This is a genomic window from Mycobacterium sp. DHQP2018-32-09 (assembly GCF_058148405.1).
This window is the reverse complement of sequence record NZ_JBYVYK010000050.1, coordinates 1-44,739: the sequence shown is the minus strand read 5'-3', so window position 1 is coordinate 44,739 and position 44,739 is coordinate 1. Positions and strand designations below refer to the sequence as shown.

At 69.0% G+C, this 44,739-nt stretch carries 46 protein-coding genes, 1 pseudogene and 1 riboswitch; of the genes and pseudogenes, 28 read left to right on the top strand and 19 right to left on the bottom strand.

Annotated elements, in window-relative coordinates; translation table 11 throughout:
• A partial coding sequence (locus tag AC30CM_RS21625; RefSeq protein ID WP_490118964.1) for a helix-turn-helix domain-containing protein occupies positions 1-562 on the top strand: 562 nt, incomplete at its 5' end.
• A gap of 30 nt (positions 563-592) precedes the next feature.
• Complete coding sequence (locus tag AC30CM_RS21620) at positions 593-1,054, top strand: nitroreductase family deazaflavin-dependent oxidoreductase (RefSeq protein ID WP_490118963.1); 462 nt, start codon at positions 593-595, stop codon at positions 1,052-1,054.
• Positions 1,055-1,084: 30 nt separating this feature from the next.
• Here the strand turns inward: AC30CM_RS21620 and AC30CM_RS21615 are convergent, their stop codons facing one another.
• A complete protein-coding gene (locus AC30CM_RS21615; RefSeq protein ID WP_490118966.1) occupies positions 1,085-2,137 on the bottom strand; it encodes an LLM class flavin-dependent oxidoreductase in 1,053 nt (350 codons plus the stop codon).
• 83 nt (positions 2,138-2,220) lie between these two features.
• Complete coding sequence (locus tag AC30CM_RS21610; RefSeq protein WP_490118962.1) at positions 2,221-3,042, bottom strand: uracil-DNA glycosylase; 822 nt, start codon at positions 3,040-3,042, stop codon at positions 2,221-2,223.
• A 129-nt stretch (positions 3,043-3,171) separates the two neighbouring features.
• On the opposite strand from AC30CM_RS21610, the gene tap reads away from it, so the two are divergent.
• The gene (gene tap / locus AC30CM_RS21605; RefSeq protein WP_490118961.1) at positions 3,172-4,404 is read left to right on the top strand and encodes a multidrug efflux MFS transporter Tap; all 1,233 of its coding nucleotides are present in this window, start codon (positions 3,172-3,174) and stop codon (positions 4,402-4,404) included.
• Here the strand turns inward: tap and AC30CM_RS21600 are convergent.
• Positions 4,375-5,055: a winged helix-turn-helix transcriptional regulator gene (locus tag AC30CM_RS21600; protein ID WP_490118960.1), complete on the bottom strand. Its 681-nt coding sequence runs from the start codon at positions 5,053-5,055 to the stop codon at positions 4,375-4,377. The two genes, tap and AC30CM_RS21600, sit on opposite strands and share 30 nt — an antisense overlap.
• A gap of 117 nt (positions 5,056-5,172) precedes the next feature.
• On the opposite strand from AC30CM_RS21600, the gene AC30CM_RS21595 reads away from it, so the two are divergent.
• A complete protein-coding gene (locus AC30CM_RS21595; RefSeq protein WP_490118959.1) occupies positions 5,173-6,564 on the top strand; it encodes an FAD-binding oxidoreductase in 1,392 nt (463 codons plus the stop codon).
• Here the strand turns inward: AC30CM_RS21595 and AC30CM_RS21590 are convergent.
• Together AC30CM_RS21590 and AC30CM_RS21585 are read right to left on the bottom strand one after the other, a co-directional pair.
• Positions 6,561-6,803 (bottom strand): hypothetical protein, encoded by a 243-nt coding sequence (locus AC30CM_RS21590; RefSeq protein WP_490118958.1) that lies wholly within the window; start codon positions 6,801-6,803, stop codon positions 6,561-6,563. The two genes, AC30CM_RS21595 and AC30CM_RS21590, sit on opposite strands and share 4 nt — an antisense overlap.
• A gap of 136 nt (positions 6,804-6,939) precedes the next feature.
• On the bottom strand, positions 6,940-7,233 hold the full coding sequence (locus tag AC30CM_RS21585; protein WP_490118957.1) for a Dabb family protein: 294 nt from the start codon (positions 7,231-7,233) through the stop codon (positions 6,940-6,942).
• A gap of 227 nt (positions 7,234-7,460) precedes the next feature.
• Between AC30CM_RS21585 and AC30CM_RS21580 the strand changes: the two genes are divergently transcribed.
• The 3 genes from AC30CM_RS21580 to AC30CM_RS21570 all read left to right on the top strand — a co-directional run bounded on the left by AC30CM_RS21580 (position 7,461) and on the right by AC30CM_RS21570 (position 9,807).
• A complete protein-coding gene (locus AC30CM_RS21580) occupies positions 7,461-8,915 on the top strand; it encodes a sugar transferase (RefSeq protein WP_490118956.1) in 1,455 nt (484 codons plus the stop codon).
• A gap of 124 nt (positions 8,916-9,039) precedes the next feature.
• Positions 9,040-9,104: riboswitch (guanidine-III (ykkC-III) riboswitch) on the top strand.
• Positions 9,105-9,431: a DMT family transporter gene (locus tag AC30CM_RS21575; protein WP_490118965.1), complete on the top strand. Its 327-nt coding sequence runs from the start codon at positions 9,105-9,107 to the stop codon at positions 9,429-9,431.
• A gap of 1 nt (position 9,432) precedes the next feature.
• Positions 9,433-9,807 carry a DMT family transporter gene (locus tag AC30CM_RS21570; protein ID WP_490118955.1) on the top strand — a complete coding sequence of 125 codons (375 nt, stop codon included), beginning with the start codon at positions 9,433-9,435 and terminating at the stop codon, positions 9,805-9,807.
• On the opposite strand, the gene AC30CM_RS21565 is transcribed toward AC30CM_RS21570, so the two are convergent.
• Positions 9,710-10,870: an MFS transporter gene (locus AC30CM_RS21565; protein WP_490118954.1), complete on the bottom strand. Its 1,161-nt coding sequence runs from the start codon at positions 10,868-10,870 to the stop codon at positions 9,710-9,712. The two genes, AC30CM_RS21570 and AC30CM_RS21565, sit on opposite strands and share 98 nt — an antisense overlap.
• 18 nt (positions 10,871-10,888) lie before the next feature.
• On the opposite strand from AC30CM_RS21565, the gene AC30CM_RS21560 reads away from it, so the two are divergent.
• Positions 10,889-11,470, top strand: a complete 582-nt coding sequence (locus AC30CM_RS21560) for a TetR/AcrR family transcriptional regulator (RefSeq protein ID WP_490118953.1) — start codon at positions 10,889-10,891, stop codon at positions 11,468-11,470.
• 90 nt (positions 11,471-11,560) lie between these two features.
• Here AC30CM_RS21560 and AC30CM_RS21555 read toward each other — a convergent pair whose 3' ends face one another.
• From AC30CM_RS21555 to AC30CM_RS21545, 3 genes are all read right to left on the bottom strand, one after another.
• Complete coding sequence (locus AC30CM_RS21555) at positions 11,561-12,034, bottom strand: nuclear transport factor 2 family protein (RefSeq protein ID WP_490118952.1); 474 nt, start codon at positions 12,032-12,034, stop codon at positions 11,561-11,563.
• Between the two features lie 128 nt (positions 12,035-12,162).
• Positions 12,163-12,810, bottom strand: coding sequence for a sigma-70 family RNA polymerase sigma factor (locus AC30CM_RS21550; RefSeq protein ID WP_490118951.1), 648 nt, complete (start codon positions 12,808-12,810; stop codon positions 12,163-12,165).
• A gap of 79 nt (positions 12,811-12,889) precedes the next feature.
• Positions 12,890-13,834 (bottom strand): NAD-dependent epimerase/dehydratase family protein, encoded by a 945-nt coding sequence (locus AC30CM_RS21545; RefSeq protein ID WP_490118950.1) that lies wholly within the window; start codon positions 13,832-13,834, stop codon positions 12,890-12,892.
• Between the two features lie 158 nt (positions 13,835-13,992).
• Here AC30CM_RS21545 and sigJ point away from each other — a divergent pair, with 158 nt between their 5' ends.
• Both sigJ and AC30CM_RS21535 read left to right on the top strand, forming a co-directional pair.
• Complete coding sequence (gene sigJ / locus AC30CM_RS21540) at positions 13,993-14,949, top strand: RNA polymerase sigma factor SigJ (RefSeq protein WP_490118949.1); 957 nt, start codon at positions 13,993-13,995, stop codon at positions 14,947-14,949.
• 491 nt (positions 14,950-15,440) lie between these two features.
• Positions 15,441-16,121 (top strand): SDR family NAD(P)-dependent oxidoreductase, encoded by a 681-nt coding sequence (locus AC30CM_RS21535; RefSeq protein ID WP_490118948.1) that lies wholly within the window; start codon positions 15,441-15,443, stop codon positions 16,119-16,121.
• 155 nt (positions 16,122-16,276) lie between these two features.
• Here the strand turns inward: AC30CM_RS21535 and AC30CM_RS21530 are convergent, their stop codons facing one another.
• Together AC30CM_RS21530 and AC30CM_RS21525 are read right to left on the bottom strand one after the other, a co-directional pair.
• Positions 16,277-17,032 (bottom strand): SDR family oxidoreductase, encoded by a 756-nt coding sequence (locus tag AC30CM_RS21530; protein WP_490118947.1) that lies wholly within the window; start codon positions 17,030-17,032, stop codon positions 16,277-16,279.
• A 162-nt stretch (positions 17,033-17,194) separates the two neighbouring features.
• Positions 17,195-17,623, bottom strand: a complete 429-nt coding sequence (locus AC30CM_RS21525; RefSeq protein ID WP_490118946.1) for a hypothetical protein — start codon at positions 17,621-17,623, stop codon at positions 17,195-17,197.
• A 236-nt stretch (positions 17,624-17,859) separates the two neighbouring features.
• Here AC30CM_RS21525 and AC30CM_RS21520 point away from each other — a divergent pair, with 236 nt between their 5' ends.
• From AC30CM_RS21520 to AC30CM_RS21505, 4 genes are all read left to right on the top strand, one after another.
• Complete coding sequence (locus AC30CM_RS21520) at positions 17,860-18,309, top strand: carboxymuconolactone decarboxylase family protein (RefSeq protein ID WP_490118945.1); 450 nt, start codon at positions 17,860-17,862, stop codon at positions 18,307-18,309.
• Between the two features lie 63 nt (positions 18,310-18,372).
• The gene (locus AC30CM_RS21515; RefSeq protein WP_490118944.1) at positions 18,373-18,795 is read left to right on the top strand and encodes a cupin domain-containing protein; all 423 of its coding nucleotides are present in this window, start codon (positions 18,373-18,375) and stop codon (positions 18,793-18,795) included.
• Between the two features lie 130 nt (positions 18,796-18,925).
• A complete protein-coding gene (locus AC30CM_RS21510; protein WP_490118943.1) occupies positions 18,926-19,303 on the top strand; it encodes a cupin domain-containing protein in 378 nt (125 codons plus the stop codon).
• A gap of 161 nt (positions 19,304-19,464) precedes the next feature.
• On the top strand, positions 19,465-20,223 hold the full coding sequence (locus AC30CM_RS21505; protein WP_490118942.1) for an SDR family oxidoreductase: 759 nt from the start codon (positions 19,465-19,467) through the stop codon (positions 20,221-20,223).
• 82 nt (positions 20,224-20,305) lie between these two features.
• Here AC30CM_RS21505 and AC30CM_RS21500 read toward each other — a convergent pair whose 3' ends face one another.
• The 5 genes and pseudogenes from AC30CM_RS21500 to AC30CM_RS21480 form a co-directional block, all read right to left on the bottom strand.
• Positions 20,306-21,004 carry a hypothetical protein gene (locus tag AC30CM_RS21500; RefSeq protein WP_490118941.1) on the bottom strand — a complete coding sequence of 233 codons (699 nt, stop codon included), beginning with the start codon at positions 21,002-21,004 and terminating at the stop codon, positions 20,306-20,308.
• Positions 21,001-21,546 carry a sigma-70 family RNA polymerase sigma factor gene (locus tag AC30CM_RS21495; RefSeq protein ID WP_490118940.1) on the bottom strand — a complete coding sequence of 182 codons (546 nt, stop codon included), beginning with the start codon at positions 21,544-21,546 and terminating at the stop codon, positions 21,001-21,003. The genes AC30CM_RS21500 and AC30CM_RS21495 overlap by 4 nt, the downstream gene beginning before the upstream one ends.
• 281 nt (positions 21,547-21,827) lie before the next feature.
• Positions 21,828-22,145 (bottom strand): annotated as a pseudogene (locus AC30CM_RS21490) (winged helix-turn-helix domain-containing protein); the annotation flags it as partial.
• Between the two features lie 161 nt (positions 22,146-22,306).
• Positions 22,307-23,011, bottom strand: a complete 705-nt coding sequence (locus tag AC30CM_RS21485; RefSeq protein WP_490118939.1) for a class I SAM-dependent methyltransferase — start codon at positions 23,009-23,011, stop codon at positions 22,307-22,309.
• Between the two features lie 135 nt (positions 23,012-23,146).
• On the bottom strand, positions 23,147-24,469 hold the full coding sequence (locus tag AC30CM_RS21480; RefSeq protein WP_490118938.1) for a sensor domain-containing phosphodiesterase: 1,323 nt from the start codon (positions 24,467-24,469) through the stop codon (positions 23,147-23,149).
• Between the two features lie 65 nt (positions 24,470-24,534).
• Between AC30CM_RS21480 and AC30CM_RS21475 the strand changes: the two genes are divergently transcribed.
• The 9 genes from AC30CM_RS21475 to AC30CM_RS21435 are packed head-to-tail and all read left to right on the top strand — an operon-like array spanning position 24,535 to position 34,843.
• The gene (locus AC30CM_RS21475; RefSeq protein ID WP_490118937.1) at positions 24,535-25,968 is read left to right on the top strand and encodes a four-carbon acid sugar kinase family protein; all 1,434 of its coding nucleotides are present in this window, start codon (positions 24,535-24,537) and stop codon (positions 25,966-25,968) included.
• The gene (gene denD, locus AC30CM_RS21470) at positions 25,965-26,984 is read left to right on the top strand and encodes a D-erythronate dehydrogenase (protein WP_490118936.1); all 1,020 of its coding nucleotides are present in this window, start codon (positions 25,965-25,967) and stop codon (positions 26,982-26,984) included. The genes AC30CM_RS21475 and denD overlap by 4 nt, the downstream gene beginning before the upstream one ends.
• A gap of 28 nt (positions 26,985-27,012) precedes the next feature.
• The gene (locus AC30CM_RS21465; protein WP_490118935.1) at positions 27,013-27,525 is read left to right on the top strand and encodes a MaoC/PaaZ C-terminal domain-containing protein; all 513 of its coding nucleotides are present in this window, start codon (positions 27,013-27,015) and stop codon (positions 27,523-27,525) included.
• Positions 27,522-28,313: an SDR family NAD(P)-dependent oxidoreductase gene (locus tag AC30CM_RS21460; protein WP_490118934.1), complete on the top strand. Its 792-nt coding sequence runs from the start codon at positions 27,522-27,524 to the stop codon at positions 28,311-28,313. The genes AC30CM_RS21465 and AC30CM_RS21460 overlap by 4 nt, the downstream gene beginning before the upstream one ends.
• Positions 28,310-29,908 (top strand): acyl CoA:acetate/3-ketoacid CoA transferase, encoded by a 1,599-nt coding sequence (locus AC30CM_RS21455; protein WP_490118933.1) that lies wholly within the window; start codon positions 28,310-28,312, stop codon positions 29,906-29,908. Before AC30CM_RS21460 ends, AC30CM_RS21455 begins: the two co-directional genes overlap by 4 nt.
• Positions 29,905-31,155, top strand: coding sequence for a CaiB/BaiF CoA transferase family protein (locus AC30CM_RS21450; RefSeq protein ID WP_490118932.1), 1,251 nt, complete (start codon positions 29,905-29,907; stop codon positions 31,153-31,155). The genes AC30CM_RS21455 and AC30CM_RS21450 overlap by 4 nt, the downstream gene beginning before the upstream one ends.
• Before the next feature lie 37 nt (positions 31,156-31,192).
• A complete protein-coding gene (locus AC30CM_RS21445) occupies positions 31,193-32,368 on the top strand; it encodes a DUF993 family protein (protein WP_490118931.1) in 1,176 nt (391 codons plus the stop codon).
• Between the two features lie 28 nt (positions 32,369-32,396).
• A complete protein-coding gene (locus AC30CM_RS21440; RefSeq protein ID WP_490118930.1) occupies positions 32,397-33,704 on the top strand; it encodes an MFS transporter in 1,308 nt (435 codons plus the stop codon).
• 14 nt (positions 33,705-33,718) lie between these two features.
• The gene (locus AC30CM_RS21435; RefSeq protein ID WP_490118929.1) at positions 33,719-34,843 is read left to right on the top strand and encodes a Gfo/Idh/MocA family protein; all 1,125 of its coding nucleotides are present in this window, start codon (positions 33,719-33,721) and stop codon (positions 34,841-34,843) included.
• On the opposite strand, the gene AC30CM_RS21430 is transcribed toward AC30CM_RS21435, so the two are convergent.
• Positions 34,834-35,544, bottom strand: a complete 711-nt coding sequence (locus tag AC30CM_RS21430; RefSeq protein ID WP_490118928.1) for a GntR family transcriptional regulator — start codon at positions 35,542-35,544, stop codon at positions 34,834-34,836. The two genes, AC30CM_RS21435 and AC30CM_RS21430, sit on opposite strands and share 10 nt — an antisense overlap.
• 191 nt (positions 35,545-35,735) lie before the next feature.
• Here AC30CM_RS21430 and AC30CM_RS21425 point away from each other — a divergent pair, with 191 nt between their 5' ends.
• From AC30CM_RS21425 to AC30CM_RS21405, 5 genes are all read left to right on the top strand, one after another.
• Positions 35,736-36,968 (top strand): cytochrome P450, encoded by a 1,233-nt coding sequence (locus AC30CM_RS21425; RefSeq protein WP_490118927.1) that lies wholly within the window; start codon positions 35,736-35,738, stop codon positions 36,966-36,968.
• On the top strand, positions 36,968-37,564 hold the full coding sequence (locus AC30CM_RS21420; RefSeq protein WP_490118926.1) for a TetR/AcrR family transcriptional regulator: 597 nt from the start codon (positions 36,968-36,970) through the stop codon (positions 37,562-37,564). The genes AC30CM_RS21425 and AC30CM_RS21420 overlap by 1 nt, the downstream gene beginning before the upstream one ends.
• A gap of 202 nt (positions 37,565-37,766) precedes the next feature.
• Complete coding sequence (locus AC30CM_RS21415; protein WP_490118925.1) at positions 37,767-38,267, top strand: MarR family winged helix-turn-helix transcriptional regulator; 501 nt, start codon at positions 37,767-37,769, stop codon at positions 38,265-38,267.
• The gene (locus tag AC30CM_RS21410) at positions 38,264-38,719 is read left to right on the top strand and encodes an MmpS family transport accessory protein (RefSeq protein ID WP_490118924.1); all 456 of its coding nucleotides are present in this window, start codon (positions 38,264-38,266) and stop codon (positions 38,717-38,719) included. The genes AC30CM_RS21415 and AC30CM_RS21410 overlap by 4 nt, the downstream gene beginning before the upstream one ends.
• Positions 38,716-41,637: an MMPL/RND family transporter gene (locus AC30CM_RS21405; protein ID WP_490118923.1), complete on the top strand. Its 2,922-nt coding sequence runs from the start codon at positions 38,716-38,718 to the stop codon at positions 41,635-41,637. The genes AC30CM_RS21410 and AC30CM_RS21405 overlap by 4 nt, the downstream gene beginning before the upstream one ends.
• A 34-nt stretch (positions 41,638-41,671) precedes the next feature.
• Here the strand turns inward: AC30CM_RS21405 and AC30CM_RS21400 are convergent, their stop codons facing one another.
• Both AC30CM_RS21400 and AC30CM_RS21395 read right to left on the bottom strand, forming a co-directional pair.
• Positions 41,672-42,802: an acyltransferase family protein gene (locus tag AC30CM_RS21400; RefSeq protein ID WP_490118922.1), complete on the bottom strand. Its 1,131-nt coding sequence runs from the start codon at positions 42,800-42,802 to the stop codon at positions 41,672-41,674.
• A complete protein-coding gene (locus AC30CM_RS21395) occupies positions 42,799-44,487 on the bottom strand; it encodes a DEAD/DEAH box helicase (RefSeq protein ID WP_490118921.1) in 1,689 nt (562 codons plus the stop codon). Before AC30CM_RS21395 ends, AC30CM_RS21400 begins: the two co-directional genes overlap by 4 nt.
• Positions 44,488-44,739 lie beyond the last annotated feature (252 nt).

Sequence of the window (44,739 nt, the reverse complement as noted above, 5' to 3'; positions counted from 1 at the left end):
GGCCGTGCACCGCGGCGACGTGGTGTTGATCGCGCACCCCGACGCGACGCTGGGGCGCGCCGCCGGGCCCACGGCGATCGCGCACCGACTGGTCGCCACGCTCGCCGCGGCAGGCGAGGTGGAGCACGCGGTGGCGTGTGTGGCCCCCGCGGCCGCAGCGGCAGAACTGCCCGCGCTGTTCCGCACCGTGCGCGGCGCACTGGACCTCGCGGGTGCCACCTCCGGCACGGCCGTGATCGACCTGCGGGACGTCGCCATCGACCACCTGCTGCTGCAGCTCGACGATCCAGAACGGTTGCGCGACTTCGCCAGGACCGTTCTGGGACCCGCGCTGGACTACGACAGCGATCACTCCAGCGAGCTGCTGCACACCGCGCGCGTCCTGCTGGAGCACGACCTGGACCGCAGGGCCGCCGCCGCCGCGCTGCACCTGCACCCCAACACCGTGGCCCAGCGGATGCGCCGCCTCGAGGCGCTCACCGGGCTGAGGTTGACGCGCCCGAGGGACCTGCTGCAGGTCACGTCGGCATTGACGGTGGCCCGCATCGCAGGCCTCGGTTGACCCGTCCGACGCTGCTGCCAGACTGGGATCATGAGCATTCCGCTGTGGGAGCGTTACCTCGGCATCCCCTTGCTGCGCGTCCACGACGCGATCTACCGCAAGACCGACGGCCGCATCGGGCACCGCATCCCGGGCGCGCCCCCGTCGCTGTTGCTCCACACCGTGGGCGCCAAGACCGGCATCCGCAGGACCAACACCCTCACCTATGCCAGGGACGGTCGTCGTTACCTGGTCGTGGCGTCGAACGGCGGTGGCCCCAAGGCGCCCGGCTGGTACTTCAATCTCAAGGCCAACCCGTCCGTCGAGATCAACGTGGGGCCTGCCCGCATGGCCGCGACGGCGCACGTCATCGGCGCCGACGACGAGGACTACGCCCGGTTGTGGAAAGTGGTCAACGACAACAACTCCCACCGCTACGACGGCTACCAGCAGCGCACGTCGCGCCCCATCCCGATCATCGCGCTGGAACCGAAGCGGGGCACGCGCGCCTGATCCGCTCAACCCGGTCGCCCCGCTCGACGGCTAGAACAACTCCTTGGCGAGAAGTTCCAACGTCCGTTCCCTGGCGGGCGCGGTCCGTGGATCGGTGCCGCGGTACGCCGAGGCGACGGGGTTGACCATCACCTCGTCGACGGCGAAGTGGTCGGCGATCTCCCGCACGCGCGTGGCGGCCTCCGCGGCATCTCCGATCACCGTCTGATGCCTGCCGCTCTCGATCACCGCCCGCTGCTGGGGCGTCAACTCCACCAGCCGCGCGTCCTCCACCAGTTCGATGGGCCGCAGCGGCGCTCCCGTGCGCAGCCACGCCATCATCTGCAGGTTCGGCAGCGCCAGCTCGTCGGCCTCTTGGCGCGTCGGTGCCACGACGGCGTTGACGGTCATGAACGTCGTGGGCGCGGCGAGCAGATCACTCGGCCGGAACTCCTCGCGATAGATCGCCAAGGCCTCTTCGGTGCCGCGTCCTGCGAAGTGATGCGCGAACACGTACGGCAACCCCTTGGCGGCGGCCAGGTGCGCGGAATAGGTGGACGACCCGAGCAGCCACAGCCGTGGTTCGGTCGCGGCGGCGGGCGTGGCCTTCAGCACGTAGTTCTGGTCCAGCAGGTTGCGGCCCTGGATGGACACCGAGACCCCGTCGGCGCTCATCAAGGCCGCCACGTCGTCGAGGTACTGCGGGAACTTCTCGACGTCCTCGTCGGTGCGGCCCGCGGGACCGCGCAGCATGAGCGACGTCACCGGGTCGGTGCCCGGTGCCCGGCCGAGGCCCAGGTCGATGCGCCCGGGCGCCGCGGCCTCCAGCAGCGCGAACTGTTCGGCGACGGCCAGCGGCGCGTGGTTGGGCAGCATGACGCCGCCGGAGCCGAGCCGGATCCGAGCGGTCTGCGCGGCGAGGTAGCCGATCAACACCGGCGGGCTGGTCGCGGCCACCGCGGGCATGTTGTGGTGTTCGGCCACCCAGTACCGGGTGAAGCCCAGGTCATCGGCGGTCTTGGCGACGCCGACGGTCGCGGCGAGCGCGTCGGAGGTGGACTGGTCGCTACGCACGGGAACGAGATCGAGTACCGAGAGTCGCATCCTGGGTGCAACGCGCACGTCGGCCCGATTAGTTCCGATTTCGGCGCGCTGACGTTCGCCCACCGAACGTCAGCGCGCCGAAATCACGCGGCGGCGAGGGCCTTGGCGGTGGCGAACACCTCGTCGAGCATGGTCGGGGTGAGCCGACCGGTGAACGTGTTCTGCTGGCTGGGGTGGTAGCACCCCAGCAGGGTGACCGCCCCGATGGTCGCGGTGGCGAGGTGACCGAACTTCGGCGCGGGGACCGGCACCGGCGCACCCGCCCCCCGCAGCAGGTCCAGCCCGGCGCGCCACGCGAACCCGCCGAGCACGACGACGACGCGGACGCTGGGCGCCACCAATTCCCACTCGGCGGCCAGCCAGGGTGCGCAGGTCGCCCGCTCCTGCGGCGCCGGCGCATTGTCCGGCGGGGCACACCTGACGGCCGCGACGATGCGCACGCCGGCGAGCGTCAAGCCGTCTGCGGCGTCGACGCTGTCGGGCGAGCTGGCAAGACCGGCGCGGTGCAGCGCGGCGAACAGCACGTCGCCGCTGCGGTCGCCGGTGAACACCCGGCCGGTGCGGTTGGCCCCGTGCGCGGCCGGCGCCAAGCCGAGGATCAGCATCGACGGCGCCTCGGCGCCGAAACCCGGGATGGGCCTCCCCCAGTAGGGTTCGCCGGCGAAGGAACGGCGCTTGGCCAGGGCGACGTCCTCGCGCCACCGCACCAGGCGCGGACACGCCCGGCACACGCTGATCGCCGCGTCGAGTGCCTCGACGTCGCGGACGCGCCGCGCGGCAGCCCGCACGCCGGCCGCGGTCTTCGCGACGGCGGTGTCGGGCCGCGCCGGGTCGCCGGGCCATCCGGTGCCGGGCGGCACCGGCGACGGGAACTCGACCCCGGTGCGGGGATGCGGTAGGTCCACGGCTCCACTGTGCCAGTCGGCGAATCCCCCGGCCCGGCGCCCGTCGCGGCCCGTCGGCCGGGAGGCGGCGCCGAGAGAATTGCGTCGCCGTCGAGCGGGGCGCGCTGTTACATTCACCGCCGATAGCCCATGACCGCCAAGACCCCCAAGACCCCCGGACCGCTCTACCTCATCTTCTTCGCGGCGCTGGCCGCGGGCACGGGTAACGGCATCTCGATCATCGCGTTCCCGTGGCTGGTGTTGCAGCGCAACGGTTCTGCGGTCGACGCGTCCCTGGTCGCCATGGCGGGCACGCTGCCGCTGCTGGCCGCCACGGTGCTGGCCGGCGCGGCGGTCGACTACCTGGGCCGGCGCCGGGTCTCCATGCTCTCCGACGCGCTGTCGGCGATCTCGGTCGCCGCGGTGCCGGTCATCGCCTTGAGCTTCGGGGCCGACGCCGTCGGCGTCGGCGTCCTGGCCGTCCTGGCCGCCCTCGGCGCGTTCTTCGACCCGGCCGGCATGACGGCGCGGGAAACCATGCTGCCCGAGGCCGCCGAGCGGGCCGGATGGACGTTGGACCGCGCCAACAGCTACTACGAGGCCGTGTTCAACCTGGCCTACATCGTCGGCCCCGGTGTCGGAGGCCTGCTCATCGCGACCATCGGCGGCATCGAGACGATGTGGGTGACCGCCGGCGCCTTCGCGCTCTCCATCGGTGCCGTCGCGGTGCTGCGGCTGCACGGTGCCGATGCGCCCGACCGGGACCAGTTGCCGCGGGTGTGGGCAGGCATCGTGGAGGGGCTCGCGTTCGTATGGCGCACCCCGGTACTGCGCACGCTGGCGATCGTCGACCTCACCGCCACCGGTCTCTACATGCCGATGGAGAGCGTGTTGTTCCCCAAGTACTTCACCGACCGCAACGAACCCGAGGCCCTGGGCTGGGTGCTGGTGGCCCTGTCGGTCGGCGGGTTGGTGGGCGCGCTGGGCTACGCCGCGCTGTCGCGGCACGTGCGGCGGCGCGTCGTGATGCTGACCGCGGTGCTGGTCCTGGGGGTGGTGATGACGGTCATCGCGTTCCTGCCGCCGCTGCCGGTGATCCTGGTGCTCTCGGCCGTCGTCGGGCTGGTCTACGGCCCCATCGCGCCCATCTACAACTACGTCATGCAGACGACGGCGCCGCCGCACCTGCGGGGCCGCGTGGTGGGCGTCATGGGATCGCTGGCCTATGCCGCCGGGCCCCTCGGGCTGATCGTGGCCGGCCCCCTCGCCGACGGGGCGGGGCTGCACACCACGTTCCTCGCGCTGGCGCTGCCGATGGTGGCCCTGGGCGTGACGGCGGTGTTCCTGCCCGCGCTACGCCAACTCGACGCCGACCGTGGCTGACGCCATCCGCGGCCGGGGCGCGACGAACACCTCGGCCATGCGGCGCACCGTGGCGGGATCGCCGTCCACCCGCAGCCGACCCGTCGCCTCGAGCTGGGCGACCCGTTCCGGATTCAGCGCCGCGGCAAGGGTTTCGGCCGTCCCGCTGAGGACCACGTCGGCAGGCACGTCCGGTCCGACGGCCCGCACCGAGGAATCCTCGATGCACACGGCAGCGGTGCCTTCCGGGGTGTCGAACCGCAACACCAGCGCAGGCCCCACCCGGTCGCTGCGGACGTAGGCGCGCACCGCGCGCGCCAGCCACTGCGGGCGCGCCAGGTCCCCGGGCGTCCTGGCCTCGATGAGGTGGCGGCCCCACCGGGCGTAGGCGTTGATGACCTCCTCCAGCGCCCGGCCGTCGTCGGTCAGTTCGTAGATGGTCCTCGACGCCGGTGACCGCACCACCCGCTTGGCGGCCAGGCCCGCGGCCTCCAGGTCGCGCAGCCGACTGGCCAGCATGTCGGTGGCGATGGGTGCCAGCGCGGTCAGCAGATCGCCGTACCGGCGCGCCCCGTCGAGCAGTTCGCGCACGATGAGCAGCGTCCATCGATCCCCGACGACGTCGAGGCTCTTCGCGACGGCGCAGTGCTGGCCGTACGAGCGGGCTGCCATCCACCGCATGGTAATCCGTGATGCGACGCCGCATTTCCACTACGAGGCAATTCGTCGCGGGGTAGCCGAAATCCCGATGCCGACGGCCTCGCAGCCGCCTCGGCCTACCATCGTGGGATGGACTCCGCACTGGACGCCCGTCGAATCGATTCCGCGCTGGACGCCCTGATCGCCGATCTGCCCGACGGTACCGTCGTCACCGACCCCGACATCGTGGCGTCCTATCGCCAGGATCGCGCCGCGGATCCGTCGGCGGGCACCCCGGTGGCGGTGGTGCGGCCGCGTCGCACCGACGAGGTGCAGACCGTGATGCGCTGGGCCAGCGCGCACCGGGTGCCGGTGGTCCCCCGCGGGGCGGGTACCGGGCTCTCGGGCGGCGCGACGGCACTCGACGGCGGCATCGTGTTGTGTACGGAGCGCATGCGCGACATCTCCGTCGACACCGTCACGCGCACGGCCGTGGTGCAGCCCGGGCTGTTCAACGCCGAGGTGAAGCAGGCGGTCGCCGAGCACGGCCTGTGGTATCCCCCGGACCCGTCGTCCTACGAGATCTGCAGCATCGGCGGCAACATCGCCACCAACGCCGGCGGCCTGTGCTGCGTGAAGTACGGGGTCACCACCGACTACGTGCTGGGTCTGCAGGTGGTGCTCGCCGACGGCACCGCGGTGCGACTCGGCGGCCCCCGCCTCAAGGACGTCGCAGGCCTCAGCCTGACGAAGCTGTTCGTGGGCAGCGAGGGCACGCTCGGAATCGTCACCGAGGTGACGTTGCGCCTGCTCCCCCCGCAATTCCACGGGTGCACCGTCGTCGCGTCGTTCGACTCGGTGGCGGCGGCCGCCGACGCCGTGGTGACCATCACCGGCAAGATCCGGCCGTCGATGCTGGAGTTCATGGACGCCGTGGCGATCAACGCGGTGGAGGACAAGCTGAAGATGGGGTTGGACCGGACGGCGGCGGCGATGATGGTCGCCAAGTCCGACGACCGTGGGCCCGCGGGCGTGGCCGACACCGAGTTCATGGCCAAGGTCTTCGCCGAACACGGTGCCACGGAGGTGTTCTCGACCGACGACCAGGAGGAGGGCGAGGCCTTCGTCGCGGCGCGACGGTTCGCGATCCCCGCCGTCGAGGCCAAGGGCGCGCTGCTGCTGGAGGACGTCGGCGTGCCGCTGCCGGCGCTCGCGCAGTTGGTGTCGGGCGTCGAGGAGATCGGCGCCAAGCACGACCTGATGCTCTCGGTGATCGCCCACGCCGGTGACGGCAACACCCATCCGCTGATCGTGTTCGATCCCTCCGACGCGGAGATGACCGAACGGGCCAACGTCGCCTTCGGCGAGATCATGGACCTCGCAGTCGGTTTGGGCGGCACCATCACCGGCGAGCACGGCGTCGGCCGACTCAAGCGGCCGTGGCTCGCCGGCTACCTGGGGCCCGAGGCGATGGAACTGAATCGACGCATCAAGGCGGCGCTGGACCCGGACGGCATCCTCAATCCGGGCGCGGGGATCTAGTCGTCACCGCCCACGTCGACGATGATCGGCGAGCCGTGGGAGTAGCGGTTCCATCCCGGTCCGACGACCGGAGCTGGCTGGGCATAGGTGTTGGGCGAGAAGAGGTTTCCCGAACCCACCGGGTCGGTGCCGCCCAGCCCGGCGGCCGAGGCGTCGGCCATGCCCGCGCATGCCATGGAGGCGCCGGCCAGGATGCCGAGAGACACGAAGGGGACGGCGATTCTGCGGACGACGTTCATCTGGACTTCCTTCGGTCGGTGCCGGGGTCGGTACCGCGGCGCTCCAGACGAGCGTCTCTCCGATGGTCATGCCCCGCTGTCCGCCGACCGGTGGACGCGCCGGGGGAATTCCGCCGTCCCCCGATTGGTGGACACCCTAGGCGTCGGGTACCTCGAACTGCATGCGGGCGATCTGCGCCACCAGGGGCTTGAGCCGGGTACGCAGGGCGTTGTGCTCGTCGTCGAGGTCGTAGGCCCGGTAGGCGTCGGCGTCGACGAAGTCCGCGACGATGCCGAAGTTCCAATTTCCTTCGCGCAGACCGAGGTCGGTTCCCAGGGTGTAGGCGAGGCAGCCCTGCAGCTGCATGGCGCGGAACCCGGCCTGGATGGCGGCCAGTTCCTCGGGGTCGTGATCGGGCACGAGTTCGACCATCACCATGTTGCGGATCATGGGCAGACCCTATCGCAGGCGAGCGGTCCGTCACCCGACCGCGCATTCCCGGTCCGCCCCGACAGGTCCGTGGCGGTTCGCTCACCGGCCCGGGCACGCCCCGAGAGGTTCGCTCGGCGGCACCGCCGCGCGACACGCGGCCCGGTTTGCCGACCGGGTGCGCCCGCGCGGTGGTCACGTCGGATACTGCTTGTCGACCACCATCGGCGACGAGGTAGAGGACCGCGATGAGCGCACTGGGCGTGGGGCTTCGACCCCACGGCGGCCAGGCGCTCGCGCCGCGCACCGGCTTGCGTCGCAGTCACGCGACCACCGCAGCCAAGATCACCTCTGACGCGGTGGCTGCGACCGTCGCGGTCGCGCTCGGCGAGTGGTGGACCTCCAGCCGGTGCTCGCCCACCGACTGGGCGTGGGTGGCCGTCCTGTTCGTGCCCTTGCTGGTGGCGCTGATCGCGCGCGGCCCTATCTATCGGACCACCATCCGACGCCGGTTCGTCGACGACGTCGCTCCCATCGAGACCTCCGTGGCCTTGGCGGCGTTGACCACGCTCGGCACGCTCACGCTCATCGGCCGGGTGGACCACCCCGAGCAGACGGTGCCCGCGGTGTGGGTGTGCGCGGCGATCCTGCTACCCGCCGTGCGGATGGTGCGCGGCCTCCTGGCGCGCAGCCTGGCCATGGCGCCGACCCTCATCGTCGGCAACGGTACGGTGGCCTACCGCCTGTGCAGGCGGCTCGAATCCTCGCGCCAGTACGGCCTCACCCCTGTCGGCTTCCTGTCGCTCGATCCGCTGATGTGGCTCGAATCGGGCGACGCCCCGGTGCCCGCGGTCCCCCGGCTCGGGCCGCCGGAGGCCATCTCGGAGGTGATCGATCAGACGGGCGCGCAAGCGGTGATCATCGCGTTCTCGAGGGCACAGGACGAATTCCTGCTCAACCGGGTACTGCGGGTGGCGCAGGAACGTCGCCTGCGAGTCTTCGTGGTGCCCCGCATGTTCGACGCCGTCGGGCAGCGTGCACACATCGAGCACGTGGGCGGCACACCGCTGGTGGCGATGCGCCGCGCCGATCCGAGGGGCTGGACGTTCACCGTCAAACACGTCTTCGACCGCATCGTGGCCGGTGGTCTGCTGCTGTTGCTGGCACCGTTGTTGGTGCTCATCGCCGGCCTCGTCCGGTTCTCGTCGCCGGGACCCATCCTGTACCGCCAGCGGCGGGTGGGCCGTGACGATCAGCCGTTCGACTGCCTCAAGTTCCGCTCGATGCGGATGCTCGACGAGGCCGATGCCGCACCGTCTTTCGCACTGGATCCGGACTCCGCCCCGGGTGGCGTCGAGGGTACCGACCGGCGGACGCGGGTGGGCCGCGTGCTGCGGGCCACGTCGCTCGACGAACTGCCACAGTTGTTCAACGTCGTCCGGGGTGAGATGAGCATGGTGGGGCCACGCCCCGAACGACCGGACTTCGTCGAGAAGTTCGATTCGCAGGTGCTGCGGTACGGCGAGCGTCGCCGCGTGAAGGCAGGATTGACCGGCTGGGCGCAGGTGCACGGCCTGCGTGGCCAGACATCGATCGCCGATCGCGCCGAGTGGGACAACTACTACATCGAGAATTGGTCGCTCGGACTGGATTTCAAGATCCTGGCCCTCACCGTTCCGGCGATGCTGCGGCGCGCGGTGTGACCGGGACGGCCGCGCCGCGAGCACGGGTCCGACGACGGGTCCGACCACGGGACCGACTACGGGTCCGACTACGGGTCCGACTACCCGCTCCCGGCAGTCCCACCGCCGCCGGGTAGCGTCGGGAACGTGGCCCAGCCAACGGGCCGGCGGACGAGGGAGCAGTACCCGCACGGACAAGACTGACTCGTGATGGAGGGTCTCGTGCCGTGGTTGACGTTGATCGCCGCCGGGGTGTTCGAAGCGGTCTGGGCGGCCGCGCTCGGCGCATCCCACGACTTCCGCCGAGTCGGGCCGACGGTGCTGTTCGTCGTCGCGCTCGCGCTGAGCATGGGCGGACTGGCGCTGGCCATGCAGGACATCCCCACCGGCACCGCGTACGCGGTGTGGGTGGGCATCGGCGCCACCCTGACGGTGCTGTGGTCCATCGCGACCCGGCAGGAGGCCGCCACGGTGGGGCGGACACTGATGCTGCTGCTGTTGGTCGGCAGTGTCGTGGGCTTGAAGGTGGTGAGTTGACGTGGCCTGGCTGGTGTTGATCGTCAGCGCATGCTTCGAGGCCGTCTGGGCCACCGCCCTCGGAGAGTCCGAACGCTTCACCCGCGCCGTACCGACGGTCGTCTTCCTCGTCGGGCTGGTCTGCAGCATGGCGGGACTCGGCTGGGCGGCCACGCGCATACCGCTGGGTACCGCGTACGCCGGCTGGACCGGCCTGGGCGCCGCACTCACCGCGACCTACGCCATGGCGACCGGCGCCGAGCAGGCCTCGCTGGGCAAGCTGGTGTGCATCGGCGGGATCATCGCCGCCGTGGTCGGGTTGAAGCTGCTGCCTGCGCCACCGAGGTCACCCGGCCGGGACGCACCAGCAACGCGCACGCCCCCGTCGCCGCGGTGAGGGCGAACGCCGTCGGCACCGAGGTGGTCTCCAGCAGCGCCCCCACCGCGGGTGCCCCCAGGGCCTGCCCGACGGCGACGGCGAGGAACGATGCGCCGACGCCGAAGGCCACCGCGTCGGGGTAGACCCGCGTCGCCCACAGCAGGGCGACGCCGGTGATCGCGATGTACGCGGCACCGAAGGCGGCCGCTGCCGGGACGACGGCCACTGCGGTGTCGGGTCGGATCGCATAGACCAGCGTGGCGGCGGTCATCGCCGCGACCGCCGTGCGCCAGGCGCCCGTCAACCCCACCCGGCGGGCGAGATCGCCGCTGCAGGCCCCGATCACGCCGGCCGCACCCACCACCGCCCAGACGATCGCCGACGTCGTCGCGCCGAGGCCGCTGGTGACGTCGCGGCCGAAGTTCCACACCGCGACGCTGCCGACGCCGGCGAGCAGCGATCCCACCAGCAGGCCGGGGGTTCCCGGCCGCCACGGCCTGCGCGGTATCAGGACCCCCGGGCCCTCGCTGCCCGCAGGAATCGCGCATCCGGCCAGTACCGTCGCCGCAGCGGCGATCACCGCCATGGTCGCCCAGGCCAGCCTCCAGTCACCCGACAGCAGCAGCGCGATGGGCACCGACAGGATGACGCCGACGCCGGTGCCGGCGTTGACGATGGTCTGCGCCCGGTCGCGGACGTCGTCGCGGATCCACCGGGTCACCGCGGCTGCCAGTGGCGGGGATGCCAGGCCGGTGCTGCTGCCCGCGACCACGACACCGACGGCGAGCAGCACCGCCGAGGGTGCCATGGCCACCGCGGACATGCCGATGGTCGCCATGGTCCCGGCAAGCACCGCGGTACGACGGGGGCCGAGTCGGCCGGTCACCGCCATGCTCGCCACGGTAATGACGCAGTAGCCGACGTAGCTGCCCGCACCGATCGCACCCAGCGTGCCGGGCGTCAGCGAGAACTCCTCGGTGAGCGCGGGCGAGAACAGGCCGTACCCGAAGCGGGCGAAGCCGTAGCAGCAGGCGATCAGGAAGACACCGGCGCCGACGACTGAATAGAACGATCGTTGCACTCGGTCTACGATGGCACGGTGTCCACTTCTCGGCAACCCGCCCGCGCACGGCTGCTGCACGCCGCCGACGAATTGTTCTACGAACGCGGTATCACGGGCACCGGCGTCGACGCGGTGATCGAACGGGCGGGCGTGGCCACCGGCTCGCTCTACAAGAACTTCTCCGGCAAGGACGACCTCGTCGCGGCCTACCTGGCAGATCGGGATGAGCGGTGGCGGGCAGCCTGGGAGGCGGCGATCGCCGAGACCGACGATCCCGTCGAGCGCGTCCTGGCGATCTTCACCGCCACCCGGCGGTGGGCCGGACGCAGCGGACTGACCCGCGGCTGCGCGCACGTCGCCGCCGCCGGCCAGTTGCCGCCCGAACACCCCGGCGCCGCGGTGGCCACCGAGCACAAGCAACGCGTGGTGGCCCGACTGACCACTCTCGTGGCCGCCGCGGGCATCGCCGAACCCGATTCCCTCGCAGGCGATCTCGCCCTGATCTACGACGGCATGCTCAGCGCGATGGCCATCCGGTGGGACGCCGATCCGTGTGCTCGCGCCGAGCGTCTGGCGAGGGGACTGCTCACGCGCGGCGCCGACGACCGTCAGCCGTGAGCGTGCGCCGACACTCCCCTCGTCGACACGCCCTCGGGCGTGTCGCGTCGACAGTGTCGACGCGGTCGATCGGCGGCTATGCGTGGTCCGTCACGACGAGCCGTCCCCCGACGGCTCCGAACTCACCAATGCCGCTTGCAGATTGGTCAGCACACCCAGCTGGGCGAAGATGATCGATCCCTCGGGATAGCAGTCGAAGCGGATGATCTTGCCGTCCTCGTCGAGTTCGAAGACGTCGGCGCACGGCGCATCCATGCGAGCGCCGGTGGCCTCCAGCACGCCGAACGGCAGGTGCAGTGGGCCGTCATGAGTGCCCTGCAGGGCCAGTTGCACGATGACGACGTTGTCCTGGGTGTAGATCCGCCCGAGTTCCCGGTGCATGTTCGAGAACGCGGTGCCGTAGTTGCGCACCGGGTCGGCGAGGTCGCGGCCGCGATACGTGATGCCCACGGAGTTGTCGGTGAACGCCCCGGCGGCGGTGAAACACGAGATCCAGCCCTCGAGGTCCTTGCGCTCGGCGACGGCGTAGGCGTTGCGGACGGCCGCCACGTAGTCGGTGCTCACGACGGCGTTCCTGGCGTTGCGGTTTTAGGTGACATATCACCCATAGTACGGCGCCTTCCGTCAACGGACACCGGCCCGGCGTCGCAACACCGTGGGCGAACTCCGGAACCACACCTGAACTCGAGCGGTCACTCGTCGTCGGTGGTTGCGGCGCGTTCGGCCAGGAGTCGACGCCGGCGCGCAAATTCGTGAAGCTGAATCCGTAACGCGCGGCGTCCGCGGTGCAGTCGTGACATCACCGTGCCGAGCGGCATTCCGGTGACGTCCGCGATCTCCTGGTACGAGTACCCCTCGACGTCGGCGAGGTACACGGCGATCCGCTGGCCGTCGGCGAGCGTGCGCATCGCCCCCGCGACGTCGTCGTCGGGAAGCGACCCGAGCGCGGCGGATTCGGCAGAACCGTTGCCGCCCTGATGCATCCGCCTCTCCCGATCCATCTGCGCGTCGGTGATCATGTCGGTCAGCCACTCATCGGGTCGACGAATCCTCGCACGGTACAGGTTGATCCAGGTGTTCGTCTGGATCCGGTACAGCCAGGCACGAATGTTGGTGCCCTGCCTGAACCCGGCGAATCCGGAGTAGGCCCGTAACATCGTCTCCTGCACCAGATCCTCGGCATCCGCGCCGTTTCGGGTCAGCACACGGGCCTTGCGGTAGAGGTCGTCGACGAACGGCAAAGCCTCCCTGGCGAAGCGCGAGGCCAGCCGGGTCCCGTCGGAGTCGTCGACGTCGAGGGGGGTGGGGGGCGGATCGGTGTCCGGGCAGGCGAGCGTCATCGTCGAGATCCTTTGGTGGGCGTGCGGGAGAACGAAGGTCCGGCGGGCCTGTCGCATCGCCGGTCATCGATTCAGGTGGTCAGAGTTCGGCGTTGAACACGGCGAGGTGATCGGGCCTGCGCGGCTGCCAGTGCAGGTCTCGGCGCGCCTTGTCGTTGGCGGCGCCCACTTGGACGTAGCCGAAGACGCGCGCAGCGTACGGGGCGAACAGACCGAGCAGGGCCCGCGGCACGGCGACCGGATGAGGCCTGCCCAGAACCGTGGCCAGATCGTTGACGTACCGCCGGAAGGCGACCGGGGCGTCGTCCACCACGTTGTACAGCTGCCCCGGGCCGCCATGCTCGATGGCGGCCACCGTGGCGCGAGCGGCGTCCTCCACGTCGACCCACGACATCAGCGCACCCCCGGTCGGGACCGGCAACGACCACGTCCTCACCGCGGCGACCATCGCCTCCCAGTGCGGAACGCCGCGGCCGTGCAACAACCCGTAGCGCAGCACGATGCCACGGGTGTCCGAGGCCGTCGAGGACGTCAGCACGTCGCGCTCCATCTGGCGCAGGTCCTCGAGGAACGGACGCCCAGCCTCCCCCAGCGGCGGCGGGCCGGGCTCCGGGTCGTCCTCGGTCAGTCTCCGGGTCCCGAAACGTCCGTACCCATAGGCGAAGACCATCGACTCGGCGACGAACGTCGACACACCCGCGGCGTGCGCGGCGGGCAGCAACGACGTGGTGACGCTGTTCCACAGCCTTTGGCTGGGCAGGAAGTCCTCGGCCCGCCGGGGAAGCCCCGGCGGCAGTGTCATCAGCAGCGAAACGACCGCATCCGGCGCCAGGTCGGACAACAGCGCCGTCATCCGATCGCGGTCGGCGACGTCGCCGACGACGGGGCGAGCGCCGGCAGCCGCAATGACGCCGGCCTTCGACTCGGTGCGCGTCAACCCCACCACCTCGTGGCGGGCGCCGACACAGGCGCGGATCAACGGCGGACCCAGGACGCTGGTGGCCCCGGCGATCAAGATCTTCATGCGTTCGGCGATTCCCTTCCCTGCCGTGCACCGCGCGGCTGACGGTCGGCGGTCGCATCATTCGACGAGTGCGCCCGCGGGAACGTGAGTGCACGTCGCGCCGTCGTGAGGGACGTCACCCGGCGTCACGATCGACCGGGCTACGTCGTCATCAAGGCGTGAGCGAGCTGAGCGGCGGCAGGCCGCGCTACGCAGGAGACGAAGCCGCGCCGCCGCCCGGCGAGGCGCGCGGTGTCGACATATCGGCCGACCGCGGACTGCTGATCAACGTCGCCTACCGCATGCTGGGGTCGGTCACCGACGCCGAGGACGTCGTCCAGGAGACGTTCACGCGGTGGTACGCGATGTCGGAGGATCGTCGTGCGGCGATCACCACGCCGACGGCGTGGTGCGTTCGCGTGGCCACGCGCATCTGCATCGACCAGCTCAAGTCCTCCCGGCACCGTCGCGAGTCCTACGTCGGGCCTTGGCTGCCCGAGCCGTTGCCGCACCACGCTCCCGCCCGGTCGGACATGACCACGGATCCCGCCGATCGGATCACGCTCGACGAGTCGGTGACCATGGCGGTCCTCACGGTGCTGGAGGCCATGACGCCGGCGGAGCGAGTAGCCTTCGTGCTCCACGACGTCTTCGACTACCCGTTCGCCGAGATCGGCCGGATCGTGGGACGGTCCTCTGACGCGTGCCGCCAACTGGCGACCTCGGCCCGGCGCCGACTCAGGTCCGAACGCGCGCACGCCGTCGACACGTCCGACCACGCGTCGGCGGTCTCGGGTTTCAAGCTCGCCCTCGAACGCGGTGACATCGCCGATCTGATCGGCTTTCTCGATCCCAACGTCCGGGTCGTCAACGACGGTGGTGGCCGCGTGCGTGCCGCCCTGCGCGAGGTCGTCGGCATGGATCGGGTGGCTCGCTACCTCACCGGCGTGATGCGGCGCGAGCCCGAGATGGACATGGTGTCAGCGGAGGTCAACGGTCAGCCCGGCCTGGTCTTCCGTCAGCGCGGTGTGACGTTGGCGGTGGTCGCGGTCGACGTTCGCGACGGGCTCATCACCCGCCTGTGGATGGTGCTCAATCCGGACAAGCTGAGGTTCTGGAAGGCCACCCAGCCCTGAGGGCGCGCGATCATCGAGGACCGGTGACGGGTACGCGTTGCACCGTTGCAGTGCACCGCCGTTCGCGGTCATGACGAGCCGGGATCGGCATCGACGCGACGGTACCGCGCCCGGCGGCGCCGCCGGGGATCCCGCTTGCCGGCGCCGCCCGACGTCAGACCCCGTGAATCGCAAGACCTCACGAATCGCTCACCCCGATCGTCAGTACCGGAGTCCACGATCGCCCGACGAGGGCCCGCCCCACACGGGAGGCAGCACCTCGCCGCGTCCGAACACCGGCGTTCGGACGCGTCCGGCGCGTGGACACACGTCCGGGCGGGCACCAATCGAAGGGATGAGCATGAAGACGTGGTTGATCACCGGGGCGAGCCGAGGGTTCGGTCTGCTGGTGGCCGAGGAGGCGTTACGCCGAGGCGATCGCGTGATCGCCTCCGCCCGGAACCCGGACACCGTCACCGATCGGCTGGGAGCCCCGGGACGCACTGCGCACCGTGCGACTCGACGTCACGCGAACCGACACCGTCGACGACGCGGTGGCCGAGGCCGCGGCGGCGTTCGGCACCATCGACGTCCTGCTGAACAACGCCGGATACGGCATCGTGGGGGCGGTCGAGGAGGTCGACGACGCAGCGGTACGCAAGGTGTTCGACGTCAACGTCTTCGGACTGCTGGCCGTGACACGTGCGGTGCTGCCGATCATGCGCGCGCAGCGCTCGGGCCACCTCATCCACCTCAGTTCGGTCGCCGGCTTCACCGGGTCGCCGGGATGGGGTGTGTACGCCGCCACCAAGCATGCGGTGGAGGGACTCAACGAATCCCTGCGTGCCGAACTCGCGCCACTGAACATTCGATCCACGGCCGTCGAACCCGGCACGTTCCGGACCGACTTCCTGGACGACAGCAGCCTCGCGTCCGCACCGACCGTCATCGACGACTATGCCGACACCGCGGCCGTGACGCGCCGGCGGGCGGTCGAGTCCAACCACGCGCAGGTAGGAGATCCGCTCAAGGCGGCGAAGGTCATCGTCGACCTGGCTCATCTGGCGGACCCGCCGATCCGTCTCGCGCTGGGGTCGGACTGCCTGGCCCGCTTCGACACGAAATTCTCCACGTTGAGTACCGAACTGGCCGAATGGAAGCCGATCACGTTGTCGACCGATCACGTCGACTGACGTCGGGACCATGCCCCGAGTCCGCACGCCTGCGTACGGTAGGTCGGACGTCCGAGGCAACGCCGCTCACATCCACGCCGCTCACATCCATCCGGGCAGCGCTGCATCGTCGGCCACGCGGCGAGAACCCGTCGCGTGGCCGACCCCGGCCGGCGTCAACCGCGGGTGTGGTCACCGCTGCGCAGCCATTCGTCGAAGTCGACGCGGCCCCGCATGGCCTCTGCACCGCCGCGCAACGCCCCCGAAGCCGATCCGCGCCAGTACCTTCCGGGCAGCGCCAGCTCGACTGCACGTCGCCGAGAGCCGTCGAAGACGGCCATTCGCCGCACCAGGTCGATCAGCTGTTCGTCGCGGGGCCCGGTCAGATCGGCGGACCGACCCATCGGCGCCCCCTCGGCGATGTCGATGAGCCGCCGGCCGACTTCGCGCGCGGCCACCGGGCGCATCGGCATCTTCGGCACGGCGACCCAGGGTCCGATCCCCCGGCGGGCGACGATCTGCTCCGCGAATTCGTGAAACTGTGTGGCGCGCAGTATCGTCCACGGTGTCGCCCCACCGGCGATCGCGCGCTCGTGGGCCAGCTTGCCGGCGTAGTAGCCGGCGTCGATGCCGTCGATCCCCACGATCGACAGGCCGACGTGGTGAACGACTCCGGCCGCAGCCTCCGCCTCGTGCAGGTGGCGGGTGACGGTGGTGAAGAAGTCGGTGGCCTTGGCGCCGCTCGTCGTCACCGTGCTGGTCACGTCGATCACGGCGTCGGCCCCCGCCATCGCCGCGGCAAGACCCGTGCCGGCGATGATGTCCTGACCGGACGAGCGAGACAAGGGGACGACCTCGTGGCCGCGGCGGCGCGCCGTGGCCACCGCGTGCCTGCCGACGGTGCCGGTGGCGCCTGCTACGACGAAGCGCATCATGAATTCCTCTCTCGAAGTTGCGTTCTGGCGATGATCCGGACGAGCCACCGGTGCGGGCGTCGGCCCCCGCAGTGAACCCCGGAGCCGCATCGGCACGATGGTGACGGCGGCCCACGGCGGGCGCCGTGGGCCGCCATGGGCCGCTGTGGCCAACGCGGCTCAGCTCAGCAGACTGCTCGCCGGCGCGTGCGGCGTGGCGGTCGCCGTTCGCCGCAGGGGAACGAGCAGTGCGGCCGAGACGATCACCATCAGGCTGAGGAAGACGGCGTTCAGAATCTGGTCGCGCGGTTCGTACATGTGCAGCATCCGCATGTGAAAGATCCAGTGCAGTGCGTTGAAGACCGTCCACGACGCCCCGGTGACGCGCACCAGCGTGGCGTTGCCGAGGTTCACGTATGCCAGGACGCTGAGCGCGGTCAACGCAAGGAACATGGCGCCGGTGTCGGTGGCGAAGTGTTCGTTGTAGGGGCCCAGCTGAGGGAGCCAGCTCAAGCCCAGCCCGGGGAAGGTGTCGTACCAGTTTCGGGGAAGGAAGTAGGCCCACACCCCGGTGACCACGCCGACCACCGTCAGCACGATCAGTGACATTCGCTGCAGAGAAGGTTTCATGCCTTGTATGACCGTTCGGCAGGTCCATTCGTGAGGTCGATCGAAGACGACGTCACGGTGAGTTGGGCCACGAGGCGACGATCGGCCGCCACCGAGCGACAGCGGATCTCACGAAAGTGACGTGCCAGTCGTCATGAATCGAGGGGCGAGATCCGCCCCGCTGTCCCGTTTGCGTGATCACTCGGTCGCGCGGACCGCCGACGATGGGAGTTTCCATGGCCACACGAACACTGTTGAGCACGACGGTTCCCGACGCCTACAAGACCTTGCTCGCCCTCAACGAGCAGGTCGAGCGCGCTGCGCTGGATGCGGGCATCGGGAAGGCGACGCTCGAACTGGTCAAGATCCGCGTGTCTCAGATCAACGGGTGCGCATTCTGCCTCCGCATGCACTCGCGCGACGCTCTCGACCTGGGTGAGACCCCCGACCGCCTGGCGGTGCTGACCGCGTGGCGCGATACGCAGTACTTCTCCGGCACCGAACGAGCCGCCCTGGCCATCGCCGAGGAGATCACCGCCATTGCGGACGAGTCCCCTGGTGTCGACGAGTTCGTCCAGGCCGCCGAACTGACGGCCGCTCAGGCGGCGATCTTGCGGTGGACCGCGATCGCCATCAACGCGTTCAACCGCCTGGCGATCGCAAGTCGGTACTCGGTGAAGCCGTAGACACCGGCTCAGGAAGAAACCGGGCGCAACGGCGCCGCCCACGTTCGACACGGGAGACGATCCATGACACGCGACATTCCGACAACACGTCCCGCGCCCGCCGACCCGGATCGACTGGTGGTCGTGCAGGACGTACCGCGACCCACCATCCCCACCGAGAGCGATGTGATGACCATCGTGGTCTCGCTGGCTCCAGGGGATCCCGGCTTGGCGCCGCATCGGCACACCGGTCCGACGTTCGGTTACGTCCTCGAAGGCGAGATGGCGTTCGAGATCGAAGGGTCGGCGCCGCGAATCGTCAAGGCGGGAGAGGCGTTCTGGGAGCCCGGTGGCGACGTCATCCACTATCGGGGAGCCAACAACCGCGACGACGCGTGGCTGCGCTTCGTCGCCACGACGATGGTTGCGAGCGACGAGCGTTCGGCACCCACCGTTTTCGTCGCCGAGGACGAGCTGGCCACCCGCGCGCATCTGCGAGTGACCTGACGCCGACCCACCCCGCGCACCTCGGCCTCGACCTCACATCGCGGCGCGCTCGCTCGTCGAAGACGTGTGGGCGAAATCCACCGCCCCTGCCACGAAAGGGAATTCGATGCTCGTCTTCGGAAACAGCGGAATGACCATCACCGATCTCGCCTGCGTCGATCCACCTGAGATCGCGCCGGGCTCGCACGTGATGACCCAACGCATCGTACTGCCGCCGGCCGATCAGGGCGCCGGCCCGCATCGTCATTCGGGTCCCGTCTTCGGCTACGTACTGGAGGGGAGGATCTTGTTCGAGCTGGAGGGTGAGGCTCCCTACCACATCGAGGCGGGACAGGCGTTCTGGGAACCGGGCGGCGAAGTGGTGCACTACCTGGCCGCCAACGCGCTCCCCGACCAGCAGAGCAGCTTCCTCGCGATCTGCGTCTGCGCACCCGACGTGCCGATGATCACCATGCTCTCGGAGGACGAGATCGCCCAGCGCGCTCACCTCCGAGTGACCTCCGGCTGACGACGGCGGGCCATCGCAGGCCGTCGAGGCGTCGACGTGCGAACACCACGGGTTTTCCGGGGGGTGCCGACCACTGCCGACTGGCAGTGTGGGCGTGGTCCTCGAGATCGTTCGTCACGAACGTCTTCCGCCGCTACACCTCGATGGGAACCAGCAGGGTCATGACCGAGCTCACGAAGAAGATCACCGTCGTCGGCGCCACGGGCCTGATCGGCCGTCAGCTCGTCTCGCTGCTCGGCCGCCGCGGACACCACGTCACCGGAGCCTCCCGTGAGGCGGGTGTCGACCTGCTCACCGGGAAGGGGCTCGACGCAGCCCTTTCCGGTGCAGAGGTCGTGGTCGACGTGATCAATTCCGCGACCCCCGAGGACTCGGCGGAAGGCTTCTTCGAACGAACCTCGGCCACCTTGTCCGCGGCCGCCACCTCGTCCGGTGTCCGACACTACGTCGTACTGTCGATCGTCGGCGCCGACGAGATGGCCGCCGGCGCGGGGTACATCCGCGGCAAGATCGCGCAGGAGCGTGCGGCCGCGACCTCTGGGATTCCGTGGACGGTCGTACGGGCCACGCAATTCCACGAGCTGGCCGAACCGATCACCGAATCCCTCGTCGCGGGCGACGAGGTACGCGCCCCGGAAGCGATGATCCAACCCATCGACTCCGTCGAGGTCACGGCGATCCTGGCGCGCATCGCCGCTGGCAAGGCGCTCAATGCGATTCACGATGTCGGGGGCCCCGAGAAGATGTCCTTCTCCGACCTGGCCCGCACGGTATTGCGCCATCAGGGCCGGGCGCTGCGGGTCGTCGACGATCCGTCGGCGACCTACAGCGGCCTGAAGATCGACCAGGCGACCCTCGTCACCGACGACGAGGCCGAACTGGGCACCACGCGGCTGTCCGACTGGCTCGCTCGCCGCTGATCGGCCCCGCGGTCGTGGTGCGGCCCGGGGCCAGACGACGCCGTGCCGTCCGCTCCCCCGTCGACGAGTTCCCTGGGTCCCGTCACGCCAGCGTGGTGACCGCAAGCGGCGTGGTGGATCCGGATTCCCGGATGGTGACCGCCCGGATGTCCGACGTCGGGATCACCGTCGCGGCCGCCAGGTTCGACGCGTGCTTCTCGGTACCGGATGGGCGCCACGAGGCGACGACGGTCTCGACGCCGCTCTTGGTCGTCACGACCAGGTCGTAACCGGTGGCCTTGACCGCCCAGTCCTTGGTGTACTCGCACTCCCAGTCCAGGCGCGTTCCCCACGGCTCGCTGGAGAGCGCCAGCGACGCGGTGACGCCCTGTCGCTGGCCGGGCGCCATGGCCTGCAGCGCGACGCCGGTCGACGACTCCTGCGGACCGATGGCATGCCCGACGAGACCACCGATGAGGAGGAAGGCGGCCGCCGACGCGATCACCGTCGCGACCCGGACCGCGCGCGAGCGGGTCCGCCGCCGCTCCGCACCCGCGGCGAACGATGCCGGCGCATGCCCGTCCTCGTCGCGCCTCGCGATCGGCGATCCCTCGTCGAGCAGCGCCAGCGCCTCTTCGGGCGAGAGCACGTCCAGGATGGCCGGAAGGTGGGAGGCGTCCGCCGCGTCGTCGGACTCGGCCGTGTCGGCGAGGTACCGCTCGTACTCGGCGGCCTCGGCGTCGGACAGGGCACCGAGCAGATAGGCGGCATCCCACTGGGCCATGTCCCGTTCGGAGGTCACTGGGCTACCCCCCTTTCCTCCAGGGCCACGCGGAGCGCGCGCAGCGCGTAGTGCAGCCGCGATTTGACGGTTCCCGGCGGAATACCCTCGTGCCGCGCGATCTCGGCGGCGGTTTGCCCCAGGTAGTGCGCTCGTACCAACACGGTGCGATGCTCGGGGCTAAGGGACCGCAGGGCATCGGAGACGACGAACTTGTCGACCGCCGGCCCGAAGACGTCCGGTGAGCTTCGCTCGGGAACGGCGTCGGTCCGGAACTCGCGGGTAAAGCGGGAGCTGCGTCGGTCGTCGATGACGAGGTTCCTGGCCACCGTGTGCAGCCACGCCCGCGTCGAGTCCTCGGAGTAGGTGGCGAGCACGGTGCCGTTCTGCCACAGCCGCAGCAGCGACTCCTGGACGACGTCCTGCGCGAACTCCCGATCGCCCCGCGTCAACCGCAACACGAAACGATGCAACGCCGGTGCGTGCTGGTCGTGGATGACCCGCAACAGTTCGGCGTTGGCTGAATCGTCCGCCCGACGTTGCCGGGCGGCAGGGTCCGTCATCGTGCGCTAGTTCCTTCATCGGTCCGTGGCTCACGTGGCAGGCCGCTGGCACTGCCCACCGCGTGGCGCCATGCACGTCAAACTTACCCAAGCTCCCGATTTCTTCCCGTCTCGTCGACGTCGACGGCACGACCTCACCTCGGCGGCCCGTGGAACTCCCGGCGACGTGTCGACCGCGCGACCCGGTAGCGATCGGCGGCCGCCCCCGTGCGACGAGACCAGAGGAAACGGACGTTCGACACGGCCGTCCCCTCGGCCTCGCCGAGACCGGAGGATTCGGCGGCGGGCTCGTCGGCGGTTCGCAGGACACCGATGAACTGATATCCCCGGCCACGCACGGTGCGGATGAGGCGCTGCGACGCGCCGTCGTCACCCAGTGCGCGCCGAACCGCCTTGATCCTGCTGGACAGCGCGGCCTCCCCGACGAACCGGCCGCCCCACACGGCGTCGAACAGCTCGATCTTCGTGACCACCCGGTGGTGGTGGCTCACCAGGTGTGTCAGCACGTCGAACACCTGCGGCTCGAGAGGGATCGAGACCCCGTCTCGCCGCAACTCGTAGCGCGGAAGGTCCAGCACGAAATCGCCGAAGAACCACACGGCGGGCTCGAGATCGGAGACGGCCGATGGATGCGGCGGTAGCACGGTCACGGTGTATCCCTTCTGGGTCACGTCCCCTTGGGACGCTGTCAGAAGGAACGACGGGCGAGGTCGCCAAATGGTTCAGCGGCCGCAGAAGTTCTTTCGCGGGGCCGCCGCGGTCACGGCGCCTCCGCGAGGAAGGTGTGCACGATGCCGCGTTGCCATCCGGTCACCGTCTCGCTGCGCACGTTCACGAAACCGTTGCGGCGCAACCGGTCCTGGAAGGCCTCCACGCCGTCGAACGCGTTGACACTGTCGCGCAGGTAGCGGTAGAGCCCGGCGTCGCCCGTGCGCAACTTACCCATCGGGACGATGACCGCCGAGCTGACCAGATTCCAGGTGATCGAGGCGACGCGGGAGTCGCGCACCGAGTACTCGTGCACGGCCAACGTCGCGCCGGGTGCCAGCAGCTCGCGAAACGTGGACAGGGTGGCATCTGCATCGGGCACGTTGCGGATGAGATAGGCGGCCAGGATGCCGTCGAATGGTCCCTCCACACCGGCCTCGGCGAGCCCCTCGGCATAGGAATGCACGAAGGACACCGTGGCGGGCCACTGCTTGGCACGGGCTTGAGCGAGCATCCCCGCCGACCCGTCGACGCCGATGATCTCGGCGTGCGGCGCGGCGGCGAGCAGCGCAGCGGTCGACAGCCCGGTACCGCACCCGACGTCGAGCAACCGCAATCCCCGCCCACCGTCGGGCAAGGCCATTCGCTGCGCGGAGAGCAGCAGGTGCTCGTTGTACCCGGGATTGGCACCTACCAGACCGTCATAGGCTGCCGCCCCGGCGTCGAATGCGGCCGGTACGTCACGACGAACGTTCACGGTGGTCTCCTCGGTGTCGCGGTTCGCGTGCTCGTCGCCGGGGACTCCCGGCGGGCGAGGCCATCGCGGGTCCGGCGTGGCCGCACCCCACCCGGCTGCCCCCGGGTAGCGCCTCGGGCACGTCGTCGATGGTAGTCATTCCACACGGCGACGGTGTCCGTGCAGGAGCACGCGCTCACGGTCTGCCGCCGAGGATCCGTCGATCCGACGCAGGAGGGTCCTGGCCGCGGCGATCACCAGTGGTCGATCGTGGGTGATGACGAATTCGAACAAGCGATCGTTGTCGACGGACACTGAGTTGGCGGCAGGAAGTTCGCGCGCGATGAGCGCGGCAGCGGTACGGGCGCCCAGCGTTATGACGGTCCACTCCAGGCACAGTGGGTCTGCGGCATCGAGTGCGATTCCCCGCACGCCGGGGATCGGCTCGTCGATCAGGCCGCAGCCGAAGACCGCAACCAGTGGTGAGTGCATGGTGAGGTGTTCGTAGCGTCGCCGGGTGTGGACGGTGAGGTGCCGACGGTCCTGCAAGACCGTGAGCACCATCGGCGGGTCGACGGTGTCGGCCGCCTGCCGCTCCAGATGGTGGCTGAGTGAGGTCAGAATCTCCTTACGAGCCGTCCGAACCCGCCTGTCGCAGTTCTGAGTGACCACGTCGAAGGGGCGACACAGTCGAGCCGGTTGCGGCGGAACCGCTTCGAGCGCGGTGATCGCGGCCTCCGTCACGTCGTCCTGAGCGACGACGTCGGCGAATTGGGGATGCCCGAACAGGTACCCCTGTCCTAGCGAGGCGCCGAGTGCGCGAGCCTGCTCGAGATGAACGTCGGTTTCTATGCCTTCGCCGATCGCCACTGCCCCGGTGCGCTCGAGGTAGGACATCACCGCCGACAGCGTGCGCGCCTGGTCGCGCCTGGGTCGTCGCTGGATCAGTTCGAGGTCGAGCTTGACGAAATCGGGACTGATCACGTCGAGCAAGGTCAATGAGTCAGGATGTGCGCCAACGTCATCGAGAGCGATCAGGAAGCCATCCTCGCGGATCGCGGCGATCGTGGTCAGCAGAGCCGACGGGTCACGGAGGAGATCGCGCTCGGTCAGCTCGAAGACTATCGACAACCGATCGCCAACACGGTCGAGTTCGGCATTCGCTCGTCGCGGGCGATAGACGCTGAGGGGTTCGACGTTGAGGCAGAGCAGAGCACCTTCGGGCAGGTTCGCTTCCAGCGCGGCCGCCAGACCCGCGTCGACGCAACGGCTGTCCAGTTCGCCGGATCGTGAGTTCGAGGCCGCGAATCCGAACACCTCGGCGGGACTCACACCGGTTCGCGGCCAGCGTGCCAGCGCCTCGTAGCCGATGACGTGGCGTTCGGGCAGTGTGACGATCGGCTGGAGGGCCGACACGAGGCCGGCCCCGGTCACGGCCGAGGCCAGGTCGTGAACAGATCGCCGGGCTCGACCACTCATGGTTGGCCAGCCTAGAGGCGGGATCCGGGTTCCGTCGGCGCTGACCCCGGTCGGCCGCGACCGCAATGACCCGTTCCCCACGGAGGCCGACAAACAGGCTTGACGACATGTCGACATGTCGGCAGACTGGCGTGCGATACATCACATCGAGCTGCCGAGGAGCGGTGTTGTCACACGCCAGGGAGTCGGGCGCGAGGGGTCGAGGCCCCACCGTCGTATTGGACGACGACCCGACGGGAACCCAGATGGCCACCGGGGTGACGGTTCTCTTGGATTGGTCGGCTGACCGCATCGCACGGGTTCTCTCGGCCGAAGGCTCGCTTTACATCCAGACGAATTCGCGCGCGTTGGAGCAGCGAGACGCAGTCGCACTCGCCACCGCACTACGGGAAGCCGTCGCCTGCGCGTCCCGGGAACTGGGCCGTCCGATCCGCGTGGTGCTGCGCGGCGACTCCACTCTCCGAGGGCACGTGTTCGCCGAGTCGGAAGTCTTCGCCGGTGATTCCAGCCCGGTGCTCTTCGTTCCCGCATTTCCCGCGGGTGGACGCACCACCGTGGGTTCGGTGCACTACCTGGTGGTCGACGGAGTGCGAATGCCGGTGGGTGACAGCGAGTTCGCTCGAGATCCCGTCTTCGGGTTCCGGTCGTCGAACCTCGTCGACTGGGTCCGCGAGAAGGGCGACGCGCAAGGCCTGGGCTATCCCGTCGAAGAGTTGCGCGCCACCGCCGGACGTGGGTTGGCCGAACTCCTCGTCGACGCCCCGGCCGGCGCATGGGTGGTGCCCGACGCCGAGACGGATGGCGACATCGCTCTCATCCACGCGGCACTCGTGGCCGCCGAGACCCACCAACGGGCCGTGGTCACGCGCTGCGCCGCCACGCTGGCAGCGCTGTGCGCGGGCGTGTTGAGCACGTCCCTGCTCCCCCGCCCCATCGACGTGGCGAACCGGACTGACAACGCAGGCAAGATCCTCGTCGTCTGCGGATCACACACCGGGGCCAGCACCCGCCAGCTCGCCGCGCTGTGCGCACACCACGGCATCGAAACGGTAGAGATCCCGACCGACGCCGCATTCGCGGATCCGGTGGCGGCGGGCGCCGCCGCCACCGAACGAATACTGCAGGCGTTCCGATCGTCAGATCTCGTCGTGCTCGCCAGCGAACGCCATCGTCGGGCCAGCGATGACTCACTCGCCCACGGCGAACTGGTGATCACGGCCCTGATGGCGGCCACGGCCACCGTCCTGCGCAGTGTGCGCACCGTGATCTCGAAGGGTGGCATCACCTCGGCCGAAGTCGCCCGGTCCGGCTTCGGCGCCGACCAAGCCACGGTCCGCGGCCAGGTCGCCCCGGGCATCTCCGTGTGGGACGTGCACACCGCCGACGGGCCCGGCACCCAGGTCGTCGTGCCGGGAAACGTCGGCGACGACGGGGCCCTCATCGATGTCATCGACGCAACCGGCGTCCATCTCAGGTCGAAGGAGACACGACAGGCATGAGCAGCCCGACGCCAACACCGGCTTCCCCGTCCGCCCTCATCACCGGCGGAGCCGGCTTCCTCGGAGGGCTGCTCGCCGAAAGGCTGCTCGCCGCGGACACATTCGTCGCCGGAGGCCGCACCTTCGGCAGGCTCGAACACCTCACGCTGCTGGACATCGCCGCGCCGCCGGCGGACCTCGCCGCCGATACCCGGGTGCATGCCGTCGTGGGATCCGTGCAGGACGGCATGTCGGCCCTGGGTCGATTCGACGTGATCTTCCATCTCGCCGGTGTCGTCAGCGGTGCAGCCGAGGCCGACTTCGACCTAGGCATGCAGACCAACGTGGACGCCACCCGCCAGCTGCTGGAGCACGCCCGCGGCTTCGCGGTGCCCGCCGTGTTCGTGTTCGCAAGTTCCCTGGCCGTCTACGGCGCCGATCCGGCGATCGGACCGATCGGCGACGTCGACGACGACACCCTGCCCCGTCCCCAAAACAGTTACGGTTTCCAGAAGTTCATCGGTGAGCAGCTCGTCGCCGACTTCTCACGCAAGGGATTCATCGACGGACGCACCGTCCGCCTGATGACCGTCGCGGTCCGGCCGGGCCGCCCCAACGCCGCCGCCTCCAGCTTCATGTCCGGCATCATCCGCGAGCCTCTCGCCGGGGTTGCCGCGCTGTGCCCGGTGCCCCCCGACACCGAGATCGCGCTCTCCTCGCCGCAATTGACCATCGACGGCCTCGTCACCGCCGCCGCCGTCGACGCGACCACGTGGGGCAGCCGGACCGCCATGAACCTACCGGCCCTGACCACCACCCCACGCCAGATGGCCGAGGCGATGGACCGTGTCACCGGCACCGACCGCAGTTCCCTCATCGAGTGGGGCAACGACGACGACGTGGCCGCAATCGTCGAGAAGTGGCCGTCGCGCTTCACCGCGACCCGCGCTCAGCGCCTGGGTTTACGTCCCCCGGCCTCATTCGACGAGATCGTCTCCCAATACGTCGCCACCGTGCCGATGGCCGCCGGCGTCTGACCAGACCACCGATCGAGGAGCCACGACCATGAGCAACATGCAGGGCTATGTGTACGACGACCTCTACGTCGGTATGGAATTCAGGTCGCCCGGTCGCACCGTCACCGACGCCGACCTGGTGGGCTTCGCCGGCTTGACCGGCGACTACTCCGAGTTGCACACCTCCGACGTGTACGCGGAGGCAAGCCAATTCGGTCGACGCGTCGCCCACGGCATGCTGGGCCTGGCCTACGCGCACGGCCTGATGTGGCCCCGTACGGGTGAATTGCGCCAAACCGCCGTCGCATTCCTCGGCATCAGCGACTGGCGATTCCGCGGCCCGCTCTACGTGGGCGACACCATGTTCGTCAACTACACGATTGCCGAGTTGCGGAACAGCGCCTCGAAACCGGACCAGGCGGTCGCGACATTCGACGTCGAGATCGTGAACCAGCGCGGCGAGACCGTGCAGCAAGGCCAGAAGGTTCTGCTGTGCTCGAAGGTGCCGCTGGCCGCCGTCACCGCCTCCGGTCCGCACGCCGCGCAGAGGAACGCCGAGTGAGCGGCCGGTTGCAGGGGCGCACCGCCATCGTGACGGGCGCGGCCCAGGGCATCGGCGCCGGGGTCGCCGAGCGCCTCGTCGCCGAGGGCGCCAACGTGCTTCTGGCCGACCGCGATCTGGACGGCGCGGAGTCGACCGCTGCGCGTCTTGGCGTGGCCGCGTCCGCCGTTCACCTGGACGTCGCCGAACGCGCCGGCGTCGACGCGCTTCCGGAAGCGACGCGAGCCGCGTTCGGCACCGCCATCGATCTACTGGTGTGCAACGCCGGCATCCAGACCTGGACACATGCGGTCGACGTGACCGCCGACGAATGGGACGCCGTCCTCGACGTCAACGCCCGTGGCGTCCTCTACTGCCTGCAAATGGCCTCCCGCGCCATGTCTCCGGCCGCTCCCGGCTCGGCCGACGCCCCCGCCATCGTGGCGATGGCGTCCATCCAGGGGCGGCTGGCCGGACCGTTCTACCCCCACTACTCCGCATCCAAGGCGGCGGTGCTGAGCCTGGTGAAGTCCTTCGCCGTGGCGCTCGCGCCCCAGGGCATCCGCGTCAACGCCGTCGCCCCAGGAATCGTCGACACCGCGCTGTGGGATCGCGCCGACACAGCGCTGTCCGCGCTCCGCGGGCAAGACCCCGGTGAGGCACGCGCGGCGCGCGTCGCCGCGGTGCCGCTCCGGCGTGCCGGCACCCCGGCCGACATGGCGGCCGCGACGGCCTTCCTGCTTTCTCCCGACGCCTCCTACATCACCGGAGAGTGTCTTCACGTGTGCGGTGGAGACGTGATGCCATGAGCAAGCTGCTGGATCTGCGCTCCGCCGCCGCGCTGGTACCGTCCGGATCCACTGTCGCCGTGGGCGGCAGCGGTTCCCTGCTCCAGGTGCCCGAGTCCTTGCTCGGCGCGCTCGGTCGCCGTTTCGAGGCGACGCAGGCCCCCACCGACCTGACGGTGGTCCACGTCATGGGGCTGGGAAACCACGAAGGCCGCGGGACGGACCACCTCGCGCATCCCGGTCTCGTCCGCCGCTTCATCGGCTCGCACTTCGTGCTCAGTCCGCGTCAGCAGCAGATGATCGCCACCGGCGAGGTCGAGGCGTTCGCGTTGCCAGCCGGCACCATTTCGCTGACCTATCGTGAAATCGCCGCGCGCAGACCAGGTCTGCTCACCGACATCGGCCTGTGGACCCACACCGACCCCCGGGTCGGCGGAGGCCGGCTCAACCAGGCCACCACGGGTAGCCTCAGCGAGATCGTCGAACTCGGCGGCAAGGAGTGGTTGTACTACCCGACCTTCGACATCGACGTGGCGCTGCTGCGCGCGTCGGTGGCCGACGAGACGGGAAACCTGAGCATGGCGGACGAAGCGGCCTTCAGCGACAACCTCGCCATCGCGCAGGCCGTGCACGACTCCGGCGGGATCGTGATCGCCGAGGTCAAGCGAGTGGTGCCGAGCCACGCCATCCCCGGTGCGCAGGTCCGTGTCCCCGGTGCGCTGGTCGACCACGTGGTGCTCACCGACTACCCGATGCAGACCCCGATCACCGAGTTCGACCCCTCCCGCACCGGGATGCTGCCACCCCGCGACGGCGTCATCGCACCGATGAACCTCGACCACCGCAAGGTGGTGGCCCGTCGCGCGGCAGCCGAGCTCGAAACCGGCGCCCTCGTCAATCTCGGTGTCGGCATGGCGAACGGCATCTCCCATGTCATCCACGAGGAGGGATTGATCGACCAGGTGACGTTCACCGTCGAACAGGGCATCTACGGCGGGGTCCCCGGCATCGGACTGGACTCCGGCACCGCCGTCGATCCCACCGCCATCATCGACATGTGCAGTCAATTCGACCTGTACGACGGTGGCGGACTGGACTTCGCGGGGCTCGCCTTCGCCCAGATCGACCGCCACGGCAACGTCAACGTCACCAAGGCCGGTGACACCGTGATCGGGCCAGGTGGTTTCGTCGACATCTCCCAGCGCACGGGCACCGTCGTGTTCTGCGGCACCGTCACCGGCGGCGGCCTCCGCACCGAGATCAGCAACGGCGTGATGAGAATCGTGGAAGAGGGGCGCTACCGCAAGTTCGTCGTCGACGTCGACGTGATCACGTTCTCCGCTGCGCGGGCCCTGCGCGACGGTCAGCGCGTGCTCTACGTCACCGAACGTGCGGTCTTCGAACTGCGCGGCGCGGGGCTCACTCTCATCGAATTGGCGCCAGGTCTCGATCTCGAACGGGACCTGCTCTCGGTCATGCCGTTCACTCCGCACATCGCTGCCGAGTTCACGCAGATGAACGCCCGCCTGTTCCTCGAAGCCCCAATGGAATTGACTCTGCGACCTCGACGGACACGGTCGCGAGACGCCCAGCGTGAAAGGCTCACCACGACATGACAGACGCCTTCGAGGGCGTACGCATCCTCGACTTCACACAACTGGAACAAGGCCCCAGCGCCACGCAGGTGCTCGCGGACTTCGGCGCCGACGTGATCAAGGTCGAGCGCATCGGAGCGGGTGAGATCGGTCGCCGCCAGTTCCCGACCATCAACGGCTACTCACCCCATTGGGCGGCGACCAACCGCAACAAGCGCTCCATCTCCGTCGATCTCAAGAACCCCGAAGGGCGGGCGCTGATCCTCGATCTGGCCAGAGGAGCGGACATCGTGGCCAGCAACTTTCGCCCCGGCGTCATGGACCGGCTCGGTCTGGGCTGGGCGGACCTCTCCGCAGTCAACCCCCGCATCATCGTCGGTTATGCGTCCGGGTACGGCCAGACCGGTCCCTACGCGCAGCGCCGCGGGCAGGATTTGGCCGCCCAGGCCATGTCCGGCCTGATGGCGCTGTCCGGCGCGCAGGACGGGCCGCCGACGCCGACGGGCACGTTCATGATCGACTACCTCGCTTCCATGCAATTCGCCCAAGGATTGATGATCGCCCTGGCGGCGAGAGAACGCACCGGGCGAGGGCAGGTCGTCGACTCCTGTCTCGTCAACGCGGCGGTGGCGAGTCACCTGCAAGAGGGCACGACCTATCTGACCCTGGGGCAGGAATATCCGCGTCCTGCAGCGGGTATCGCCCATTCCCACAACACCGCCCTGTACGGCACCTACCAGTGCGGCGACGGCAATTGGTACGTCCTGATCGGCGAGTTCTACATCCCCCGCCCCTGGCAGCAATGCGCTACCGCGCTGGGCCTACCCGACGACGTCGTGCACGATCCCCGCTTCCAGGACAACGAGGGCCTGCTGGCGCACCCGGAGGAGACCACGCGACTGATCCGCGAGGCGAGCCTGCGCTTCGATCGCGAGGAACTCGTGGAGCGCTACGCGCAGCAGGATGTCCTCGCGGCTCCGGTGAACGACTACGCCGACGTCTTCTCCGACCCGCAGATCCTGCACAACGAGATGGTGCTGGAGGCCGAGATACCCGGCGTGGGGGCAGTCAAATTCGTGGGTATGCCCGTCAAGCTCTCGGACACCCCCGGGCGGGTTCGGATGCTGCCGCCGAGCCTCGGCGAACACAACGACGACGTACTCGCGGAAGCCGGATTCGGTCCTCAACAGGTCGCTGCATGGAAGGCCGCCCGAATCATCGGCACCGAGCGCGACGACGAGAAGGACGGCGCCCCCACGCACTGGTGACCAATGCCCGAGCCCGACACCTCAAGGAGTACCCATCGTGACGACACCGACCTCGACCACGATCCGCCTGCCCCGCGCCGACGGCGGCATTGCGGACTACACCATGCACGAACCGGCGAGTTTCGAGAAGCATCCGGACCAATTCACCTCGCGCAAGGTGTATGCCGCGGCCCACGTGGTGGCCGACGTCCGCGGCGACTACCAGCCTGGCGTGCGGGCGCCCGTCGACTGGGAGGCCACCATCCGGTTTCGCGAGCACCTCTTCTCCTACGGCATCGGTATCGCCGAGGCCATGGACACCTCCGAGCGCGGCCCGGAAGGCCTCGACTGGAACCAGGCCAAGACCCTGATCCGTTACGGCAACGAGGCCGCCGACAAGGCCGGTGCGGCCATCGTCTCAGGAGCGGGCACCGATCAGCTCGAATCGGCGAATCCCACACTGGCACAGGTCATCGACGCCTACGCCGAACAGATCGAGTACGTCGAGAGCTGCGGCAGCGCCGCCGTCATCCGCGCCTCGCACGCCCTCGTCGCGGCCGCGGCCTCAGAAGACGACTACCTGCACGTCTATCGTGAGGCCCTTGCGAAGGCCACCAAACCCGTCGTCGTGCACTGGCTGGGCACGGTTTTCGATCCAAGTCTGCGCGGCTACTGGGGTCACACGGACCTGCGCGAAGCCATGCGCGTCGTGCTGACCATGGCCACCGAGAACCGCGAGAAGATCCAGGGCATCAAGTTCAGCCTGCTGGACGCGGAATTCGAGAGGGAGTTCCGCGAATTGGTTCCCGACGGCATCAACGTCTACACCGGCGACGACTACGGGTACACCGACCTGCTGCTCGGCGACGACAAGAGTCACTCGCACGGCCTGCTCGGCGTCCTCGATCCGATCGCACCGGTCGCCTCACAGGCATTCGCGGCGCTGGACCGTGGCGACAGGGACGTCTTCCGCACCGTCATGGATTCCACGATTCCCTTCGCCGTGAAGATGTTCGAACCACCCGCGGCGCGCTACAAGACCGGCACCGTCTTCATCGCGTGGTTGTCCGATTTTCAAAGCCATTACCGCCAGGTCACCGGGCGCGAGGGACAGCGCTCCGTGCAGCACCTGACCGACTTGTTCATCGGGGCGGACCGACTGGGCCTGCTACCGAACCCCGACCTCGCCGCACACCGGATGCGGCTCTTGCTGGCCGCGGCCGGTGTGGAGTGAAACCGACCACCCTCGAAAGGACTGAGCAATGACGCTCAACCCCGAAGCCGTCGAGCAGGCTGCGACACCTGCCCCCTTGGACGAGCGATCCGTGAAGCGCATCGCGCTGGCCGGCGGAGTCGGAACACTCATCGAGTACTACGACTACGCCCTCTACGGTTATGCCACCACGGTGATCGCGCCGTTGTTCTTCCCGAGCAGCGACCCCGTCGCCTCCCTCCTGTCCGCCCTGGCGGTATTCGCCCTGTCCTATGTCGTACGTCCCGTCGGTGGTGTCGTCTTCGGTGCCGTCGGTGACCGCCTTGGCCGCAGGCGGGCCCTGCTCATCACCATCCTCGGGGTCGGCATTGCGACGTCTCTGGTCGGCGTGTTGCCGACATACGCCACGATCGGGATATGGGCTCCGGCACTGCTGTTCGTCGTGCGGCTGGCGCAGGGTTTCTTCGCCGGCGGTGAGATGGGTGGCGCGGCCACGGTGATCTCCGAATACGCGCCCGCCGACAAGCGTTCGCGCTTCGGCGCCTACGTACCGATCGGCTGCAATGCCGGGTACGCCGTCGCCTCCGGCGCGATGGGTGTGGTGGCCGGTCTCATGACCGATGACAATCTGACGGCCTGGGGATGGCGTATCCCGTTCCTCGTGGGATTACCGCTCACGATCTTCTGCTATGTCATCCGCCGGAGACTGCCCGATGTCGACACCATCGCCAAGAACTCAGCCGCACACGGCTTCCCGCTGATGAGTCTCTTGCGCAAGTACCCCAAACCACTGCTCAAGGGCCTGGGTCTCGGCATCGGCATCCAGGGCGGGGCGTTCATCGGCTCCACCTTCATCGCCATCTACCTGGTCAACGATCTGGACTATCCGAAGAGTGCGGTGTATTGGATCACCTGCGGCGTGCAGCTCTTCTCGGTCGCGGTGATGCCGTTCACCGCCCGTTTGGCCGACCGGGTCGGTCTGTGGCCCATCGCGGTCATCGGCCTCGTGGGCTACGCGGTGCTGACCTACCCCGGTCTGCTGTTGATGGACCTGAACAATCTGGCCATCGCCACGCTGGGCTACATGCTGATCATCGTGAACATGTCGGTGCTGCAGGTCTCCGCCTATTCGTTGATCCCGCGACTGTTCCCCGAGGAGGTTCGGTACACCGGCTCGGCGCTGATCATCAATCTCGCGGTGGTGATCGCGGGCGGCACGGCTCCGTTCATCGCGACCCTGCTGGTGGAGGTCACCGGCGACCTGCGCAGTCCGACGTGGTTCGTGATGGCCACCAGCCTCATCGGTCTGATCGCGATGTTCACCTTGCGCAGGAGTCAGGCGGTCTCGCGCGATTGACCGGGAAGTTCGCCGTGAAACCGCTACGCGTCGGCATCGTCGGCTGCGGGGGAATCTCCCGAAATCACCTCGCGGCGTTCCGCGCCGTGCCGGACGCCGACGTCGTTGCGGTGTGCGACGTCGATCTGGCGAAGGCCCGATCGACGGCGGCCCTCGCAGAGGTCGGCTCCGCGTACGGCAGCGTCGAGGAATTGCTGGCTCACGGAGTGGACGTGGTGTCGGTGTGCACCCCTCACCCGACCCACGAGGCCGTCGTGGTGGCAGCCGCTGCGGCCGGGGCGCACGTGTTGTGTGAAAAGCCCGTTGCCACAGACCTCGCCGCCGCTGAGCGCATGGTCCAGGCCTGCGACGCGGCCGGCGTCAAGCTCGCCGTCCTGCTCCAGCGTCGCTTCTGGCCGGCAGCGCAGCGGATGCACGCAGCGCTGACCTCCGGGCAGTCGGGCGTGCCGATCCTGGGCGAATGCACCGTGCTGCTGGAACGCACGGCCGAGTACTACACGCGCGACCCATGGCGGGGCAGCTGGGCCGACGACGGCGGTGGTGTGCTGATGACACAGGCCATCCACCACGTCGACCTGTTGCAGTGGCTGATGGGCGACGTCGCGGAAGTGTACGGCCGGGTCGCCACGTTCACCCACGGGGACCACATCGAGGTCGAGGACTCTGCCGCGGCGACACTGACGTTCACGTCGGGGGCCCTGGCCACGATTCAGGCCACGACCGCCGCGAACCCGTCACTCGGCGCCCGGGTGCGGGTCACCACGTCGACCGGCACGAGCGTGCAGCTCGTGGAGTTCCCGGAGGGGACGGACGGGCGCGTCGAGTTCTGGTCCGAGGACGGGCGCATCGTGTCGGAAGAGCGGTTCCCGGCCGGCGCCGACCCGCACGTGGTGCTCAGCGATGTCAACCGACGGCTCATACCGCACCACACCACGCAGGTCGCCGATTTCGTATCGGCCATCCGCTCCGGCGCTCGACCCGCAGTCGACGGGCCGGATGCCACCCGGGCGCTGCGCATCGTGCTCGCCGTCTACGAATCGGCGCGCACCGGACTGCCCGTCCGTTTCACCGCCACACCTCGCAGCGTTGTCATCCCCGACACGGCATCGGCGACCGTTCCGGCATCGAATCACCCGTGAGGACGGCCAGTTTCGACGTCGGGCTCGTCACGCGCGCCGGGTGATCCGCCCATACTCGCGACCAGACGGTCACGGGCCGAAGCCATGTGGTCGACGAGGAATTCGCCGCACGCCGTCACGTCGCCACGGGCAATGAGGTCGACGATCGGCGCGTGCCGGTCGTAGGCCATGTTCGCGCGCGCGGAGTCCGGCCCGGCGGCGAGCATGGTGATGCGGATGAGACTGCTGATCCCCTGCCAAGACTGCAGCAGCAGTTGATTGCCGGACAGACGACATATGGCACCGTGGAATTCCAAGTCCGCACTGAGGTCCGCCGCGAGCGATTCCGTCGTGCGCAGGCGTTCCAGGCGTTCGGTCAACTCGGCGACGACGGCCGTGCGGTCGGACAGCTTGCACAGCCGCTGAACGGCCATCGATTCCAGACCGAGACGGAGTTCGAACAGGTCTCGCACTTCGTCGGCAGACACGTCACGCACCGACACCCGGCCGCGGGCGTCCTGGACGGCCAGACCTTCCTGCTGCAGTTGCCGCAACGCCTCGCGCAGCGTCGCCCGGCTCACGCCAAGGGAGCCGCTGAGGCTGATTTCCGCCAGATGGGTGCCCGCGGGGATGTCGCCGCCGAAGATCGCCTCGCGGAGCACATCGACGGTCGACTCGCGCAGCGTCGTCCTGTTCGGTTTGCCGGTGATGTTGATGGACACGATTTCTCCGTCTGGCAGGCGGTCGCGGGTGGCGAACACACTCCTAGCAGGCTAGCAAGCGCTGTCCATTGACTGATTGTCGACATGTTGACACTGCGGCGGAATCGGACGACCCATCTGCGATTGGGACACGTCTCCGACCCCTCGACACCACCCTTGACACGCACGACGCCACGTCGTACACATGAGACATGCCGGTCCGTTTGTCTCACCAGGACGCGCACTTCGCCCTGCCGACGGCCGCGACGTGGGCCGATCCCTGGCCGATGTACCGCGCGCTGCGCGATCACGACCCCGTGCACCACGTGGTGCCGCCCGAGCGACCCGAGCACGACTACTTCGTGCTGTCCCGGCACGCCGACGTCTGGGCCGCCGCGCGCGATCATCGGACCTTCTCCTCGGCGCAGGGTTTGACGGTCAACTATGGCGAACTGGACCTCATCGGACTCGCCGACAACCCCCCGCTGGTGATGCAGGATCCTCCGGCGCACACCGAGTTTCGCAAGCTGGTGGCCCGCGGGTTCACGCCCCGCCAGGTCGACACCGTCGAGCCGATGGTGCGCGCCTTCGTCGTCGAGCGCCTCGACCGGATCCTGGCCGACGGCGGCGGCGACATCGTGGCCGACCTCTTCAAGCCCTTGCCGTCGATGGTCGTCGCCCACCACCTCGGCGTCCCCGCCGCCGATCGCGACCGCTTCGACGCCTGGACCGACGCCATCGTTGCCGCCAACACCGCCGGTGGCGTCGGCGGCGCCCTCGAGGCACTCGGCAGCGGACTCGGCGAGATGATGGCCTACTTCACCGAACTCGTCGAACGGCGCCGCATCGAACCCGCCGACGACACCGTGTCCCACCTCGTCGCCGCCGGAATGGGCGCCGACGGCGACGTCTCGGGGCTGCTGGCCATCCTCGCCTTCACGTTCACGATGGTGACCGGCGGCAACGACACCACCACCGGCATGCTGGGCGGCTCCGTACAGCTGCTGCACCGACGCCCCGATCAACGGCAGAAACTCGTCGCCACGCCGTCGTTGGTCGACGAAGCCGTCGACGAACTCCTGCGCCTCACCTCGCCCGTGCAGCTCCTCGGGCGCACCGCCACCCGCGACGTCACCATCGGCGACGTCGTGATCCCCGCGGGCCGACGGGTCATGCTGCTCTACGCCTCCGGTAACCACGACGAGCGCCAATTCGGCCCCACTGCAGGCGAACTCGACGTCACCCGGGCCCCGCGCAACATCCTGACCTTCGGCCACGGCGCGCACCACTGCCTGGGTGCGGCCGCCGCGCGCATGCAATCGCGCGTCGCACTGTCCGAACTCATGGCCCGCATCCCGCGGTTCGAGATCGACGAGGACCGCGTCGTCTGGGCCGACGGCGGTTACGTGCGCCGTCCCCTGTCGATCCCCGTGCAGGTGACCTAGTGGCCGACTGGCTTTCGCAGGCGCGCGGCGAGGTGGCGACCGATCGCATCCTCGACGCCGCCCACGATCTGTTCACGCGACGGGACGCCGCCACCGTCGGCATGCACGACGTCGCGCGCGCAGCAGGATGCTCACGCGCCACCCTGTACCGCTACTTCGAGAGCCGCGACGCGCTGCAGACCGCCTACGTGCATCGAGAGGCGCACCGCGCGTTCGCCGACCTCGGCGAACGGCTGGACCCCGACGCCCCTTCGACCCGACGCCTCGTCGACGGCGTCGTCGAGGCGCTGCGGCTGGTTCGCGAGAACCCGGCTCTGGCATCGTGGTTCGCGCCGCAGCAGCGCCCCATCGGAGGCGAGATGGCCGAACGCTCCGAGGTGATCCGGGTGATGGCCGAGGCCTACGTGACCACGCTCGGATACGCCGACGCCGCCCGTCGGGCGCGGTGGCTGGTCCGCGTCATCGTCTCGCTGCTGACCTTCCCCGGCGAGGACGAGGCCGACGAACGCGCGCTGCTCGAGGACTTCGTGCTGCCGGCGTTCCCCGACGACGAGTCCACCGGCCGCCGCGGCACGGCCACGAGGTCATCTACATAGCTCTGGCTATGTAGATGGGCCCCGACCACACCCTTCGACGAGAGATCCATCCACAGCCGACGTACAGCATTCTTCCAGAGTGCTTGCAGGAAGCCGTCGAACAGCCGAGGGTCTCACCGGACCACCCGCCCGCCCGGACGTCGCAATGGAGATTAGCCCGCCTAATCTGGCACGTACATAGTGTGCGTGATATACGTACGTGGTGCCGAATCACGGGAACGAGCGGACGACCGAGTCGATCGGGACGTTCATCGACACCGCCGCCGACCTCTTGGTGCGCTGCCTCAGCGACCGCGCCGACATGTCGGCCCCGGCGGCCTTCGTGCTGAACCGGATCGAGCGGCAAGGACCCATACGGGTGACCACGCTGGCGGCCACCGAAGGCGTCAGCCAACCGTCGATGACCCAGCTCGTCCAACGACTGGAGCGCCGGGGCCTGGTCGAGAAGGTCGCCGACCCCCATGACGGACGTGTCGCCCTGATCGGGATCGCCGACGGCGGACGCAAACTCCTGGCGGACCGCCTCGACGCGCGGCGCGCACGGTTGGCGCAGATCCTGTCCACGCTCAGCCCCGACGAACGTGATGCGCTGGCGCTCTCGGCACGCGTGGGTTCGCCGGTGCTGCAACGTCTGGCCGCCAGTTCCGACGGCCACACCGACGCTGCCGACGGGCAGCCCGACGACGAACGAGGACACGCATGAGCCTGGTCGGGCGCGCCACGACGGCGCTGGGACACGGCCTGAAGAAGGTCTGGATGCCGCTGGTGCTGGTGGTGGTGCTCGCCGTCGCGGGACTCGTGGTGTCGCGGCTGCACTCCCAGTTCGCATCGAAGGACCTCAACGCCAACGCAGGAGCGGGGATCGAGATCGTGCAATTCAATCCGAAGGTGATGGTGTACGACGTGTGGGGCTCCCCCGGCGCGACCGCCGAGATCAGCTACTTCGACCCCGATGCCAACGTGCACACCGTCAGCGCCACACTGCCGTGGACCGTCACGCTGTCCACGACGCTACCTACGGTGAGCGCCAACATCATGGTGCAGGCCGACGCCGGCCAGGTGGGCTGCCGCGTGACCGTCGACGGTACCGTCCGTGACGAACGGCAAGCCGACGGCGAACACGCGCAGACCTACTGCCTGGTGAAGTCCGCATGAGCACGCACGGTCGCCGGTTCGCACACCGGCCGGACGCACACACCACGCCGCACCCGGTGGCACACGCATTGCGACTGTTGGCCATCCCCGTCGTCATCGCCTGGGTGGCGATCGCGGTGGTGGTGAACGTCATCGCACCGCAGCTCGAGATCGTGGGCGAGGAACACTCCGCGCCCATGACGCCCGACGACGCTCCGTCGGTGCTCGCCATGAAGCAGATGGGCGCGAACTTCGGCGAATTCGACTCCAACAGCACCGTCATGGTGATCGTCGAGGGTGACCAACCGCTGGGCCCCGACGCCCACCGGTACTACGACGACATCATCAAGAAGCTGCGCGACGACCCAGCACACATCCAGCACATCCAGGACTTCTGGGGTGACACCCTCACCGCGGCAGGCGCGCAGAGTGCGGACGGCAAGGCGGCCTACGTCATGCTCAACCTGGCCGGTGAGCAGGGCCAGACGCAGGCCAACGAAGGCGTCGAGAAGGTGCGCGAGGTCATCGCGGACACCCCGGCACCGCCGGGCGTGCAAGCCTACGTCGCCGGACCGGCGGCGCTCACCGACGACATGCACGTCATCGGCAACGCCAGCCTGGGCGAGATCACGCTCTACACGCTGATCGCCATCGCGTTCATGCTGCTCGTGGTCTACCGCTCGATCGTCACCACGCTGATCCAGCTGTTCCTCACCGCCATCGGCCTGCTCACCTCGCGCGGCGTCATCTCCGTCCTCGCCGAACACGGCGCCTTCGGACTCACCACGTTCGCAGGCAACATCCTCACCATGTTGGCGATCGCCGCGGCCACCGACTACGGCATCTTCCTGTTCGGCCGCTACCGCGAGGCCCGCAGCGCCGGGGAGGACCGAGAAGCCGCCTACCACACCACGTTCCGCGGCGTCATCCCGGTGATCATCGGATCGGGCCTGACGATCGCGGGTGCGACCTACTGCCTGTCCTTCTGCAGGCTGCCGTACTTCTCCACGATGGGTGAACCCGTCGCGATCGGCATGGTGGTCGTGGTGGCCTCGGCGGTCACCCTGGGACCTTCGGTGCTGTTCCTGGGCAGCAAGATCGGGCTGTTCGAGGCCAAGCGCGCCGCACGCGGCAGGTTCTGGCGCAAGGTCGGCACCGCGGTGGTGCGCTGGCCCGGCCCCATCCTGGTCGGCAGCTCCGTGGTCGTGCTCATCGGGCTCGTCGCGATCCCCGGCTACACCCCGGCCTACAACGATCGCTACTACCTGCCCGCCGACGCGCCGACGAACATCGGGTACGCCGCCGCGGACCGGCACTTCAGCCAGGCCCGGATGAACCCCGACATCATCATGGTCGAGGCCGATCACGACATGCGGAACTCCGCAGACATGTTGGTGCTGAACTCGATCGGCCGCAACGTCATGCACAGCCAGGGCATCGCGATGGTGCAGAGCATCACCCGCCCGCTGGGCATCCCCATCCAGCACAGCTCCATCCCGTTCCAGACCAGCATCAACGGACAGGTGCAGAATCAGAACCTGCCCTTCCAGCAGATCCAGTTGGACAACATGAAGAAGATGGCCGACGCCACCCAGGCGAGCATCGACATCATGGAGAAGCAATACCAGCTGTCACTGAAACAGACTCAGCTGACGCAGGATTCGGCGGCGAAGTCGCAGGATCTGCTCAAGATCACCGAACAGGTGCGCGACAACCTCGCCAACTTCGACGACCAGTTCCGGCCGCTGCGCGCGTACTTCTACTGGGAGCCGCACTGCTTCGACATCCCGCTGTGCGCGTCGATGCGATCGCTGTTCGACTCCCTCGACGGCATCAGCCAGTTGACCGACGCCCAGGGCGCCGTGCAGGGCAACACCGATCAACTCGCCGCGCTGGCACCGCAGTTGACGGCCCTGCTGCCGCAGACCATCGCGACCATGAAGCAGACGCTCGCGCTGTCCCTGCAGGCCTACGACTCCCAGAAGGCGACCATCGCCCAGATGGCCGCGCTCAACGACACCGCGCTGGCGATGGGCTCGGCGTTCGACACCGCGAAGAACGACGACCTGTTCTTCCTGCCGCCCGAGGCGTTCAGCAACCCCGACTTCCAACGCGGCGTCAAGATGTTCCTGTCACCCGACGGCAAGAGTGCGCGGCTGTTCGTCACCCACCAGTCGGATCCGGCCACGGTGGAGGGCATCTCGCGCGTCGACGCCGAACGCGAGGCAGCCCAGGACGCCATCAAGATGACCTCGCTATCCAACGCCAAGATCCTCGTCGGCGGCACAGCCGCCACCTACAAGGACATGGCCGACGGCGCGAAGTACGACCTGATGATCGCCGTCGTGTCCGCACTGACCCTGATCTTCATGATCATGCTGATCCTCACCCGCAGCGTCGTCGCCGCCGCCACCATCGTCGGCACGGCAGCCAGTTCCATCGCCGCATCGTTCGGCATCTCGGTGCTCATCTGGCAGGACCTCTTCGGCATCCACATCCACTGGCTGGTGATGCTGATGTCGGTCATCATCCTGCTGGCCGTCGGCGCGGACTACAACCTGCTGCTGGTACACCGGTTCCGCGAGGAGATCCACGCCGGCCTCAAGACCGGCATCATCCGGTCGATGGCCGGGACCGGCGGCGTCGTCACCTCTGCCGGCCTGGTGTTCGCCGCCACCATGGCGGCCATGCTGGGCAGCGACCTCGTGGTGCTCGCACAGATGGGGTCGACCATCGCCATCGGCCTGCTGGTCGACACACTGGTGGTGCGCTCGTTCCTGATGCCGTCGATCGCGACCCTGCTGGGCCGGTGGTTCTGGTGGCCACAGGTGGTCTACCCCCGCGGCGACCACCACTTCCTGCCGCCGACGCCGCCGTCCCGCAAGGCGGAGCCGCCGAGCGACGACACCGACACCGCGGCCATCCCGGTCGGGGGCTGACACCGGGCCGGGCTGCGACGCGATCGCAGCCCGGTCAGGACCGCACCCGGGTGACGCGGTGCAACACCCACGCCACCGGCACCGAGACGACCATGGTCCAGAAGAACAACCACCACATGGAACCGGTGTAGACCGGGGAACGCAGGATCTCCACCATCACCACCTCCATCAAGACGAGGTGGACGAGGAAGATCTCGTATGAGATCTCGCCGAGGAACACCATGGGGCGGCTCGCCATGCACCGCGAGTACCAACCGCCGCCGCCCAGGGCCAGCGGCGCCACCACCAACGTCGAGATCACCGCATAGAACGCGGTCTTGGCCACGCTCTCGTAGAGTTCGGCGGGCGACGTCGTCGGCGCCCCCGCGATGGGGGTCGAGGCGATGAAGTAGCAGATCACCGCCAGCGGCAGGCACACCGCGGCGTACCAGCGCACGTGCATCTCGCGCAGCACCGCCACCATCATCCCGCCGACGAACCACGCCAGATACGTCGGCAGCCACAGCCTCGCACCGTCGGGCAGGAAGTCGGTGGTGTGCACCACCGTCAGCCACGCCGGTGAGATCAGCGCCAGCGCGGCCAGCCCCGCCAGCAGCAGACCGGGACGCCACCGCCGCCGACAGAGCACCACCAGCAACAGGTAGGCCAGCAGCGGCAGCGCGACGTAGAACGCGACCTCGACGGCCAGGCTCCACATCTGCGTCAAACCCTGATGCAGGTAGGAGAACAGGTAGTCGTCGGTGTAGATCTGCGTCAGCGTGAGGTTGCGGAACAGGCCTTCCCAGGTGTGCCCGGGGTTGGGCCCGGCCGTGCGGAAGTGGTAGACCGCGTAGGCCGCGAGCACCGTCACCACGTAGGCCGGCATGATGCGCCGCACGCGGTGCCACGCATACCGTCGCACGGAGGGGCCGTCGGTACCGCGCGCGGCGGCCCGCACCCACGGGCTGAACAACAGGAACCCCGACAGCACGAAGAAGATGGGCACGCCCATCTCCATGCGCGAATAGATCAACCCGGCATAACCCTGGGTGTACTTGCCCGTCGTGTAGGCGGCGTGCGTCAGCACCACCAGGATGGCGGCGACGGCCCGGATGCCGGTGAGCGAGTCGACACGCCCGGGACCGACGGACTCCAGCCCGCCGACCTCGGCCCGCTGCGACGTCACTTGGGCTTGTGGCTGCGATCTCGCTTGGGTCCGCGATCCAGCGCCAGGTTGATCGGCACACCCTGAATCTTGGTGTGCTCGAGCTTCTTCCAGGTGTCCTTCGACAGCTTTGCCGGCAGTTCCACCAGCGAGTAGTCGAGACGGATGGAGATGTGCCCGAAGTCACTGCGATGCAGGCCACCCTCGTTGGCGATGGCACCCACGATGGCACCGGGCACCACCTTGTGACGCTTGCCCACCGACAGCCGATAGGTCGCCAGATCCTCGCGGGTGTCGCGGCGCTTGCGGGGCGGGCCGTCACCATCGCGGCCGGCCCGGTCGGGGCGCTCCCGGCGCTTCTCCGGCGGCGGCTCCGTCATGAGGAACTCCGCACCGTCGCGGCTCTGTGCCGCCAACGCCGCGGCGATGTCGGCCATCGGCACGTCGTGATCGCGCTCGTAGCCCTCGATGAGCTTGCGGAACAGCTCGAACCCCGGCGCGCTGAGCGCGTTGGTGATCGAGTCGCGGAACTTCTGCACGCGCTGAGCGTTGACGTCGTCGACCGACGGCAGCTCGGACTCGATCAACTTCTTGCGGGTGACGCGCTCGATCGAGTTCAGCAGATGCCGCTCGCGCGGCGTCACGAACAGCAGCGCGGTACCCGAACGGCCCGCGCGGCCGGTGCGGCCGATCCGGTGCACGTACGACTCGGGATCGTGCGGGATGTCGTAGTTGAGGACGTGTGAGATGCGCTCGACGTCCAGACCCCGCGCCGCCACGTCGGTGGCGATCAGGATGTCGATGGAGCCGTCCTTGAGCGCGGCAATGGTGCGCTCCCGCACCGCCTGCGGGATGTCACCGTTGATCGCCGCGGCCGAGAACCCTCGGGCCCGCAGCTTCTCGGCGACCTCCTCGGTGGCCTGCTTGGTGCGGACGAACACGATCATGGCCTCGAACGGCTCGACCTCGAGCAGCCGCGTCAGCGCGTCCATCTTCCGCGGCCCGGCCACCTGGATGTAGCGCTGCGTGATGTTCTCGGCGGTCTGCGACGTGGACTTGACCGTCACCTCCACCGGGTCGTGCAGGTACTTCGAGGTGATCTTCTTGATCGCCGGCGGCATGGTCGCCGAGAACAGCGCCACCTGCTTGTACTCGGGGGTGTCCGCCAGGATGCGCTCGACGTCCTCGGCGAACCCCATCTGCAGCATCTCGTCGGCCTCGTCGAGCACCATGTAATCCAGGTGCGAGAGGTCCAGGCTGCCCTTCTCCAGATGGTCGATCACGCGGCCCGGCGTCCCCACGACCACCTGCGCACCCCGCTTCAGACCGGCCAGCTGCGGCACGTACGACGACCCGCCGTAGACCGCCAGCACGTTGACCTTCAGGTGCGCGCCGTAGCGCCCGAAAGCCTCGGCGACCTGCAGTGCGAGTTCCCGCGTCGGCGCCAGCACCAAGGCCTGCGTGTGACGGCTCGCCGTGTCGATCTTCGACAGGATGGGGATCGCGAACGCGGCGGTCTTGCCGGTTCCCGTCTGCGCGAGACCGACGACGTCGGATCCCGCGAGCATGGCCGGAATGGTGGCCGCCTGGATGGGCGACGGCGACTCGTAACCGACGTCGTCGACCGCCCGCAGTACCTCGGGGTGAATCTGCAGGTCGGCGAACGTGGTGTCGGAGCCGGGGGCGTCCGAATCGGGCGACGTCATCGACATGGCAGTCTACGTGCTCGCGCGCGCTTTCCTCTCCACGCAGTCTCGGGTGGCAGTCTCGGGCGCCCGCGATCCGCGGGTACCGTGCCTGGATGTGAAGCGGATCGCGATGGTGTCGGTGGTGTTCGCCTCATCCGTCGGGGTGGCCCTCGGGCTCGCCGCCTGCGGGTCCGGCGACTCGACGGTGTCCAAGACGCCCGAGGGCAGCGCACCCCCGACGGCCGGCAGCCCCGTCGTCGCCCCACCCCC

What these genes read in the sequence shown, in the direction of transcription:
- AC30CM_RS21620 (WP_490118963.1), top strand. Translation starts at nt 593, where the DNA reads ATGAGCATTCCGCTGTGGGAGCGTTACCTCGGCATCCCCTTGCTGCGC.
- AC30CM_RS21615 (WP_490118966.1), bottom strand. Translation starts at nt 2,137, where the DNA reads ATGCGACTCTCGGTACTCGATCTCGTTCCCGTGCGTAGCGACCAGTCC.
- tap (WP_490118961.1), top strand. Translation starts at nt 3,172, where the DNA reads ATGACCGCCAAGACCCCCAAGACCCCCGGACCGCTCTACCTCATCTTC.
- AC30CM_RS21600 (WP_490118960.1), bottom strand. Translation starts at nt 5,055, where the DNA reads ATGGCAGCCCGCTCGTACGGCCAGCACTGCGCCGTCGCGAAGAGCCTC.
- AC30CM_RS21595 (WP_490118959.1), top strand. Translation starts at nt 5,173, where the DNA reads ATGGACTCCGCACTGGACGCCCGTCGAATCGATTCCGCGCTGGACGCC.
- AC30CM_RS21590 (WP_490118958.1), bottom strand. Translation starts at nt 6,803, where the DNA reads ATGAACGTCGTCCGCAGAATCGCCGTCCCCTTCGTGTCTCTCGGCATC.
- AC30CM_RS21585 (WP_490118957.1), bottom strand. Translation starts at nt 7,233, where the DNA reads ATGATCCGCAACATGGTGATGGTCGAACTCGTGCCCGATCACGACCCC.
- AC30CM_RS21580 (WP_490118956.1), top strand. Translation starts at nt 7,461, where the DNA reads ATGAGCGCACTGGGCGTGGGGCTTCGACCCCACGGCGGCCAGGCGCTC.
- AC30CM_RS21575 (WP_490118965.1), top strand. Translation starts at nt 9,105, where the DNA reads ATGGAGGGTCTCGTGCCGTGGTTGACGTTGATCGCCGCCGGGGTGTTC.
- AC30CM_RS21550 (WP_490118951.1), bottom strand. Translation starts at nt 12,810, where the DNA reads ATGACGCTCGCCTGCCCGGACACCGATCCGCCCCCCACCCCCCTCGAC.
- AC30CM_RS21545 (WP_490118950.1), bottom strand. Translation starts at nt 13,834, where the DNA reads ATGAAGATCTTGATCGCCGGGGCCACCAGCGTCCTGGGTCCGCCGTTG.
- AC30CM_RS21530 (WP_490118947.1), bottom strand. Translation starts at nt 17,032, where the DNA reads ATGCGCTTCGTCGTAGCAGGCGCCACCGGCACCGTCGGCAGGCACGCG.
- AC30CM_RS21525 (WP_490118946.1), bottom strand. Translation starts at nt 17,623, where the DNA reads ATGTCACTGATCGTGCTGACGGTGGTCGGCGTGGTCACCGGGGTGTGG.
- AC30CM_RS21520 (WP_490118945.1), top strand. Translation starts at nt 17,860, where the DNA reads ATGGCCACACGAACACTGTTGAGCACGACGGTTCCCGACGCCTACAAG.
- AC30CM_RS21515 (WP_490118944.1), top strand. Translation starts at nt 18,373, where the DNA reads ATGACACGCGACATTCCGACAACACGTCCCGCGCCCGCCGACCCGGAT.
- AC30CM_RS21510 (WP_490118943.1), top strand. Translation starts at nt 18,926, where the DNA reads ATGACCATCACCGATCTCGCCTGCGTCGATCCACCTGAGATCGCGCCG.
- AC30CM_RS21505 (WP_490118942.1), top strand. Translation starts at nt 19,465, where the DNA reads ATGACCGAGCTCACGAAGAAGATCACCGTCGTCGGCGCCACGGGCCTG.
- AC30CM_RS21495 (WP_490118940.1), bottom strand. Translation starts at nt 21,546, where the DNA reads ATGACGGACCCTGCCGCCCGGCAACGTCGGGCGGACGATTCAGCCAAC.
- AC30CM_RS21480 (WP_490118938.1), bottom strand. Translation starts at nt 24,469, where the DNA reads ATGAGTGGTCGAGCCCGGCGATCTGTTCACGACCTGGCCTCGGCCGTG.
- AC30CM_RS21475 (WP_490118937.1), top strand. Translation starts at nt 24,535, where the DNA reads ATGACCCGTTCCCCACGGAGGCCGACAAACAGGCTTGACGACATGTCG.
- denD (WP_490118936.1), top strand. Translation starts at nt 25,965, where the DNA reads ATGAGCAGCCCGACGCCAACACCGGCTTCCCCGTCCGCCCTCATCACC.
- AC30CM_RS21465 (WP_490118935.1), top strand. Translation starts at nt 27,013, where the DNA reads ATGAGCAACATGCAGGGCTATGTGTACGACGACCTCTACGTCGGTATG.
- AC30CM_RS21455 (WP_490118933.1), top strand. Translation starts at nt 28,310, where the DNA reads ATGAGCAAGCTGCTGGATCTGCGCTCCGCCGCCGCGCTGGTACCGTCC.
- AC30CM_RS21450 (WP_490118932.1), top strand. Translation starts at nt 29,905, where the DNA reads ATGACAGACGCCTTCGAGGGCGTACGCATCCTCGACTTCACACAACTG.
- AC30CM_RS21440 (WP_490118930.1), top strand. Translation starts at nt 32,397, where the DNA reads ATGACGCTCAACCCCGAAGCCGTCGAGCAGGCTGCGACACCTGCCCCC.
- AC30CM_RS21425 (WP_490118927.1), top strand. Translation starts at nt 35,736, where the DNA reads ATGCCGGTCCGTTTGTCTCACCAGGACGCGCACTTCGCCCTGCCGACG.
- AC30CM_RS21410 (WP_490118924.1), top strand. Translation starts at nt 38,264, where the DNA reads ATGAGCCTGGTCGGGCGCGCCACGACGGCGCTGGGACACGGCCTGAAG.
- AC30CM_RS21405 (WP_490118923.1), top strand. Translation starts at nt 38,716, where the DNA reads ATGAGCACGCACGGTCGCCGGTTCGCACACCGGCCGGACGCACACACC.
- AC30CM_RS21395 (WP_490118921.1), bottom strand. Translation starts at nt 44,487, where the DNA reads ATGACGTCGCCCGATTCGGACGCCCCCGGCTCCGACACCACGTTCGCC.